We start from the raw sequence: 57671 nt of genomic DNA, 5'->3' as shown, positions 1-57671 counted from the left end.
TAGATCCACCTTGGCCTGGTACCCAGTGATCACCCCGCTGGCTTCCAGCTTGGCCACCCGTTCGGCCACGGCGGGGGCGGAGAGGTTTACCGTGCGGGCCAGTTGCGCGTAGGAGGCGCGGCCGTCTTCGAGCAGGGCGCTGAGGAGCATGCGGTCGTATTTGTCCATGATAAGGCTCTAGTCGGGGATGGCTTTCGAAAACACGATTTATAGCCTTCATAACCATGCTTTGGAAAGTGTACTGGCGGTTTAAACAGGTTTTGTAACTTATGTTTAACGGCCTGTCTTTTTAGAATAAGCCTCTCTTATCTCTGCCTTCGAGCCGCCCAATGCCTGGCACACGTCGCTTTCCCTTACCGTTGATCGCCGCCTTTTTTGCACTGTATGTGATCTGGGGTTCCACCTACCTGGTGATTCGCATCGGCGTGGACTACTGGCCGCCGTTGCTGCTGGCGGGGATTCGATTCTGCACAGCGGGTGCGCTGATGTATGGCTACCTCAGATGGCGCGGGGTGCCAGCGCCGACGTGGCCACAATGGAAGGCCGCCGGGATGATCGGCATTTTGCTGCTCACCTTCGGTAATGGCGGCGTCACGTTGGCCGAACATGCGGGCGTGTCGTCCGGCGTGGCTGCCCTGGCGGTGGCGACCGTGCCGCTGTTCACCTTGCTGTGCGGGTTTTTCTGGGGGGCGCGAAATACGCGGCTGGAATGGGCCGGGGTGATCCTGGGGATTGTGGGCATCGCCATGCTCAACATGGGCAGCACCCTGCAATCGAGCCCGGTGGGCGCCGCCTTGTTGTTGTTCGCGGCGGCATCGTGGGCATTCGGGTCCGTGTGGAGTCGGCAGTTGCCGCTGCCCCAGGGCGCGATGGCCAGCGCTGCGGAAATGCTGGTGGCGGGCGTGACATTGTTGATCGGCAGCGCGCTTTCCGGTGAGCACCTGCAGGCCATGCCGCCGCTGGAGGGTTGGCTGGCGCTGGCCTACCTGACGGTGTTCGGCTCGATCATCGCCTTCAACGCCTATATGTACCTGCTCAAGCACGTACGCCCGGCAGCTGCGACCAGCTATGCCTACGTCAACCCCGCCGTCGCAGTCTTGCTGGGGATTGTGTTCATCGGCGAGACCATCGGTCTGGAAGAGGCCCTGGCCATGCTGGTGATTATCAGCGCCGTGCTGTTGATCAGCCTGCCCCAGTGGCGAAAGCCCAAGCCGGAAATAAGGTAAACTGCCGCGCATTACGCCCTTGCGCTGAATTTTTCCTACGGTAACTACATGACTTTCGCCACACTTGGCCTGATCGAACCCTTGCTGCGCGCCCTTGAGACGCTCGGCTACCAGACCCCGACGCCGGTGCAGGCGCAAGCCATTCCGGCGGTGCTCGCCGGTCGCGACCTGATGGCCGCGGCCCAGACCGGCACCGGCAAGACCGCCGGTTTCGCCGTGCCGCTGCTGCAACTGCTGACCCTGGAAGGGCCGAAAGTCGCCGCCAACTCGGCGCGCGCGCTGATCCTGTGCCCGACCCGTGAGCTGGCCGAGCAGGTTCACGCCAGCGTTGCCGAATACGCCCAGCACCTGCCGCTCACCACCTACGCGGTGTACGGCGGCGTGAGCATCAACCCGCAGATGATGAAGTTGCGCAAGGGCGTCGACATCCTGGTCGCCACGCCGGGCCGCCTGATCGACCTGTTCCGCCAGAACGCGCTGAAACTCAACCAGCTGCAAACCCTGGTGCTGGACGAAGCCGACCGCATGCTCGACCTGGGCTTCTCCGAAGAACTGGCGAACATCTACCGCATGCTGCCGAAAAAGCGCCAGACGTTACTGTTCTCCGCGACCTTCTCCGATGACATTCGCCTGCTGGCCGGGCAGATGCTCAACGACCCGCTGAGCATCGAAGTCAGCCCGCGTAACGTCGCCGCCAACACCGTCAAGCAATGGATAGTGCCGGTGGACAAGAAGCGCAAGGCGGAGCTGTTTGTGCACCTGATGCGCAAAGGCCGCTGGAAGCAGGTGCTGGTGTTTGCCAAGACCCGTAACGGCGTGGATGCGCTGGTGGATAAGTTGCAGGGCCTGGGCATCAACGCCGACGGCATCCATGGCGACAAGCCACAAGCCACACGCCAGCGTGCGCTGGACCGTTTCAAATCGAGCGAAGTGCAGATCCTGGTCGCCACCGACGTAGCGGCCCGTGGCCTGGATATCGAAGACCTGCCGCTGGTGGTCAACTTCGACCTGCCGATCGTGGCCGAAGACTACATCCACCGCATCGGCCGTACCGGTCGCGCGGGCAACACCGGTGAGGCGATTTCCCTGGTGTGCGCCGATGAAGTCAACATGCTGTCGGCCATCGAGATGCTGACCCGCCAGACCTTGACCCGCAAGATGGAACAGGACTTCGAGCCGGAACACCGCGTGCCGGATACCGATGCCAGCGGTCAGGTGGTGAAGAAGCCGAAAAAACCGAAGAAGCCCAAGGCGTCCGGTGGTGGCGGTGGCAAGCGCAACCTCGGCAAGTGGGTGGACAGTGGTGACGTGGCGCCGGTGGAGCCTTCGATCAAGCCGGTGCGTAAGGTGCCGGTGTTTAATACCGGGCCGCGTAAGAAGAAGTAAGTTTTGAGGTGCTGCCAAGGGCCTCATCGGGGGCTTGCCCCCGATGGCGGCTTTGAATTCACCGCAGATCTCAGCGGTTGAGCCACTCCAACATCCCCCGCCCAGCCGCTCTGCCACTGGCAAAACACCCCGTCAGCAAATACCCCCCGGTGGGCGCTTCCCAGTCGAGCATCTCCCCCGCACAAAACACCCCCGGCAATTGCTTGAGCATCAGCCGCTCATCCAACGCCTCAAACGGCACGCCGCCTGCGGTGCTGATGGCTTCATCCATCGGTCGTGTCTTCACCACTGTCAGCGGCAACGCCTTGATAGCCACCGCCAATTGCGCCGGGTCATTGAAGTGTTCGGCGGGTGCCAACTCGCGCAACAGCGCCGCCTTGACCCCATCCAAACCCAATTGGCTGTGCAAATGCTTGCTCATCGAGCGCGAACCTCGCGGCTTGGTCAAGGCGGCCTGGACCTTGTCCAATGGCTTGCTCGGCAGCAAATCGATATGCACCGTCGCCGAGCCATTACGGTTGATCGCCTCACGAATCGGCGCCGACAGCGCGTAGATCAAACTGCCCTCGATACCGGTGGCGGTGATCACGCATTCGCCGAGTCGCGGCTTGTCATCCCCCAGCCCAATGGCGACGTTTTTCAGCGGTGCGCCGGCGAATTTGCTGACCATCAAGTCGCTCCAGGCCGACACTTCGAAACCACAGTTGCTCGGTTGCAAGCGGACATAGGGCACGCCTTTGTCTTCCAGCAGCTTAAGCCAGGCGCCGTCGGAACCCAGGCGCGACCAACTGCCGCCGCCCAAGGCCAAGAGCACGGCATCGCTGTGGACAACTTTTTCGCCTTCCGGGCTGTGGATAAGTAAATCACCCTCGGCATTCCAGCCCACCCAACGGTGCCGGGTGTGGATAACCACACCCTGGTCGCGCAGGCGCTTGAGCCAGGCACGCAGCAGTGGGGCGGCTTTCATATCCGTGGGAAACACCCGGCCGGAAGTGCCGATAAAGGTCTGGATGCCCAGGCCATGAATCCATTCGCACAACGCTTCGGCACCAAACTCACGCAGCCACGGTGCTATTTGCGGGGCTCGCTCGGCGTAGCGCGACAGGAACGCGGGGTACGCTTCGGAGTGGGTGATGTTCATGCCGCCCACGCCGGCCAGCAGGAATTTGCGCCCCACCGACGGCATGCCGTCGTACAGGTCTACCCGCACCCCGGCCAGGCTCAAGACTTCGGCGGCCATCAGCCCGGCAGGGCCGCCGCCGATGATGGTGACGTGTCGAGAGGAAATGTCGGACATGGGCAGGGCTACGATCGCGGAAATAAGCCGGGCATTCTACCCGAGGCGCGCGGCGTTGCCTGATCAAAAAATGTACAGCTTCCTACAGGCTAGACAGCTACGGGCTCTTAGACGCTTACGCTCAAGTTATCCACAGGCCGTTCCACAGGCATTGTGGGTAACGCCCACACTTCAATGACACCCTGATGACGTCCACACCCGCTGCGCGCTGTGGTGCAGGATGCCGTGGCGGCGGGCCAGGGCGGGGCGATCCTTGCTGTAGCCGCCACCGATCACGCCCATCACCGGGATGTCGCGGCCCAGGCAATGGCGCATCACGCTTTCATCGCGGGCGGCCACGCCTGCGTCTGTCAGCTTGAGGTAACCGAGGGCGTCATCCTTGTGCACATCGACGCCGGCGTCGTACAGCACCAGGTCCGGCTGGTAGAGCGGCAGCAGGTAGTTGAGGGCGTCGTCCACCACCGTGAGGTAGTCGGCATCGCCCATGCCCATGGGCAGCGGGATGTCCCAATCGCTCTGGGCTTTGCGCGCAGGGAAGTTCTTTTCGCAGTGCAGGGACACGGTGATCGCCTCCGGCGTGTCGTGGAGGATGCGCGCGGTGCCGTCGCCCTGGTGCACGTCGCAGTCGAAGATCAGCACGCGGTTGACCCGGCCGCTGGCCAGCAGGTAATGGCTGATCACCGCCAAGTCATTGAAGATGCAAAAGCCCGCCGGGTAGTCGTAGTGGGCGTGGTGGGTACCGCCCGCCAGGTGGCAGGCCAGGCCATGCTCAAGCGCCTGCTCCGCCGCCAGGATCGAGCCGCCGACCGCGCGCACGGTGCGCCGGGCCAGGGCTTCGCTCCAGGGCAGGCCAAGACGCCGTTGGTCCTCGCGGGACAACTCGCCGCTCATGTAGCGTTCGATATACCCAGGTTCATGGGCGAGGGCCAGAATCTCCGGTGGGCACAGCGACGGGCGCAGCAATTGGCTGTCTTCGGTCAGGCCGCTGGCCACCAGGTGGTCACGCAGCAGGCGGAACTTGTCCATGGGGAACCGGTGGTCTGCCGGGAACTCAGGGCTGTAGTCATCGTGGTAGATCAATGGCAAAGGCATGGGATTTTCTGACGGGGATCTGCGAAGGATCTTAACAGCGCTGTACACTCACGCACATGGCAAGGGGAGGGGACCCATGGAGGAGATATTGCAATTGGAAAGCGCGCGCCTGGTCATGCGCCAATGGCGCGATGCCGACCTGACGGAATTTGCGCGCATGTGTGCCGACCCGCAGGTGATGCGCTATTTCCCGGCCAGATTGAGCCACCTGGAAAGCGCCGCCCTGATCGGCCGGATTCGCGGCCACTTCGCCGAATACGGTTTTGGCCAGTGGGCCCTGCAACGCAAGGACACAGGTGAGTTCATCGGCCTGACCGGGTTGCAGAACGTCAGCTTCGAAGCGGGCTTTACCCCGGCGGTGGAAATCTGCTGGCGCCTGGCCCGTGAGCATTGGGGCCTGGGTTATGCCAGCGAGGCGGCCTGGACCGCGCTGCGCTGTGGTTTCGACCGTTTGCAGTTGGACGAAATTGTCGCCTTCACCACTCAAGCCAATCTGCCATCACAAAAAGTCATGCAGGCCATCGGTATGCATTACGATCCCCAGGCAGATTTTGAACACCCCAAGGTCGCAGCCGATGACCCGCTGCGCCCCCACGTTTTGTACCGCATCACCCGCGCCCAATGGTTGGACACGCTGCACGGATAAGCAGCCCGGAATGCCCAATAGACCCCCTGTAGGAGCGAGCTTGCTCGCGAAGAACGCAAGAGCGCTGCTGTAAACCAGAAGCGCTGCGTTATCGTTAACGATCTTCGCGAGCAAGCTCGCTCCTACAGGTAGATACCGTTTTGCTCTGAGGAGAGTTTGAATGAGCCAAGTATTGGAAGATCTGGTGGACTTGCTGACCCTGGAGCCGATCGAGGAAAACCTCTTTCGCGGCCGCAGCCAGGACCTGGGTTTTCGCCAACTGTTCGGTGGCCAGGTGCTCGGCCAGTCGCTGTCGGCCGCCAGCCAGACCGTCGAAGAAGCGCGCCACGTGCATTCCCTGCATGGCTATTTCCTGCGCCCCGGCGATGCGAAGTTGCCGGTGGTGTATTCGGTGGACCGTGTACGCGATGGCGGCAGTTTCAGCACGCGCCGCGTGACGGCGATCCAGAAGGGCCATCCGATCTTCACCTGCAGCGCTTCGTTCCAGTACGACGAGGCCGGCTTCGAGCACCAGACCACCATGCCCGTGGTGGTCGGCCCGGAAAACCTGCCGTCGGAGCTGGAGCTGACCCAGCAGCGCGCGCACCTGATCCCCGAGCATATGCGCGACAAGCTGCTGTGCCCCAAGCCCATCGAAGTGCGCCCGGTCACCGAAAAAGACCCGTTCAACCCGCAGCCGTCCGACCCGGTCAAATACGTGTGGTTTCGCGCCGATGGTGCCCTGGCGGATACGCCGGCGCTGCACAAATACCTGCTGGCCTACGCCTCGGACTTCGGCCTGCTGACCACCTCGTTGCTGCCCCACGGCAAGACTGTGTGGCAGAAAGACATGCAGGTCGCCAGCCTCGACCACGCGTTGTGGTTCCACGCCGACCTGCGTGCCGATGACTGGTTGCTGTATGCCATGGACAGCCCATGGGCCGGCAATTCCCGTGGGTTCTCCCGTGGCAGCGTGTACAACCGCGCCGGGCAACTGGTGGCGTCGGTGACCCAGGAAGGCTTGATTCGCCATCGCAAGGATTGGGCATGAGCCTGACGAACATTAAGCACTGGGTGTTCGACATGGACGGCACCCTGACGGTGGCGGTGCATGACTTTGCGGCGATTCGCGTGGCCCTGGATATTCCCTCCGAGGACGACATCCTCACTCACCTTGCCGCATTACCGGCGGACGTCGCAGCGGCCAAGCACGCCTGGTTGCTGGAACATGAACGCGAGCTGGCGCTGGGGTCGGTGGCGGCGGACGGTGCGGTGGAACTGGTGCGCGAGCTGGCCGGGCGCGGTTATCGCCTGGGCATTTTGACCCGCAATGCGCGGGAGTTGGCGCATATCACCCTGGAGGCGATCGGCCTGGCGGACTGCTTTGCCGTGGACGACGTGCTGGGGCGCGACGATGCGCCGCCCAAGCCGGATCCGGGTGGGTTATTGAAATTGGCGGCGGCGTGGGATGTATCGCCGAGCGAGATGGTGATGGTCGGCGATTACCGTTTTGACCTGGACTGCGGCCGGGCGGCAGGGGCGCGGACGGTGTTGGTCAACCTGCCGGAGAACCCGTGGCCGGAGCTGGCGGATTGGCATGCTGCAGATTGCGCTGCATTGCGCCGGATGATCCAGCTCCCACATTTTGAGACTGTTTCGTCAGGTATTACTGAGTGAATAGTACCTTCTGGCCCTCGGGCGACGTAAACATCCCATCCCCGTCATGCCCCACCCCCGGCACTTCCACCAGCGTCTGGCGCAATTGCGGATGGCGCTGCTTGAGGTAGTCAAAGTAGTTGTGCCCACGAATCAGCCGATACGCGCCCTGGGTCTCGGCTTCGCAGCTTTTATCCAGCGCCGGGTGGTTCGGGTCGGTGTCCTGCTGGCCCAGCAGGTAAGTGATGGTGCGTGATACGTAGGCTTGTTCCAGCTGCTCGGCGCTTTGGCCGTTGGCGTAGGCCGGCAGGTGCTGCATGCCGTACTTCCAGGTGTTGAAGCCTGGGCAACTGGTGGTATCGAACTTCACCGGCCGCTGTGGGCTGAAGTAGGCATAGGACGAGGGGTTGGCCACCACATAACGCAGGCGGATGCCCTCGGTTTGCAGGGTCGGGTGCGCGTGGCCGGTGAGGGCGAAGCGCTGCACCACCTGGCCACCGCCGGAGTGACCGGCGACCACGATTTCCTTCAGCGCCGGGAACAGCGTGCGGTTGCCCAGGTGCTTGATGATCTGGTCGAGGGTGCCGAAAGAGCTGATCTGGCCCGGGCCGGTGGAGGCATCGCCGGCCATCCAGTCATTGCCCCTCCAGCGCAGCAACTGATTGTCCAGATGGTTGCGCTTCACGTCGGCCCCATTGAGAAACTGCGGCGCGATTACCAAGGTGGTGGGGCCAACGCCTGCGTGTTCGGCGGCATCCATTCCGCTTTGCAGGTAGGTCTGCGCATTGCGCAGGCGCCCGTGCACGATGATCAACGCGCGGGTGACGTCGGGCAGTGGCTGGCGCCAGTCCTGGCTCAGGCCGAGGCTGAGATCGCCGGCTTCCAGATGAAAACGCTCGGGGCTGACCACCTTGACGCCATGCTCGGCGGCCCAGGCGGATGACGAGATGAGCAACAGGCCCAACAGCAGTCCCAATCGTTGATTCATTTATAGGCTCTTGGCAGCGAACGTGTCGCATTGAGTGATCTGGCCCTGGGCGAAGCCGATCTTGAACCAGCGCACCCGCTGTGCCGAGGTGCCGTGGGTAAACGAGTCCGGCACCACGCGCCCCTGGCCCTGCTGCTGCAAACGGTCATCGCCGATGGCGTTGGCGGCGTTCAGTGCTTCTTCAATATCGCCAGGCTCCAGCCAGTTCAGGCGCTTTTGCGCACGGTTGGCCCACACACCGGCGAAGCAGTCGGCTTGCAGCTCCTGGCGCACCAGCAGGCCACCGTCGCCTTGCATCGGCCGACCTTGCTGGCGTGCGGCCTGGATCTTCGACGAAATGCCCAGCAATGTTTGTACGTGGTGCCCGACTTCGTGGGCGATCACATAGGCCTGGGCGAAATCGCCGGCCGCCTGGAAGCGTTGGGACATTTCCCGGAAGAAATCCAGGTCCAGATAGACCTGCTGATCAGCCGGGCAATAGAACGGGCCGCTGGCCGAGGTGGCGCCACCGCAGGCGGAATTGACCCGGCCACGGAACAGAATCAGCTTCGGGTTCTTGTAGGCCAGGCCGTTTTCCTGGAACACCTGGCTCCAGGTGTCTTCGGTATCGCCCAGCACCGCGCGTACGAAGTCGGCCTGCTCATCGTTGGCCGGCGGTGCCTGGCGTGACTGCGTGCTCACCGAGGGCGCCTGTTCCATCTGGCCGGTCAACTGGCCGAGGATCTGCATCGGGTCCTGGCCGGTCAGCCAGCCGATGCCGACGATCAGCACAATCGCGGTCAGGCTCAGTCCCTTGCCGCCGCCAAAGCGCATCCCGCCACCGCCGCCGCCACTGTCATCGCGGGCATCCACCACGTTGTCGCTGCGTCGACCTTTTTTCCATAGCATGGGGCAATCCTCTTGATCAGCCTTCTGTAGGAGCGAGGGGGACGCCTAGTCCTTGCTCGCGAAAAACGCACAACCACTGCGTTTAACCCGATTGCCCGCTTTATCGTTAACGATTTTCGCGAGCAAGCTCGCTCCTACACTAATTTAGTGTCTGAGTATGGTCGGTATTAACGGCAATAGCCTTCGCCGGTGGCGACGATCAGGCAGTCTTTTTTATCCGCCAGCCATTTCAGCCCGGTCGCTTCTCCGTCGCCGGCGCGTAGGAGTTGCGGGCCGTCCGGACGGGTGAAGGCGATGCCGTCTTCGGCCGCTTCACCCTTGAAGGTGCCCGAGTCGTCGGCGTCGAGGCCGTATTGCATGGTCAGGAGGTAATGGCCACGGCCGATGCTGTCGTCCTTGGCGATGGTCAGGTGCAGGCCTTCGACACCGATCCATTTGCCGACCCATTTATCCGTGGGCGGGGTTTCGGGCACCAGGGTGGCCTGCACGGAAGGCGGCGCAGGTTTGGGCGCTGGCTTGGACGCCTGGTCGCAGGCGGTCAGCAGGGCAAGGGCAGAAAGAACAAAGAGGAATTTTTTCATAGCGACGAGGCCTTGGTTAAAAAGTATGCAATGCGCAGGCTAAGGTGCTGCGTTGGACTCGAATCCAGTGATTTAGTGCGCTGTTCGCCCGCTGTTTGGTTATGCTCTTGGGGCAGGCGCCAGCCCGGCTGCTAGATTACCGGGTTGAGCGCTGCTTCGTTCAGTGCTCAGCGTTCCGCTCGCCACGCAAGAGAATTCCATGACTGTCAGCACCCCCCTATCCGGCGTCAACCATCCCTTCAAAGGCATTTTGCTGATCGTGTTGGCGACATTCCTGTTCTCCAGCCACGATGCCTTGTCCAAATACCTGGCCGGGTTCTACCCGATCGTGATGGTGGTGTGGGTGCGCTACGTGGTGCACACCTTGCTGATGGCCGGGATTTTCCTGCCGCAATCGGGTTTGCGGGTGCTGCGCAGTAAGCGACCGGGGATGCAGGTGGTGCGGGCCTTGTGCCTGTTGGGCACCAGCCTGTTTTTCACCACGGCGCTGCATTACATCCCGTTGGCGGAAGCCACGGCGGTGAACTTCCTCGCGCCGATCCTGGTGACGGCACTGTCGGTGCCGCTGCTTGGCGAACACGTGACACGCGGCCAATGGCTGGCGGTGATCTGCGGGTTTGTCGGCGTGCTGGTGATCATTCACCCAGGCGGTGAGTTGTTTACGCCGGCGGTGTTGCTGCCGCTGTGTTCGGCGCTGTTCTTCTGCTTCTACCAACTGCTCACGCGCATCCTCAGCCAATACGACACGCCCACCACCAGCAACTTCTTCGCCGGGCTGTGCAATACCTTGGTGATGAGTGCGATGGTGCCGTTCTTCTGGCAGGTGCCCACGCTGTGGCACGGGGTGTTGATGCTGGCGCTGGGCACCTGTGGGATGACTGCCCACTTGATGCTGACCCAGGCGTTCCGCTTCGCGGCACCGGCCTTGCTGGCGCCGTTCGGCTATTGCCAGATCGTCTTCGCGGGGTTGTTGGGCTGGCTGGTGTTCAACCATACCCCCGATGTGACTACGGTGGTCGGCATCGGGGTGATCTGCATGAGCGGTCTGGCCGCTGCCTGGCAGCAGCGGCGCAGGTGATCAGGCGTCTACGGTCGGAATCTTGCGCGGTGCCATGAAGTACATCCAAGTCAGCGCAATGAAGTACATCGCCGGGATCAGGGTGAACAACACGGTGTAGTTGTTGTTGGTGACGGTGAGGATGTGGCCGACGATCTGGGTCATGAACATGCCGCCGATGGCCGCGCACATGCCGCCGAAACCGAACACCGTGCTCATCATGTGCTTGGGCGTGTAGTCCATCACCAGGCTCCAGATGTTGGCGGTCCACGCCTGGTGCGCACCGATGGCCAGGGAAATGGCAAACACCGCGACCCACAACTGGCTGGAACCGGCCGCCATGATCACGCCGACGATGCAGCAGGCAAACAGCAGCATCGACAGCAACCGCGCCTTGATCGAGTTCATCCCACGGCCGATCAGGAACGACGACAGAATCCCCCCGCCCACACTGCCGAAGTCGGCGGTCAGATAGATGATGATCAGCGGGATACCCATCTGGGTCACGTTGATGCCCAGGTTGTACTGCTGGTTCAGGAACGGCGGCAGCCAATACAGGTAGAACCAGAACACCGGTGCGGTGAGTGCATAGGCGATGGCGAAGGCCCAGGTGCCGCGCATGCGCAGGATGCGGCTGAAGGGGACGCCGGGTTGTTCCGGTTCGACTTGCTGTTGCACGTAGTCCAGTTCGGATTGTTTAACGCTCGGATGGTCTTCCGGGTTGTAGTACTTCAAGCCCCAGAACACCAGCCAGATCGCGCCCAGCGACGCCATGCACAGGAACGCCGCCTGCCAGCCCCACACATGCAGGATCAGCGGCAGCAGCATCGGCGTCATCATCGCGCCGACGTTGGTACCGGCGTTGAAGATACCGGTGGCCACCGCGCGCTCACCGGCGGGGAACCACAGGCGCGTGGTCTTCACGCAGGCCGGGTAGTTGGCGGCTTCGGTCAGCCCGAGGATAAAGCGGCAGACCATAAAGCCGACGGCCGAAGTGGCCAGGCCATGGGCACCGGTGGCCAGGCTCCACAGCAGTACGGCGCAGAAGAACACGCGCTTGACGCCCACGCGGTCGATCAGCCGGCCTTGCAGCACAAAGCCGATGGCGTAGCCGACCTGGAACCAGAAGTTGATGTTGGCGTAGTCCATCGCCGTCCAGCTCATTTCCTTGGCCAGGATCGGTTGCATCACGCCCAGGGCGGCGCGGTCGATGTAGTTGAGGGTGGTGGCAAAGAACACCAGGGCCAGCATGCCCCAGCGGGTTTTACCCACGGCGAGGGCGCCGCGGATCTTGTCGCCGATGCCGGCGTGCGGGGTGCCCGGGCGCGCGGCCAGGGCGGAGTTTTGCGAAGGCATGTGGTTGTACCCGTTTTTTGAAATTTTTATGAGGTGTTGTGGGTCTTCTTTTGGGTGTCGCTGCGTGATTGATGGTGCGCAGTGGCTAAAAAATCGTCAATTCGCCAAAGAGGCTTAGTGTTCGATAATCGCACCAAAAACTAACCGGTTCGTACATTTTAATTGCTGCGGGTAGTCTGGGGGCGAATAATTTGCCACAAACAACAATTGCCGGGAGTCGCCCATGCAACGTTCCATCGCCACCGTGTCCTTGAGCGGTACTCTGCCGGAAAAGCTCGAAGCCATTGCTGCCGCCGGGTTCGATGGGGTCGAGATCTTCGAAAACGACTTGTTGTATTACGACGGCAGCCCCCGTGAAGTCAGGCAGATGTGCGCCGACCTCGGCATTGCCATCACCTTGTTCCAGCCGTTTCGCGACTTTGAAGGCTGCCGCCGCGATCGCCTGGCGCGCAACCTGGAGCGCGCCGAGCGCAAGTTCGACCTGATGCAGGAACTGGGCACCGACCTGGTGCTGGTGTGCAGCAATGCCTCGGCCGATTGCGTCGGGGATGAACGCATCCTGCTCGACGACCTCGGCCTGTTGGCCGAACACGCCGGTCGTCGCGGCCTGCGCATTGGCTATGAGGCGTTGGCCTGGGGCAAGCATGTAAACACCTGGCAGCAGGTGTGGAACCTGGTGCGCCAGGTCGATCACCCGAGCCTTGGGGTGTTGCTCGACAGCTTCCACACGCTGTCGCTCAAGGGCGATCCGAGCGCCATCGCGCAGATCCCCGGCGACAAGATTTTCTTCGTGCAGATGGCCGACGCGCCGATCCTGGCCATGGATGTGCTGGAGTGGAGCCGGCATTTTCGCTGCTTCCCCGGCCAGGGTGAATTCGACCTGGCGGGGTTCCTCGCGCCGATCATCAAGAGCGGCTACACCGGGCCGTTGTCCCTGGAAATTTTCAACGATGGCTTCCGCGCCGCGCCAACCCGCGCGAATGCGGCGGATGGCCTGCGCTCCCTGCTGTACCTGGAAGAGAAAACCCGCGAGCGCCTGCAACAGGAGGCGCCCGCGCAACCTGTCGAGATTCTGTTTGATACCCCGGCGGCCAGCGAGTACGACGGTATCGAGTTCCTCGAATTCGCCGTGGATGAAAACCTCGGCGCCAAGCTCACCCATTGGCTGGAACGCCTGGGTTTCGTCAAGGCCGGCCAGCACCGCTCCAAGAGCGTGAGCCTGCTGCGCCAGGGCGACATCAACCTGATCCTCAACTGCGAACCCTATTCCTTTGCGCATAACTTTTTCGAGGCCCATGGGCCATCGTTGTGCGCCACGGCGATTCGGGTCAAGGACAGCGCCAAGGCCCTGGAACGGGCGGTGGCCTACAAAGGCCAGCCCTACCGCGGCCTGGTCGGGCCCAACGAGCTGGAGCTGGCAGCAGTACGTGCGCCGGACGGCAGCCTGATCTACCTGGTGGATCAGAGTGAGGGGGGGATCTACGACACCGATTTCAATCTGCAAGCGTCCAGCGCTGCCGGCGGTGGTTTGCTGCGCATCGACCATATGGCCATGGCCTTGCCGGCTGACAGCCTCGACAGCTGGGTGCTGTTCTACAAGAGCCTGCTGGATTTCGAAGCCGATGACGAAGTGGTGCTGCCCGACCCCTACGGCCTGGTGAAAAGCCGTGCGCTGCGCAGCCGTTGCAGCTCGATTCGCTTGCCGCTGAATATTTCCGAGAACCGCAACACCGCGATTTCCCACGCGCTGTCGAGCTATCGCGGCTCGGGTGTGCATCACATTGCCTTTGACTGCGCGGATATTTTTGCCGAAGTGCGCCGTGCCAAGGAGGCCGGGGTGCCGCTGCTGGATATCCCGCTCAACTACTACGATGACCTGGCCGCGCGCTTTGATTTCGATGATGAGTTCCTCAGCGAACTGGCGTACTACAACGTGTTGTACGACCGTGACGCCCAGGGCGGTGAGTTGTTTCATGTGTACACCGAGCCCTTCGAAGGACGGTTTTTCTTCGAGATCATCCAACGCAAGAACGGTTACGCCGGCTACGGCGCGGCCAACGTAGCGGTGCGCCTGGCGGCGATGGCCAAATCCCGCAGCGGCGCGGTGCGCCAGGCGCGTTTATAACGGTGGGCCAGGTGCTTCCTTCGTAGGACGCCTCGGCCCATAATCGCGGCCTGCACAACAAAAATGGCCGTGAGCGCACCATGACCTCAAGTCCCGAACTCCCCGCGGTGTCAGACGCACCGCGCAAGAGTCGTAAGAACAACCCGGAAAAGACCCGCGAGAACATTCTCCAGGAAGCCATCGTCGAGTTTGTTCAGCAGGGCCTGTCCGGCGCTCGCGTGGATGCCATCGCCGAGCGCATCCATACCTCCAAACGCATGATCTATTACTACTTCGGCAGCAAGGAGCAGTTGTACGTCGAGGTGCTGGAGAAGCTCTACGGCGATATTCGCAACACCGAAACGCGGATGAACCTCACCGCCCTTGAACCGCGTGAGGCGATCCGGCGGCTGGTGGAGTTCACCTTCGATCACCACGATCAGAACGTCGATTTCGTGCGTATCGTCAGCATCGAAAATATCCACAATGCCGAGTACGTCAAACGCACCGAAACCATCAAGGCGATGAACAGCAAAATCCTCGAGGGGCTGGGCGTGACCTTGCGCCGGGGCGCCGAGATGGGACTGTTCCGTGAAGGGCTGGAACCGTTGGACGTGCACCTGCTGATCAACTCATTCAGCTTTTACCGGGTATCCAACCGCCATACGTTCAGTGAGATCTTTCAGATCGACCTGTCGGATGAGGCGGTTAAACAACGGCATCGCGAGATGATTTGCGAATCGGTGCTGCGCTACCTGCAGGCCTGAGTACACCGCCTGACCCAATGGGGGAGGGCGCTTGCCCCCCTCCCACTTTTCAGCTGTTCATGCTCTTGAAGTGCGCGAGCATCCGCTGCGCATCCGGCACCTCGCCACTGAACAGTTCAAACGCCTTTACCGCCTGGAACACCGCCATGTTGCCGCCATCCAGGGTGCGGCAGCCCAAGGCGCGGGCATCGCGCAGCAGTTCGGTTTCCAGTGGGAAATACACAATTTCAGCCACCCACAGTTCGGCTCTCAGCAGGGCCGCGGGCACCGGTGTGCCGGGCAGCTTGGCCATGCCCATGGGCGTGGTGTTGACCAGGCCATCCGCCTCGGCCATGGCGTTCTCCAGGTGGGTGCCGACCTGGGCGCGACCGGCGCCGAAACGCTGGGCGAGGTTATCCACAAGGTCGCGGGCGCGGCTGGGGTCCACGTCGAAAATACTCAAGTGCTCCACACCTTCTGCCAATAGCGCATGCGCCACTGCGGCACCGGCGCCACCCGCACCCATTTGCACCACGCGTTGGCGCGGCACATCGTTGAGGTTGCGGCGAAAGCCCTCGGCAAACCCCAGGCAGTCGGTGTTATGGCCGATACGCTTGCCGTCCTTGAACACCACGGTGTTCACTGCTCCGATGCCTTGGGCCTCGTCGGACAAATCATCGAGCAACGGCAGGATTGCCTGCTTGCACGGGTAGGTAATGTTCAACCCGGTGAAGTGCATCAACTCGGCGGCGTCCAGCAGGTCGGGCAGGGCGTTGATGTCCAGGTGCAGGGGCTCAAGGTCGATCAGGCGATACAGGTAGCGCAAGCCTTGGGCGTCGCCTTCCTGCTCATGCAAGGCGGGGGTGCGGGAGGCCTGGATGCCGGCGCCGATCAGGCCGGCGAGGATGCGCGGTTTCATCGGGCCGACCCCTTCAACAACTGGCTGAAATGTTCCAGGGCCAAGTGGTAGCCATGGCTGCCAAAGCCTGCGAGCACCGCCTTGGCGATGGGCGATACAAACGAGTGATGCCTAAACGCCTCGCGCGCATGCACATTGGATAAGTGCACCTCGATCACCGGCACTTCACTGGCCACCAGGGCGTCGCGAATCGCCACCGAGGTGTGGGTCCACGCTGCCGGGTTGATCACGATACCGGCGCAGCGGGCGCGGGCGCCGTGGATCCAGTCGAGCAGTTCGCCTTCGTGGTTGGTCTGGCGGAATTCGATTTTAAGCCCCAGTTGTTCGGCGCTGCGGCCGCACAGGGCAGCGACGTCCGCGAGGGTTTCAAGGCCGTAGGTCGCGGGTTCGCGGGTGCCGAGCAGGTTGAGGTTGGGGCCGTTGAGCACCAGCACGATGGGCGGCATACGGGGGATCTCCACAGTTCTTGTTGGTTGTGGGGATAAAATGTACTGGTTAGTTAATTTGGTCAATTGATGACGGCAGATGTGTTCGATTACCGAACCGTTAATCAGGCGAGTCCGGCGCTGGAATCGGATTATATATCAATTGAAAATCATTCTCGACAACGCTTAAGATGCCCGTCTGTTTCCTTTACATTCCAGGGAGTCGGTTTGTCGGACGTGGATCTCAAAGGCCTGTTTCTCAAGCACGCCGATACCCTGCGCGGGTATCTGGCGCGCAAGGTACGGGACCCGCAGTTGGCGGCCGACCTGGTGCAGGAGAGCTTCCTGCGCCTGGCGGAAAAACCCGCCGGCGAGCGTATCGACAACTCCCAGGGCTATCTCTATCGAACGGCGAGCAATCTGCTGATCGACCATATTCGCCAGGAAGCGCGGCGCAAGACAGACTCCGTGCCCCATGAGGCGCTGGCCGAGATTGAAGATGAAGTGGCCGGGTTGGAGGCTCAGGCAATGGCGCAGCAACAGCGACAGGCATTGAAGCAGGCGTTGGCGGAATTGCCGGAACGCACCCAGCAGATCTTCCGTCTGAACCGTATAGAGGGCATGACCCACGCCCAGGTCGCCCGGCATTTGGATATCTCCGACAGCTCCGTGCAAAAGCACCTGGCCAAGGCGCTGGCGTATGTGATGCAGCGCTTGCAGGACGGCGAGGTGGAGCCAGCCGACGAATGAATTACGGAAAAACCTCCGCTCAGACGTCACAGCGTCATATAACGAAAAATTCGAGATTCACACGTGAATAGCCAGGGTCCGCAACAGCACAGCATTACCGAGGAGGCCGCCGAGTGGGCGGTGCGCCTGCACGCCGGTGCCCTGACCGACCAGGAGCAGGCCGAGTTGCGCCAGTGGATCGCCTGCGACAGCCGCCACGAAGCGGCGCTGCGCTTTGCCGAACAGACCTGGGCGGCGTTGGGCGAGGTGCATAAGGACGAGACCGTTCACCGCCAGCGCCCTGCGACTGCAGCGCTGCCCCCGCGTCGCTCCCTGCGGCGCAGGCCCTGGCAACGTGCGGCGGCGGTCGCGCTGGTCGTGGTGGTGGCTGGCGTCGGCTGGCTGCGCGGGCCGGACGCCTGGCTGCGCATGCAGGCCGACTATGTCACCCAAAAGGGCGAGGTACGCACCGTGCACTTGGCCGATGGCAGCACGGTGGAGCTGGATTCCGCCAGTGCCATCCGCCTGGATTACGACGGCGTGCAGCGGCGTATCAGCCTGATCCAGGGCTCGGCGATTTTTGATGTGGCGCCGATGGTGGGTCAGGAGACCCGTCCGTTCGTGGTGCAGAGCGCCGGCGGGCAGACGCGGGCGTTGGGCACGCGGTTTGTGGTGGAGCGCGAGGCCGACCGCCGGGCTTGGGTGGGCGTGTTGCAGCACAGCGTCGAAGTGTCTTTGCACGCCTCGCCGAAAAAAGGCCCCAGCGATCGGGTGCTCCAGGAGGGCCAGGCTGCGCGCTACAACGCCCAGGAGGGGGTGGTGCCCCTGGATCAATTTGATGTAGACCGTGCCACCAGTTGGCGACGCGGCGTGCTGATCTTTGATCGCCAGCCCCTGGCCAAGGTTATTGAGCAGCTCAATCGCTACCGTCCGGGGCGGGTGGTGTTGACCCATTCCGATTTGGGTGAGCGTGAAGTCAGCGGCGTCTTCCGTCTCGACATGCTCGACAGCGCCCTCGGAACGCTCACCCAGGAACTTCAAGTGCAACGCTTGGACCTGGCAGGCCTCAGCCTGATCTATTGATGACCCGGTGGGAGGCCTGCTCTCACCCGCTTAACCCCCCCTGCGCAAAAACTTTTTAAAAAACCTTACTGACTTCCTGCGCCTCGTACGTCTTGCTAGGTGAGAAGCATTCGCATAAACAAACATACGATCAGCGCAGGGAAACCAGAAATGTCAGCACTCACCAAGGGGCGTATCACCGGTAGCCGGTTAGCCCTGGCCATCCACTTGGGTCTGTTCGCCGCGGCCGCTCCCGTGTATGCGGTGCAACCTCAGGTGGACGCTGCCCAGTCGGCGGTGCGGGTGTTCGATGTCCCGGCGCAATCCTTGGGCAGTGCCGTATTGGCCTTTGCCGACCAGGCCGGTCTGCAGGTGCTGTTCGACAGCCCGCGCCTGCAAGGCTTGCGCAGCACCGCGCTCAAAGGCAGCTTCAGCGTGCAGGAAGGCCTTGGCCGTTTGCTCGGTGCCACGCCGGTGGAGTACCGCTTTACCGGTGAGCGCCAGGTCACCCTCAACCGTGTCAGCGACGACCACGACGGCGCCATGACCGTGGGCACCACCACCATCACCGGCAACACCAACGGCCAGGCCAGCGACTGGGTGTACCAGACCCCAAAGTCCGTGGCGGTGATCAGCCGCGACATGATCGATAAACGTCCGCCCCGTCACGCCGCCGACATGCTCGAAGAAACCGCCGGCGTCTACACCGCCGTCAACCAGCGCGACCCTGGCCTGTCGGTGAATATTCGCGGTGTGCAGGACTATGGCCGGGTGAACATGAACATCGACGGCATGCGCCAGAACTTCAACGTCAACGGCCACCAGCAGCGCAACGGCACCATGCTGATCGACCCGGAGTTCATCTCCAGCATCGAGATCGACAAAGGCAGCCAGTCGGGGCAGGGCGGTGCGGCCGTGCTGGGCGGCATTGCTTCGTTCAAGACCCTGGATGCCAGTGAGTTCCTCAAGGACGGCAAGGACTACGGCGGCCGCCTTCGCGCCGGCAGTGGCATCGGTGAGCTGGGTAACGGCACCGACTTCAACGGCAGTGGCGTGTTTGCCTTTGGTGATGAGCGCGGCGATGTCGTGCTGGGCTACAGCGAGCGGCATTTCGGTAACTACCGCGCCGGCCGGCACAACGACGACAACCTGGGCACCAACCTGCGCGCCAGGTCATCTGCCCCTGCGGCCTTCGACGACTGGTTGAACAGCGAAGTCGGCGACACCGGCAGCGTGACCCGCTCGCAGATCGTCAAGTTCGGCCTGAACCTGCCCAACGACCAGCGCGTGCAGTTGAGCTACCTGGAAACCGACACCGACAGTAACGATGCCTGGGGCTATATCGCCAACGACCTTCAGAGCACCTACTACGTACGCACCAGCAAAAACAACCTCAACGCCAAAAACGTCGCGCTGGACTACAGCTACAGCCCGGATAACCCGCTGATCGATCTCAAGGCCAAGCTCTATTACGTCACCACCCAGATGGATCGCAGCAACGCCCCCAACCTGTCGTCGCCAGGTACCGGTAACTACGTCGGCGCCTACACCGATCACTTCCAGACCGACACCTGGGGCCTGCAGGGGGACAACACCTCACGGTTCGATTTCGGCGAACAGGGGCATGTCACCTGGAACTACGGGGTGGAGCTGTATCAGGACGAGTTCAAGCCCCGCACCAACAAAGTTGAAGCCACCAACAACCTGGGCTTGTTGCCTTACGCAGAGGGCAGCACGCCAGGGGGCAAACGCACCATCGCCAGCCTGTTCAACAACGCGCAGTACGAATATGGCGGCTGGCTGACCCTGGATGCGGGCTTGCGTTATGACCGCTATCGGCTCGAAGGCGAAACCGGCATGACCCTGTACCGGCGTGATCGCTTCTACAACAGCCTTGTCGGTGCCAGGCGTGTCTCGGAAGTGATCGAGGTCGACCGTGAAGAAGGCCAGTTTTCCCCCACCTTCGGTCTTGCGGTGAAGCCGGGCGTGGACTGGCTGCAACTCTATACCCGGTGGGGCAAGGGCTGGCGGCCACCGGCGGTGACCGAAACCTTCATGACCGGCCGGCCCCACGGTGGCGGTTCGGGAGAGCGCGTATTTCCCAACCCCTACCTCAAGCCTGAAGAATCACGGGATTGGGAAGTGGGCATGAATGTCTTCAAGGAAGGCTTGTTTTTCAGTGACGATCGCCTCGGCATGAAGGTGGCGTACTTCGATACCCGGATCGAAAACTTCTCTTTCCTCAACACCAGCGTCAGCTTGCCGGAAACCCAGGTGGGTGGATTCCTCGGGACCATGGCTTACGTCAATAACACCAACCCGACGCGTTTTCGCGGGGTCGAATACCAGCTCAATTACGACATGGGCCGCGCGTACGCCAACCTCAGCTACACCCACATGATCGGCAGCAATGAGTTCTGCTCGAAGAACTATTACATGGGCGGTGCCAAGACCACCGGGCCAAGGACTACTCGCCTGGAGCGTTTCACCCTGCCGGATGGGCGCATCAGCATACGGCCGGTCACCACCTATGAAGTGTTGGATGACGACGTCGCCAACAACAAGGAAAGCTGCGGGCGAATCATGGGGAACGCCACGTACATGCCAGCCGATCGCGGCTCGCTGACCCTGGGTACGCGCTTCCTGGAAAAACGCCTGGATACGGGTGTGCGTGTGCGCTACAGCTCGGGCAACGGCGAAAACCTCAATCAGCAGGGCTACGAGTTGATGGATCAGGCGATGTGGCCCAAGTACACGCTCTATGACCTGTACGCCAGTTACTGGATGACGGATCAACTGAACATTGCACTGGCGTTGGAAAACGCCACCGATGAAGCCTATTTCGTCGCCATGGGCGACGCCAACAACCTCAGTCTGGCGCGCGGGCGAACCCTGAGCGGCATGTTGGAATACAAATTCTGATCAGCGTGCGCAGGCACTTGATCAACGGTTTTGCCCATGGGTGGGCAAAAAGGCGCGCCGCACCGGCGTGCTCATCAACAACGTTGTTTAACGAGGTTTAGCGATGACTATTTCTGTTAGCTACGATTCGGGCCTGGGTTCTCTGTCGGTATCGGACTACCTGAGCTCCTGGGCAGTGGGGTTCAACACCGCAGGGCACGGCACCAGCAACACCGGCGGCTTCAGCAACGGCACCCTCAGCGGCGACCAGTATTCGACCCACGGCGCCAACAACTCCGAGTACGCGTTCATCGCCGACAGCGACACCAGCAATGGCCTGCACTATGTGTTCAACCCGTCGTTGCCCGCCAGCAGCAACCTGAACCACTACCTGTGGGGCGACCTGGATAACGTGCAACTGGGCACAGGCCTGGGCGGCGGCAATGGCAGCGACTTCTCCCTGAGCGACTTCAAGGTCGCGTTCAACGGCCTCGACCTGAGCGCCGCCGAGGGCGCCGGCCGGGCTGGCAACGAAGTACAAAGCGTGATCTACGGTTTGATGCAGGGCAACACCGCCGCGCTGGAAACCGTGCTCAACAACCTGCTCGACGACTTCGGCCTGTCCACTGCCAGCACCTTCGACGAAGTGTCGGCGGGCCTGGCGGCACACGCCAGCGCAGTGTCCACCGACGTTGCCCTGGTGGGCGTGCAGGACGTGGCACAGGACTGGGCACTCGCCGCCTGAACCTGCTGCCGCCTGAAAAAAGCGAATGGAAGATCGCTCTCCCATTCGCCGTATTACACCGCCGTCGCCCAAGCCTTCTAACTCTTCCGGCGACGGCGGTGCCGAATTCTGCGCAGCGCCGTATCGGCTGTCAACGCGGCGACGCTGCACGTTCAACCCCACGAGAATCCCCAGATGCGCCACGTCGGCAACGAAACCCTGGCCGCCCTCACGGCCTATAAAAGTGGCTTCTTCAACATCGGCCTGTTCTCGGCGGTGATCAACCTGCTGATGCTGGCTCCGGCGCTGTACATGCTGCAGGTATATGACCGGGTGCTGGCCTCGGGTAATCAGATGACCCTGTTGATGCTGACGCTGATGATCCTCGGCCTGTTCGGCCTGATGGGCGCGTTAGAGTGGGTGCGCAGCCAGGTGGTGATCCGCCTCGGCACGCAGATGGACATGCGCCTGAACCAGCGGGTCTATGACGCCGCGTTCGAAGCGCAACTCAAGGGCGGCACCCAGGCGGCAGGCCAGGCGTTGCATGACCTGACCACCTTGCGCCAGTTCGCCACCGGCCAGGCGCTGTTCGCGTTTTTCGATGCGCCGTGGTTTCCGGTGTACCTGCTGGTGATCTTCCTGTTCCACCCCTGGCTTGGCCTGCTGGCGCTGGGCGGCGCGGCGATACTGATCGCGTTGGCGTGGATCAACCACCATGTCAGCCAGGCGCCGATGGCCGAGGCCAGCCAACTGTCCATCCACGCCAGCCAGCAGGCCACGGCCAACCTGCGCAATGCCGACAGCATCGAGGCCATGGGCATGCTCGCCACCTTGCGCGGGCGTTGGTTCCACCAGCACCAGGCGTTCCTCGCCGAGCAAAACCTGGCCAGTGAAAAGACCGCCGCCGTCACCGCCTGGTCCAAGGGTGTGCGCCTGGCCTTGCAATCGCTGGTACTCGGCCTGGGCGCGTTGCTGGCGGTGCAGGGCGATATCACGCCAGGAATGATGATTGCCGGCTCGATCCTGATGGGCCGGGTGCTGAGCCCCATCGACCAACTGATCGGCGTCTGGAAACAATGGGGCTCGGCGCGCCTGGCCTACGAGCGCTTGTCGCAGCTGCTGGCGGCCAACCCGGCGCGACCGCCGCGCATGAACCTGCCGGTGCCCAAGGGCCAGTTGAGCGTCGAGCACATCAGCGCCTGCGCCCCCGGCAGCCGTCGTCCGGCACTGGTGAACCTGGGGTTCAACCTGCCAGCGGGGGACGTGCTCGGCGTGATCGGACCTTCCGGCTGCGGCAAATCCACCCTGGCGCGGGTGCTGGTGGGCGCCTGGGCACCACTGGCCGGCAAGGTGCGGCTGGACGGTGCCGACCTGGCCCAGTGGGACAAACAGCAACTCGGCCCGCACATCGGCTACCTGCCCCAGGACATTCAACTTTTCGCCGGCAGCATCGCCGACAACATCGCGCGGTTTGCCGAGCTGGAGGCCGACAAAGTCCTCGCTGCCGCGCAAATGGCCGGCGTGCATGAACTGATCCTGCAACTGCCCCAAGGCTACGACACGCAGTTGGGGGAGGGCGGTGCGGGGTTGTCCGGTGGGCAAAAGCAACGCGTGGCCCTGGCCCGTGCGCTGTACGGCCTGCCGGCGTTGATCGTGCTGGATGAGCCCAACGCCAACCTCGACGAAGTGGGCGAGCAGGCGCTGCTCCAGGCCATCACCCAGCTTAAGCAGCAGCGCCGCACGGTGATCCTGATTACCCACAAAGCCAATGTACTGAGCCTGACCGACCAGTTGCTGATCCTCAAGGACGGCCAGTTGCAGGCCTTTGGTCCGACGGCGCGGGTGCTGGAGGCGCGGCAGAAACCGGCAGCCTCCAAACCGGTGTCGACCCTGAGCATGAGCTATCGCCTCGGCGAAGGAAAACAGGCATGAGCATGAGTAAGCCGGTGCTGGTCAGCGACCGCCCTCACACGGTGTTGGCGCTGGATGACAAAAAATATTCGCGCCTGGGCTGGTTGTTGGTGCTCGGCGGCTTTGCCGGATTTATCGGCTGGGCCGCGTTGGCGCCGCTGGACAAGGGCGTGGCGGTGTCGGGCAAGGTCATTGTCTCTGGCCATCGCAAGACCGTACAGCATCCTGCCGGGGGCATCGTCGAGCGTATCGAGGTGCGTGACGGTGATGTGGTCAACGCCGGCCAGGTGCTGTTGCGCTTGAAGGAGACGCCCTTGCGCGGGCAGATGCAGTCGCTGCGCAGCCAGTACCTGGCGTCCCTGGCCAGCGAGGCGCGCTAGCGAAGGTCTGCCCGCCATCACCTTCGGTCCTGAATTGCTCAACGAGCCGGAGGCCGCCAACACCTTGAACCTGCAACGGCAACTGTTCACCAGCCGCGCCCAGGCGCTGGCCACCGAGCAGCAAGGCCTGCGCGAAACCATCGCCGGCGCCGAGGCGCAGTTGCGCGGCACGCGGGATTCCCAGGCGAGCAAGCTGCAGCAACGCGCGGCGTTGAATGAGCAACTGCAAGGGCTGCGCGAGTTGGCGCGCGATGGCTATATCCCGCGCAATCGCCTGCTCGACAGCGAGCGCCTGTACGCCCAGGTCGACGGCGCGATTGCCGAAGACTACGGACGCATCGGCCAGTTGCAGCGCCAGGTTCTGGAATTGCGCCTGCGCATCCGCCAGCTCGGCGAAGACTTCCAGAAAGACCTGCGCGGCCAGTTGGCCGAGACCCGCACCCGCAGCGATGACCTGCGTAACCGCCTGGCGTCGGCCGAGTTCGAACTGGCCAACAGCCTGGTGCGGGCGCCGGCCTCGGGGGTGGTGGTCGGGTTGGAGGTGTACACCGAAGGCGGCGTGATCAAGCCCGGCCAGGCCCTGATGGACATCGTGCCCCAGGGCGAAGCGTTGTGGGTGGAAGCGCGGGTGCCGGTGCAAATGATCGACAAGGTGCATCCGGGCCTACCGGTGGAGTTGCTGTTCTCGGCGTTCAACCAGGCCACCACCCCACGGGTGGCCGGTGAGGTGACGCTGGTCTCCGCCGACCGCCAGGTCGATGAGCGCACCGACGAGCCTTATTACACCGTGCGTGCCCAGGTCAGCGCAGCGGGCATGCAACAACTGGACGGCGTGCGGATTCGTCCGGGCATGCCGGTGGAAACCTTCATCAAGACCGGTGAGCGTTCGATGCTCAACTACCTGTTCAAACCCTTGCTGGACCGTACCCACATGGCCCTGGTGGAAGAATGAAGGCACTGTTTTTTACCCTGTGCCTGAGCGTTACACCGGCGGTACATGCCTTGGGTTTGCTCGACGCCTACGACCTCGCCCTGCGCAATGACCCGACCTTTCAGGCCGCCATCCAGGAGCGCGAAGCCGGCGAAGAGAACCGCGTGATCGGCCGTGCAGCGTTATTGCCGAACCTGTCCTGGAGCTATAACAACTCGCGCAACGAATCCGAAGTTACCCAAAGCACCGCCGTTGGCGATGTCACCAGCGACCGTGATTACCGCAGCTATGCCTCGACCCTGACCTTGCAGCAACCGTTGCTGGACTACGAAGCCTATGCGCGCTTTCGCCAAGGCACGGCCCAGGCGCTGATGGCCGATGAGCGCTTTCGCGGCAAGAGCCAGAAGCTGGCCGTGCGTGTGCTCAGTGCCTACAGCCAGGCGCTGCTGGCGCAGGAGCGTATTGAGTTGAGCCGCGCGCAGAAGCGAGCATTTGCCGAACGCCTGCAACTTAATGATCGCTTGCTCAAAGGCGGCGAAGGCACCCGTACCGATGTACTGGAAACCCAGGCGCGCTTGAGCCTGGCCCAGGCGGAGGAAATCGAGGCGCTGGACGCCCAGGACAGCGCCTTGCGCGAGCTGGAAGCGATTGTCGGCCAACCGTTGCAGATCGAAGAGCTGGCCCCTTTGACCCGTCAATTCGACATCCCGCCGCTGGAGCCCAATCGCTTCGAAACCTGGCGTGAACTGGCCATGGCCAACAATCCAGAACTCAAGTCCCAGCACCATGCGCTGGACGTGGCGTCCTACGAAGTGGAGCGCAAACGCGCCGGGCACATGCCCAAGGTCAGCCTGTACGCCAGCAGCCGCCAGACCAGCTCCGATTCGGAAAGCAGCTACAACCAGAGGTACGACACCCACAGCGTCGGCATCCAGATCAGCCTGCCGTTGTTTGCCGGCGGGTCGGTGTCGGCCTCCACGCGCCAGGCGGCCAATCAACTGTCCCAGGCCCAATACGAGCTGGACGCACACACCTCGGCGACGCTGGTGGAGCTGCGCAAGCAATTCAACCTCAACACCAGTGGCGCGGCGAAAGTGCGTGCCTACGAGATGGCCGTCAGCTCAGCCACCGCGCTGGTCATCGCCACCAAAAAGAGCGTCAGCGGCGGTGAGCGGGTCAACCTCGACGTGCTCGACGCCGAACAACAACTCTTCACTGCCCGCCGCGACTTGGCCAATGCGCGGCATGCGTATCTGCTGGCCAGGATTCAGTTGAAGTATTACGCGGGGTTGCTGAGCGAGCAGGACTTGCGGGCGTTGGCGGGGTACTTCCAGCCTTCGGCATGAGTGGTTACAACCCGGCATTCGCCGGGTTTTTTGTGGTTACTAATCTGTGAAACAGCTTCGGGAATTGGGAGCCGGTTGTCGGGTTGCAGGGGGAAATTGTTACCTGGCGGAAAATAACCTAACGGATGGGTTACGATGAAAGTAGGTGCTTACAAGGGATATGTCATCTCGGTGTTTATCAGGGACGAGCATTGTCCGCCTCATGTACATGTCAGGGGCAGGGAATGGGATGCGCGGTTTCGTTTCAGTTTTTTGGATGGGGACGTTGAATTGTGGGACGTAGAGCCTGAACGGAGGCGGCCACCCACTGCGGTCCTGAAGGAAATACGCGAGGTAATCATGCAGCGACATTATCTGGCACGGGCACGCAAGATTTGGTGGGAAAAACTGCAAACGGTTTGCCTGGAGAATCATTCCTGGAACTGGGACACCAGTGAATTGGTTCCAGGGTTAGTCATTCGACGTGGTGTCTACGTCATCGCAAGCGCCTGGCACGACGCTGTAGCGCAACGGACTATTTTGAATCTGGTAAGAGCGCCAGATTGCGTGGGGATTAATTTATGAAAATCGTAAAAGCCAAAGTCATACCTTATGTACCTCTCACTGACGCCGACATCGACAAGGCAATCGCCCGTGGCCGTAGGCTAAAGCGCCTGTACGCCAACGCCAGCAATGTGCGTTATGTAGACGACTGCATTTCCATCGGTTTCAGCGACGGCAGCCGCGTCATGTTGCCGGTGGCCGGCCTGCCGGAGTTCGAAGGGTTTTCAGAGGAAGATTTCCAGCAGTTGGAAGTCAGTTTCGGTGGCAAGGCCATTAGCTGTGAGGCCCAGGATCTGGATGTTTCGATCACGGGCCTGATCGCCACAAGCCAGCCGCTGATGGACCTGGCCACCAGCCTGGTAGCGTCACGCAACGGTCGCAAGAGCAGCGCCGCCAAATCCGCCGCCGCCCGCGCCAATGGCAAGAAGGGCGGCCGGCCACGCAAGAAGGAACCTGAGGACGCTGAATTACCGCCGGGTCAATAACACCCCGGATTCCATATGGTGCGTCCACGGGAACTGGTCAAACATCGCACACCGGGTAATGCGGTGGGTGTCATGCAGTTGCGCAATGTTCGCCGCCAGCGTCTCCGGGTTGCAGGAGATGTACAGGATATTGTCGAAGCGCCGGGTCAGTTCGCAGGTGTCCGGGTCCATGCCGGCGCGGGGCGGGTCGACGAATACGCTACCGAATTCATAGCTCTTCAGGTCGATGCCGTGCAGGCGGCGGAAAGGGCGTACTTCATTCAGCGCTTCGGTGAGCTCTTCGGCGGAGAGGCGCACCAGGGTGACGTTACCCACCGCGTTTTCATCGAGGTTGCTCAGGGCCGCATTCACCGAGGTCTTGCTGATCTCGGTGGCCAGCACTTTACGTACACGGGTGGCCAGGGGCAGGGTGAAGTTGCCGTTGCCGCAATACAGCTCCAGCAAGTCATCCGGGCGATCGCCCAAGGCTTCGTATGCCCAGTTGAGCATCTTCTGGTTCACCGTGCCGTTGGGCTGGGTGAAGGCGCCTTCGGGTTGGCGGTAACTGAAAGTGCGGCCGCCCACGTCGAGTTTTTCCACCACGTAGTCGTGGCCGATCACATCGCGCTTGCCCTTGGAGCGGCCGATGATGCTGACATTCAAATCAGCCGCCAGCTTATTCGCCGCCGTGTGCCAGTGCTCGTCCAGCGGGCGGTGATAACACAGGGTGATCATCGCGTCGCCGGCCAGGGTGGTGAGGAACTCCACCTGGAACAGCTTGTGGCTCAGGGCAGCGCTGGCTTGCCAGGCGGCCTTGAGCTGGGGCATCAGTTGGTTGATGCGTGTGCTGGCGATGGGGAACGCTTCGATCAGGATCGGCGTGCGCTTGTCGTCCTGGGAAAACATCGCGTAGTGGCGTTCACCGCCTTCGCGCCACAGGCGGAACTCCGCCCGCAGGCGGAAGTTCTGCAGCGGCGACTCGAAGACCTGCGGCTCGGGTGCGTCGAACGGTGCCAACAGGTCACGCAAGCGCGTGACCTTGTCTTGCAGTTGAGCGGTGTAGAGTGCGGCGTCAAAAGTCATGCGTTGAACCAGCCCAGCTTGATCACGAACAGAATCGACAGAATCACCAGTGCCGGGTTGAGCTCACGGTAGCGGCCCGAAAGCAGCTTGATGGCGGTCCAGGCGATGAAACCGAAGGCAATGCCGTTGGCGATGGAGTAAGTGAAGGGCATCGCCAGGGCGGTGATCACCACCGGCGCTGCAACGGTAATGTCATCCCAGTCGATTTCGGCCAGGCCTGAGGTCATCAATACGGCGACGAACAGCAGCGCCGGCGCGGTAGCAAAGGCCGGTACGCTGGCGGCCAGCGGCGAGAAGAACAGTGCCAGCAGGAACAGGATCGCCACCACGATGGCGGTCAAGCCGGTACGGCCACCGGCGCTCACGCCCGCAGCGGATTCGATGTAGCTGGTGGTGGTCGACGTACCCAGCAGCGAACCGGCCATGGCGGCGGTACTGTCGGCGATCAGCGCACGGCCCATTTTCGGCATGTGGCCGTCCTTGCCCATCAGCCCGGCGCGCTTGGCCACGCCGATCAGGGTGCCGGAGTTGTCGAACAGGTCGACGAACAGGAAGGCGAAGATCACGCTGACCAGGCCGATGTCCAGCGCGCCCTTGATATCCAGCTGCAGGAAAGTCGGGGCGAGGGACGGCGGCATCGACATCACGCCACCAAACGCGGTGACGCCCAGCAGAATGGAAACGATGGTTACCGCCAGGATGCCGATCAGCACCGCGCCGCGTACGGCCAGGGCTTCCAGCGCAACGATCAGCATGAAGCCGAGGATGGCCAGGATAGGCGCCGGCTTGGTCAGGTCGCCCATGCCCACCAGGGTGTTGGGGTTGCCGACCACGATCCCGGCGTTGTGCAGGGCGATCAGTGCCAGGAACAGGCCGATACCGGCGGCAATCGCCGAACGCAGGGGCAGGGGAATGCTGTTGATGATCCACTCACGGATACGGAAGATCGACAGCAGGAAGAACAGCACCGCCGAAATGAATACCGCACCCAGCGCAACCTGCCAGGTGTGGCCCATGTGCAACACCACGGTGTAGGTAAAGAAGGCGTTGAGGCCCATGCCCGGTGCCAGCGCGATCGGGTAGTTGGCGATCAGGCCCATCACGGTCGAACCGATGGCCGCCGCCAGGCACGTCGCGACAAACACCGCGCCCTTGTCCATGCCGGTCTCGCCGAGGATGCTCGGGTTCACGAACAGGATGTAGGCCATGGCCAGGAATGTCGTGATGCCCGCGAGGATCTCGGTGCGCACGTTGGTGTTGTGTGCCTTGAGTTGAAACAGCTTTTCCAGCATGCCTGCTCCCTGTGACGCTAGGTTGCGTCGTTATTTGTTGACCTCTAAGTCAAAGCACAAACTGCGCCAAGCGCCTGTGGTTCCAGAGAGGATCGGAAAAAGCGGCGCATCATACCAGCAGCCGAGGCTGTGTGGCGCATGGCCTTGAGGCATACTGCGGCGACGTTCAACAGCGGGTCATCGACAGCATGAAAAAAGCCAACGCGTGGAGTCTAGCCCTGATCCCCTGTCTCGGCCTGTGGTTGGGCGCGGCACCGGTGTGGGGCGCGACTGCACCGCCCTTGAGCGAGGTGCGCGTGTTCAAGGTCGAATCGGCGCACTGCACGGAAACCATCCCGGAACGCGCGCAAAGCACCCAGATGTGCACGCACCGTGGGCCCACCCAAGTGTCGGTGATGGAAGTCGGCCTGGGTAACAACCCGATGGGGCGCTTCAATGGTGCCGAACTGAACGGGCAACGTACGCCCGTGTGCCAGGTCGGCAGCGTCAGCGAGGCCTGCAGCGGGGCAGGCACGCTGATGGGCTACATCTATGTATTTGACCTGAATGTCCAGGCCCAAGGCTGGTTCGAATACAGCAACTCGTCGATCAACGGCCCGCGGAATACCTTGAAGACCCTGCTCAATATCCGCTGATCAATCACCTTGAACGCTCAATACCCCGGGAAGTCGTACCCCTGAGACGGCGACTTTCCTGAACGCCGCGGACGTACACCAACCCGTGAGGTGTTTATGAGCGCGACCCCCAATGGCGCGGCGGCCCAGCCGTTCGTCGCCCACTCCATACGCTTGACCCTCAATGGTCAGGACCGCCAACTCGACGTATTGCCCTGGACCACGTTGCTGGATTTGCTGCGCGAGCAACTGGACCTGGTTGGCAGCAAAAAAGGCTGCGACCACGGCCAATGCGGTGCGTGCACAGTATTGCGTGACGGCAAACGCATCAACGCCTGCCTGACCCTGGCGGTGATGTGCGACGGTGCCGAATTGACCACCATCGAAGGCCTGGCCGACGGCGACCAGCTGCACCCAATGCAGCAAGCCTTTATCAAGCACGATGCCTTCCAGTGCGGTTACTGCACGCCCGGTCAGATTTGCTCCGCCGTTGGCCTGGCCAATGAAGGCCGTGCCCACGACAGCGCACAGATCCAGGAGCTGATGAGCGGCAACCTGTGCCGCTGCGGCGCCTACAGCAATATCCGCGATGCCATCGAAGAGGCTTTGCCGGCGTGCCGCGCCCAGGGAGGTGAGCAATGAATCCCTTCCAGTACAGCAAACCGGCCGATGTCCACGAAGCCGTGCACCTGAGCAGCGCGGCGTCGCGCTTTATTGCCGGGGGCACCAACCTGCTGGACTTGATGAAAGAAAACATCAGCCGCCCCGAGCACCTGATCGATATCACCGGCCTGCCGCTCAATGAGATTGAACAAACCGCCGAGGGCGGCCTGCGCATCGGCGCGCTGGTGAGCAATGCCGACTTGGCCTGGCACCCGCTGATCGAACAACGTTATCCGTTGCTGTCCCAGGCGATCCTTGCCGGCGCTTCGCCGCAACTGCGCAATATGGCCAGTACCGGCGGCAACCTGTTGCAACGCACCCGGTGCTACTACTTCTATGACGCCAGCGTGCCCTGCAATAAGCGGGAACCCGGCAGCGGCTGCCCGGCGCGCACTGGCTTGAACCGTATCCATGCGATCCTCGGTGCCAGCGAGCAGTGTGTGGCAACTCACCCGTCGGACATGTGCGTGGCCCTGGCGGCACTGGAGGCGCGGGTGCATGTGCAAGGGCGTGGTGGCGCGCGGGTTATCGAGTTTGCCGACTTCCACCGCTTGCCCGGTGATGCGCCCCAACGCGACAACCAACTGGCAGACGATGAGCTGATCACCGCCATCGAATTGCCCGCCGACCACCTGGCCCGTCACAGCCATTACCTGAAAATCCGCGACCGCGCGTCTTACGCGTTTGCCTTGGTGTCGGTGGCCGCCGCTCTCGAGTTGGACGGCGATCGAATCGTCGACGCGCGCCTGGCCCTCGGCGGCGTGGCCCATAAACCCTGGCGCGACCGTGCGGTGGAAGCCTCGCTGATCGGCCGGGCGGTCAGCCGCGAAACCTTCAGCAATGCCGCCGACGCGGTGCTGCAAGATGCCGAGCCGCTGGAACACAACGGCTTCAAGATCAAGCTGGCACGCCGCGCAATCATCCGCGCCCTGAGCGACGCCGCCGTCGCAGGAGATCGCCCATGACCGCTATTGGCAAACCCCTGGACCGTGTCGACGGTCTGCTCAAGGTCACCGGCCAGGCGCGTTATGCCGGTGAGTTTCCCGAGGACGGCCTGCTCCACGGCAGTGTGGTGTCCAGCACCATCGCCAAGGGCCGTGTGCTGGCGATCGATGCGTCCAGGGCTCTGGCCCTGCCGGGCGTGATGGCGGTTATCCATCACCTCAACCGGCCGACAATCGCCCGTTACGACGATGCCTTCCAGGATGACGATGCGGCGGATGGCTCACCGTTTCGCCCGCTGTATAACGACCGTGTGCTGTACAGCGGCCAACCCTTGGCCCTGGTGATCGCCGACAACCTGGAGCTGGCGCGGCATGCCGGCTCGCTGGTAGCGATCGACTACGCACGGGAAGACTTCGAGACCGACCTGCTCGCCCAGCAGGAACAGGCCCATGCTTCACCGCAGGCGCCGCCCAAGCCGCGTGGCAATTTCCAGGCCGAGTGGGCCGCTGCCGCCGTCAGCCTCGACCTGCACTACAGCACTCCCATCGAACACCACAACCCCATGGAACCCCACGCCAGCACCGTGCTGTATCAGCCGGACGGCACCTTGCATATCCATGACAAGACCCAGGGCCCGCAGAACTGCCAGGCCTATGTGCAAGAGGTGTTCGGCCTGGATAAAAGCCAGGTGCGGATCTTCGCCGCGTTCGTCGGTGGTGCGTTCGGCTCGGGCTTGCGCCCGCAGTATCAATTGCCGCTGGCAGTGATGGCGTCCCTGGCGCTCAAGCGCTCGGTGCGCGTCACCCTGACCCGCCAGCAGATGTTCACCTTCGGCTACCGCCCGCGCACCTTGCAGCGTTTGCAGATGGGCGCCGCCGCCAATGGTCGCCTGCTGGCATTGGGGCATACGGCGATTGGCCAGACCTCGCGCTTCGAAGACTTCAGCGAGCACGTGGTGGAGTGGAGCGGCATGCTCTATCACTGCGACAACGTGCAACTGACCTACAAACTGGTGCCGCTGGATGTATTCACGCCCCTGGACATGCGCGCGCCCGGCGCTGCCTTGGGCGTGATCGGCCTGGAGTGCGCCATGGACGAGTTGGCCAGCGCCTTGGGCATGGACCCGGTGCAACTGCGGCTGGTCAACTACGCCGAGCGCAACCAGAACGAAGACAAACCCTGGTCGAGCAAGGCCCTACGCGAGTGTTACAGCGAAGGTGCCGAGCGCTTCGGCTGGAGCCAGCGCAACCCGGAACCGCGCAGCATGCGCGACGGCTGCCAGTTGATCGGCTGGGGCATGGCCGGTGGCGTGTGGGAGGCCATGCAGATGAAGGCCAGCGCCAAGGCGCGCATCGACGCCGAGGGCAAGCTGACCGTCAGCAGTGCGACCACGGACATCGGCACTGGCACCTACACGGTGATGACCCAGATCGCGGCGCAGGCCAGTGGCGTGGCGGTTGAGGACGTGGTGTTCCTGCTCGGCGACTCTTCATTGCCCTCCGCGCCGCTGCAAGGTGGTTCGTTCACCGTGTCGTCCGTCGGCACCGCCGTGCAGCAAGCCTGCGAAGCGTTGAGCGCGAGGCTGCTGACCATTGCCCGGCAGACTTACCCGGTGTTCAAGGATGCCGAGTCCGTGCGTTTTGAAGACGGCCAACTGCACACCGGCGACGTGAGCGTGTCGTTGGCACAGCTGGTCAAGGACAGCGGTGAAGAGAGCGTGGAAGTCCAGGTCGACAGCGAGCCGGACAAAAAGCGCGAGGGTTACGCCACCGCCACCCATTCGGCGGTGTTCGTCGAAGTGCGGGTGGATGAAGACTTGGGCACGATCAAGGTCAGCCGCGTGGTCAGCGCCATTGCGGCCGGGCGGGTGGTCAACCCGAAGATGGCCCGCAGCCAGATCCTCGGCGGGGTGGTGTGGGGCATCGGCATGGCCCTGCATGAGGAGACCCAGATCGACCATCAGTTGGGCCGCTACATGAACCACAGCCTGGCCGAGTACCACATCCCGGTAAATGCCGATATCGGCGAGATTGACGTGGTGTTTGTCGAGGAACATGACGAGATCGTCAACGCCCTTGGGTCCAAGGGCGTGGGAGAGATCGGCATTGTCGGGGTGGCGGCGGCGGTAGCGAATGCGGTCTACCATGCCACCGGCAAGCGGGTGCGAGAGTTTCCGATCACCCTGGATAAGGTGCTCTGACGCGGTCCAGCAAACACTGAAGATCCAAATGTGGGAGGGAACAAGCCCCCTCCCACATTGGATCATGCAGCGGGCTTGATGCTTTCATCTACCGGCACATGCATACGATCCCGATTCGCCAGGGTCGGGAACAGTTTGATCCACACCCCGGTCACCACCAGCGTACCGATGCCGCCCATGACCACGGCGGGCACGGTGCCGAACCAATGGGCGGTAATCCCCGATTCGAACTCGCCCAATTGGTTGGAGGCACCGATAAACAGACCGTTGACCGCACTGACCCGTCCGCGCATTTCATCCGGCGTCTCCAGCTGCACGAAGGACGCACGGATCACCATGCTGATCATGTCCGCCGCGCCCAGCACCACCAGCACCGCCAGGGAAAACCAGAACGAGGTGGACAGGCCGAAGGCGATGGTCGCCACGCCGAATACGCCGACGGCGGTGAACATCACCCGGCCCACCTGCCGATCTACCGAAAAGCGCGCCAGCCACAACGACATCAACAACGCGCCCACCGCCGGCGCCGAGCGCAACAGGCCCAGGCCCCAGGCGCCGGTCAACAGGATGTCCTTGGCGAACACCGGCAGCAACGCGGTGGCGCCGCCCAGCAGCACGGCGAACAGGTCGAGGGAAATCGCCCCGAGGATGTCCGGGCGGCTGCGGATAAAACGGATGCCGGCCAGCAGTGAATCGAGGGTGGCCTTGCCTTTGTTGAGCGGGGTCTGGCGGGCGGGCAGGTTGAGGGTCAGTACACAGGCAATCAGGTACAGCGCCACCGTGGGCCCATACACCCAGACGCTGCCGAAGGCGTATAGCAAACCACCGAGGGCCGGGGCGACGATGGTTGCCAGTTGCTGGGCCGACTGCGACGAGGCCACCGCACGCGGGAACAGCGCACTGGGCACGATGCTTGGCAGCAGGGCCTGGGTGGTGGGCATTTCAAACGAGCGTGCGGCACCGAGCAGGAAGGCGAGGATGAAGATCATCTCGCGGGTCACGTTGCCGGTGAGGCCGCCGATGGCCAGGGAAAGGGCAATCAGCGCCTGCACGGTCTGGCAGATGGCCGCGACTTTGCGTCGCTCATAGCGGTCGGCCACATGCCCGGTGTGCAGCATGAACAGCACGCGCGGCACGAACTCCACCAGGCCGACCAGCCCCAGGTCGAGCACGTTGCCGGTGAGTTGGTAGAGGTTCCAGCCAATGGCCACGGTAAGCATCTGGAAGCCGCTGGCGGTGAAGATCCGTGCCAGCCAGAACGCGATGAAAGGGCGGTGGTGACGTAACAGCAACGTGGGTTCACTGGGCATCGGAAATTCAGGTCAAGGCCGGAGGGAAGGGGCAGATTAGCATCAAGCTGTAACAATTGGTTGCAAGAAGAAGGCTGAGGCAAGCTGTCACGCGGCAAAAGACCACACAGGCCAACCGCGAAAATGGGACTACTCTTTTCACTGTGATTGATCCAGATCAAAGTCATTTCAGAATTTGTTCTGGTGGCCGCAAGGCCCGACTCCCTACGTGGTTGGTTAAAAAAGAAACGAATTGAAATTCGCCAGACTCCATATCCGTGGGGGCAGTGGGTGCAGGCTCCCGCCAGCAGCCGGTATTACCTGACAGAGGAAGACTTATGTTCGGTTTGGAGGCGCTAGATCTCGCCCGAATTCAGTTCGCGTTCACCATCTCATTCCACATCCTGTTCCCGGCGATCACCATCGGCCTGGCCAGTTACCTCGCGGTGCTGGAAGGCTTGTGGCTCAAGACCCACAACGATACCTACCGTGACCTCTACCATTTCTGGTCGAAGATCTTTGCCGTCAACTTCGGCATGGGCGTGGTCTCCGGTCTGGTCATGGCCTACCAGTTCGGCACAAACTGGAGCCGCTTCTCGGACTTCGCCGGCGCCGTGACCGGGCCGCTTCTGACGTACGAAGTGCTTACGGCCTTCTTCCTCGAAGCCGGTTTCCTCGGTGTGATGCTGTTCGGCTGGAACAAGGTGGGGCGCAAGCTGCACTTCTTCTCCACCGTGATGGTGGCCGTCGGTACGTTGATCTCGACCTTCTGGATCCTGGCGTCCAACAGCTGGATGCAGACGCCGCAAGGCTTTGAAATCATCGACGGCCGCGTGATTCCTACTGATTGGCTGGCGGTGATCTTCAACCCGTCGTTCCCTTACCGCCTGATGCACATGGCGACGGCGGCGTTCGTGGCCACCGCGTTCTTCGTGGGTTCCTCGGCGGCCTGGCACTTGCTGCGCGGCAAAGACAACCCGGCGATCCGCAAGATGTTGTCGATGGCGATGTGGATGGCCCTGATCGTGGCGCCTATCCAGGCGGTGATCGGCGACTTCCATGGCCTCAACACCCTCGAGCATCAGCCGGCAAAAATCGCAGCGATTGAAGGCCACTGGGAAAACAAAGGCAATGAGCCAACGCCGCTGATCCTGTTTGGCTGGCCGGACATGAAGGCCGAAAAAACCAAATACGCCGTGGAGATTCCGTACCTGGGCAGCCTGATCCTGACCCACTCCCTGGACAAACAGGTGCCGGCGCTCAAGGAGTTCCCGCCGGAAGACCGGCCGAATTCGACCATCGTATTCTGGTCGTTCCGGGTCATGGTCGGCCTGGGGTTCCTGATGATCTTCACCGGCCTGTTCAGCCTCTGGCTGCGCCGGGGCGACAAAATGTACACGTCCAGGCCGTTCCTGTACCTGGCGCTGTGGATGGGGCCGTCCGGGCTGATCGCGATTCTCGCCGGTTGGTTCACCACCGAGATCGGCCGCCAGCCGTGGGTGGTCTACGGGTTGATGCGCACGGCGGATGCTTCTTCCGGGCATAGCCTGGCGCAGATGACGATCACCCTGGTGTTGTTCGTGGTGGTGTACTTCGCGCTGTTCGGCGCCGGCCTGGGCTACATGATGCGCCTGGTGCGCAAAGGCCCGGTGACCCACGAAGGCACGGAACCGACCCACGGTGGCCCTGGCCAGAAACGCACACCGGCCCGTCCGTTGTCCGCCGCCGATGATGGCAGCGATGACGACCACGCCCACATCCAGCACAAGGGGAATTGAGATGGGTATTGATCTTCCGCTGATCTGGGCCGTGATCATCATCTTCGGCATCATGATGTATGTGGTCATGGACGGCTTCGACCTGGGCATCGGCATCCTCTTCCCGTTTATCCCGGGCAAGACCGACCGTGACGTGATGATGAACACCGTGGCCCCGGTCTGGGACGGTAACGAAACCTGGCTGGTGCTGGGCGGCGCGGCGTTGTTCGGCGCGTTCCCGCTGGCCTATTCGGTGGTGTTGTCGGCGCTGTACCTGCCGCTGATCCTGATGCTGGTGGGGCTGATCTTTCGTGGCGTGGCTTTCGAGTTCCGCTTCAAGGCCAAGGACCACAAGCGTCACCTGTGGGACAAGGCGTTTATCGGCGGTTCGCTGGCGGCCACGTTCTTCCAGGGCGTCGCGCTGGGGGCGTTTATCGACGGGATCCCGGTGGTCAATCGCCAGTTTGCCGGCGGCTCGCTGGACTGGCTCACGCCGTTCACGATGTTCTGCGGCGTGGCGCTGATCGTGGCCTATGCCTTGCTCGGTTGCACCTGGCTGATCATGAAAACCGAAGGCCCGTTGCAGGAGAAGATGCATAACCTGGCGCGGCCTTTGGCCTTCGTGGTGCTGGCCGTGATCGGCATCGTGAGTCTCTGGACGCCGCTGTCGCACCCGGAAATCGCCTCGCGCTGGTTCACCCTGCCGAACCTGTTCTGGTTCCTGCCGGTACCGATCCTGGTGCTGGTGACCATGTACGGCTTGATCCGCGCGGTGGCGCGTAATGCCCACTACACACCGTTCCTGCTGACGCTGGTGTTGATCTTCCTCGGCTACAGCGGTCTGGGGATCAGCCTGTGGCCGAACATCATCCCGCCCTCGGTGTCGATCTGGGATGCCGCTGCGCCGCCGCAGAGCCAGGGTTTCATGCTGGTGGGCACCTTGTTCATCATCCCGTTCATCCTGGGCTACACCTTCTGGAGCTACTACGTGTTCCGCGGCAAGGTCACCCACGAAGACGGCTATCACTAGGAGGGTCGTTGCATGTCCGGCAAACCTACGTTGCACGAGATCGAACAGGCCGAGAAACAGCCGCTCTGGCGGCGCCTCGGCTGGCTGGCGATGATCTGGACCGGCAGTGTGCTGGCCCTGTTCGTGGTGGCCAGCCTGATGCGCATGTTCATGAATGCGGCCGGCCTGACCACCCACTGACATCCCGATCCGGGCTTCGCGCCCGGTTTTCAGCCCTGCTCTTCTTTTGGAAGGGCAGGGCTTTTTTATTTGCGTGCTTTGAGAATCACGAACTTGGGCGTGGCGGCGACCTGCTCTACGCCACGGAACAAGCGCGCCAACTTGCTGTGATAACCCAGGTGACGGTTGCCGACGATATACAGGGCGCCGCCTACCACCAGCGCCTCCCGCGCCTGCTGGAACATACGCCAGGCGAGGAAGTCGCCGACCACCTGCTGCTGGTGGAACGGCGGGTTGCACAGCACCACGTCGAGGGAGTCCGGCTCCTGGCCTGCGAGGCCGTCCCCGGCACGTACTGTCACCTCCCGATCGCCGAGGGCGGCTTGCCAGTTCTCAAGGGCCGATTGCACGGCCATATAGGACTCGTCCACCAAGGTGTACCGGGCGTCGGGGTTTTGCAGTGCGCTGGCAATCGCCAATACCCCGTTGCCGCAACCCAGGTCCGCCACGCGGGCACTGCCCAGGTTATTGGGCAGGTGCGGCAGGAAGGCGCGGGTGCCGATGTCCAGGCCTTCACGGCAGAACACGTTGGCATGGTTGAGCAGTTCGATGGCCGGCGCGTCCAGGGTGTAGCGCGTCGGGTAGGGCGAGACCGCCGCGGGGCGGTCGGCCAGTGTCGCAATCAGCAACCGCGCCTTCTTCACCGCCAGGGATGCATGCATCGGCCCGATATAGCGCTCCAGCAACTCACCGGCCGCCCGGGGCAGGTGCTTGACCATGGCTGCGGCAATCACTTCGGCGCCTGGCGCGAGTTGGCCTTGCAGGCGGATCAGCTGTTCTTCCAGCAATGCCAGGGTCTTGGGGACGCGGATCAGCACCCGGTCGAACGGCCCGCTGGGCACCTCGCTGGCGGGGATGAACGGCACGGCGTCAAAGGCCTTGCCATTGCGCACCAGGTTTTTATCCAGGCCCAGGGCGGCCAGGAACGAGTCGCCGCTGGAGGTCACCTGCACCCGGCCTTCCAGGCTCGCAGCCAGGGCGCCGAAGCTGTCATTGAGCACCAGCACGCGGGTCGCAGCGCTCGGTTGCTGTTCCGCCAGGTAGTTGAGCAGGTACTCGTCGGCGGCGTCGAAGGCTTGCAGCGGATCGTTATGTTGCTCTGGCTGGCGGATCAGATCGAGCTGGGCGAAGGGGCTTTCGAGCAGGGGCATGGCGAGGGAGGCTCTGGGTCATCGATGGGTGTTCGGCAGTCGGCTGCGGAACCGTCTGAGTGAACAGCGGGCGGCACCCCGTGGGAACAGCCCAGCACTCAGAATGGGTCGTAAATGTTACTTTTTTTCCTAAGGGATTACATGCGGTGTTTCAACGCTGATTAAAACAACCCCGCTTTCGAGGCGCAGAGCACGGCGGCGATCTTGTTGTTGACTCCCAGCTTTTTGAAGCAACTGCAGATATGAAAGCCCACCGTACGCTCGGACAGGCACAGGATGGCGGCAATGTCCGCAGCGGTCTTGTCCATGGCTGACCACTTGAGGATTTCGGTTTCGCGCGGGGTCAATTTGTTTGCAGGGTTAATGCTGGGCTTGTGTGCGTAAGTCTTCGCGACTACCGCATGCATCGCATGGCACAGCCACAGGACCTGGCCGGCTTTTTCATAAAGCTCCTGCGGGGTCACTTCACCCGCACTGCGACCCAGGGTCAGCATGCTGAACACACCCTGGAAATCATGCACGGCTTGGGTCCATCCCAAATGCACACCAAAGGATTGAGCTAAAGACCACAGGTTGGGTGAGTCTTTAAAGATTTTTTCTTCCCAGACAAGGGGCAGTACACAACGTTTGCAATGTTCCACCACGGGGTCAGCGTCAAAGAAGTGGGCCTGGTTATACAGTTTGTTCCATTCATCTGGATAGTTGTTGAGGCGAACAGGTTTCGTTTGGTTGTTAGGTAGTTGAGAGCTCATCGTGAAAGAACAGTATTGGAAGCCGAGCGCGTAGGTGTGGTTGACAGCCATCTCGAAAAGAGTCGTAACCTCGCTCTCGCCTTCCAGTTTAGGAAGTCGGGTATTGCGCCAGTTGACCATTGGTAACTCTCCATGGGGTTCTGCATGACATGGGATACGTCCTGAACTCCCACTGCACGGAAATTAGTGTAGGACATGAGCTACATCGCGAGACAAAATTTTCGCTCTTGCAGGGCAGCGTTTAAGAAATTTTCTCTAAGGTCGCGGCGGGCTTAGGTAAGGGGCTTAGTGGTTTTTTTCGATTTTTTAGTCAGTTGAAGCAGCTGTAGCGGATCAACTTAGAGCGTGCTTGTAGCGCGGATAAAGGAGCTAATAGCAAATTGATCAGAGTTGATATTAGGTTGCCATTATTTTGTGCCTATATAATGCCACTACCAACCAGAGGTGTTTCCGGGCTTGAGTTTGAGGGACACTAGGGCACCTGTAGAACGGAGTCCCCCATGACGGCCAGTGCTGAGAAATTTACCCGCCAGACCTTGCTCGATGTGCAATCCCTGACCCCCAGCCTGTTTACCCTGCGAACCACCCGTGACCCCGGGTTCCGGTTTACCGCCGGTCAGTTCGTGCGCCTGGGCGTTACCAAGGCGGATGGCAGCACGGTGTGGCGTGCGTATTCCGTGGTGTCCTCGCCGTTTGATGAATACTTGGACTTCTTCTCGATTGTTGTCCCAGGCGGTGAATTCACCAGTGAGCTCAGCCGATTGCGGGTGGGCGATACCTTGATGGTGGAGCGCCAGGCTACCGGGTTCCTGACCCTGAACCGTTTCGTCGATGGCCGTGATTTGTGGATGTTAGGCACCGGCACCGGGGTGGCACCGTTTTTGTCGATCCTGCAGGACTTCGAAGTCTGGGAGAAATTCGAGCGCATCATCCTGGTGTACAGCGCGCGGGAAGCCCGGGAGCTGGCGTACCAGTCGCTGATCGAGGGGTTGGGCGAGCGGGAGTACCTGGCAGAATATGCGCACAAGCTGACCTACATCCCCATCGTGACCCGAGAGGATTATCCGGGTGCATTGAGCGGGCGTATTACCACCTCGATCGAAAACGGAGAATTGGAGCGTGCTGCCGGCGTCGAGCTGACCCCGGAACACTCCCGCGTGCTGATTTGCGGCAACCCGCAGATGGTGGATGACACTCGCCAGTTGCTCAAGCAGCGCGACATGCAACTGAGCCTTAGCCGCCGACCAGGGCAGGTGGCAGTGGAAAACTACTGGTAATGAAAAGGCGCCTCAAGGAGGCGCCTTTTTTCCAAGCCGGTACGGGTTAAAGCGGCTTGTCGTTCTGTGCCTTGAGCAGGTCGCGAATCTCGCCCAGCAGCACTTCTTCCTTGCTCGGTGTCGGTGGCAGGCTAGGCGCCACGGCTTCTTCGCGCTTGAGGCGGTTGATGGCCTTGACGCCCATGAAGATCGCGAACGCGACGATCACAAAGTCGATCACGCTCTGGATGAACTTGCCGTACGCCAGCACCACGGCAGGCACATCGCCCTGTGCCGCCTTGAGCGTAATCGCCAGGTCACCAAAGTCCACGCCACCGATCAACAGACCAATGGGCGGCATCACCACATCGCCTACAAACGAGGAAACAATTTTGCCGAAGGCGGCGCCGATGATGATACCGACGGCCATGTCGACCACATTACCTTTGACCGCGAAGGCCTTGAACTCACTGATCACGCCCATAGGTTATTCCTTGTTACAGATGAGAAGGGTGCCGCTCAGTGTAAGTCAGTCGTAACCGGCTTGCCTGATACAGCTGCTAACACTGTCAGTTTTTATCGACACATTAAATCGCAAATAGTTTGCAAAGTGCCACCAATCGCGCGCGAAATACCCGCTATTTCAGCGGCTTACCACATTATTTTCTTAATCGCCCTGGTGGTGTTTTTCTATTTATCTTCTGACTCGCGGGTCACTAGCCTCTGGCAAGCACAACTGAATGTGCATTAAAAAACCAGAGGAAACCTTGATGAAGAATCCAATGAATCGCGGCCCGGTATTGGCGCGTCATGTGCTGGTACTGGCGACCGCCAGCCTGCTTTCCCTCTCCGTACAAGCCGCTAACCTGACCCGCGATAACGGTGCTGCCGTCGGCGACAACCAGAACTCGCAAACCGCCGGCGCCACCGGCCCGGTGCTGCTGCAGGACGTGCAACTGATCCAGAAACTGCAGCGCTTCGACCGTGAGCGCATCCCCGAGCGCGTGGTGCATGCCCGCGGCACCGGCGCCCATGGCACCTTCACCGTCACCGATAACCTCAGTGACCTGACCAAGGCCAAGGTCTTCGCTGCTGGCGAAACGACCCCGGTGTTCGTGCGTTTCTCGGCCGTGGTGCACGGCAATCATTCCCCGGAAACCCTGCGTGACCCGCGCGGCTTCGCCACCAAGTTCTATACCGCCGATGGCAACTGGGACTTGGTGGGTAATAACTTCCCGACGTTCTTTATCCGCGATGCTATCAAGTTCCCCGACATGGTCCACGCCTTCAAGCCGGACCCGCGCACTAACCTGGATGATGACTCCCGTCGCTTCGACTTCTTCTCCCATGTTCCCGAGGCCACTCGCACACTTACCGAGTTGTATTCCGACTCCGGTACTCCGGCCAGTTATCGGGAAATGGACGGCAATGGCGTACATGCCTACAAGTTGATCAACGCCAAGGGTGAAGTGCACTACGTCAAGTTCCACTGGAAGAGCCTGCAAGGCATCAAGAACCTCGATCCCAAGCAAGTTACCGAAGTGCAGGGGCGTGACTACAGTCATATGACCAATGACCTGGTCACCCATATCAACAAGGGCGACTTCCCCAAGTGGGACCTGTATGTGCAGGTACTCAAGCCGGAAGACTTGGCCAAGTTTGATTTCGACCCGCTTGATGCTACCAAGATCTGGCCGAATGTACCCGAGCGCAAAGTCGGGCAGATGGTGCTGAACCGCAACCCGGCAAATGTCTTCCAGGAAACCGAACAAGTGGCCATGGCCCCGGCCAACCTGGTACCGGGCATCGAGCCGTCGGAAGACCGCCTGCTGCAAGGCCGGGTGTTCTCGTATGCCGACACGCAGATGTATCGCCTGGGCGCCAATGCCCTGCAGCTGCCGATCAACGCCCCACGGGTCACCGTCAACAACGGTAACCAGGACGGCGCGCTGAACTTCGGCAAGACCACCAGTGGCGTGAACTACCAGCCAAGCCGCCTGGAAAACCGTGAAGAGCCGCAAACCGCGCGCTACAGCCAGACGGCGCTGTCGGGCAGCACCCAGCAGGCGAAGATCCAGCGTGAGCAGAACTTCAAGCAGGCCGGCGATCTGTATCGCTCCTACAGCCCGAAAGAACGTCAGGACTTGATCGACAATTTCGGCGGCTCATTGGCCACTACCGATGACGAGAGCAAGCACATCATCCTGTCGTTCCTCTATAAGGCCGATCCGGAATACGGCACTGGCGTGGCCAAGGTCGCCAAGGGTGATCTGGCACGCGTGAAGGCGCTGGCCGAAAAACTCACTGACTGACGTTGGTTTCGGTCGACGCCCTCCCGGGCGTCGACCTCTGGCAGGAGAGAACCCATGCGTATTTCTATCGGTTTACTGATGACCATGCTGGCCTTTGTCGCCCATGCCGAGTCGCCCGACCCGGTCGCGCTCAAGGCGCAGCTCCAGGACTATTACTTCGACGCCGCCCGCCGTGGCGACCTCGACATGCTCAACACCTTCATCGACGCCGGCTTCCCCCTCAACACCCAGGACGACAAGGGCTATACCGCGCTGATCCTCGCCGCCTACCACGGCGAAAGCCCTTATGTGGAGCGTTTGCTCGCCGCCGGTGCCGACGCCTGTGTGCAGGACAAACGTGGTAACACCGCGTTGATGGGGGCGATCTTCAAGGGTGAGTTGACCATTGCCCAGCGCCTGCTGGCCACCGACTGCAACCCCGACCAACGTAACGGCGCCGGTCAGACGGCCGCCATGTACGCCGGCCTGTTCAAGCGCCTCGAGTTGCTCGACGAACTCAAGGCCAAGGGCGCCGATCTCAACGCCGAAGACCCGGCCGGCAACAGTGCTTCACGATTGGCCAGCGGTGAAATCCGGACCCCGGCGTCGCGCTGAGCTATCATCGCGGTTTTTCGGTTGGAGGTTCTCAAATGGCAAAGGCCAAGCGCATGTACGGCTGCACGGAGTGCGGCGCGACCTTTCCCAAGTGGGCCGGCCAATGCACCGAGTGTGGTGCGTGGAATACCCTGACCGAGACCATGATCGAAAGTGGCGGCGCCTCGGCCCCCACCGGCCGCGCCGGCTGGACCGGGCAGCAGGCGCAGATCAAGACCCTGGCGGAAGTCAGCGTTGAAGAGATCCCGCGTTTCTCGACGGCCTCCGGTGAGCTGGATCGGGTCCTGGGTGGCGGCCTGGTGGATGGTTCGGTGGTGTTGATCGGCGGCGACCCCGGCATCGGCAAGTCGACGATCCTGCTGCAAACCCTGTGCAGCATCGCCAGCCGCATGCCGGCGCTGTACGTCACCGGCGAAGAATCCCAGCAACAGGTGGCCATGCGTGCCCGCCGCCTCGGCTTGCCCCAGGACCAACTGCGGGTCATGACCGAAACCTGCATCGAAAGCATCATCGCCACGGCCCGGATCGAAAAACCCAAGGTCATGGTGATCGACTCGATCCAGACGATTTTCACCGAGCAGCTGCAATCGGCGCCGGGCGGCGTGTCCCAGGTGCGCGAAAGTGCCGCGTTGCTGGTGCGCTACGCCAAGCAGAGCGGCACGGCGATCTTCCTGGTCGGCCATGTGACCAAAGAAGGCGCGCTGGCCGGGCCACGGGTGCTGGAGCATATGGTCGATACCGTGCTGTATTTCGAAGGCGAGTCCGATGGCCGCTTGCGCTTGCTGCGGGCGGTGAAGAACCGCTTCGGCGCGGTGAACGAACTGGGTGTGTTCGCCATGACCGACCGGGGGCTGAAGGAAGTCTCCAACCCATCGGCGATTTTCCTGACCCGTGCCCAGGAAGAAGTCCCAGGCAGCGTGGTCATGGCGACGTGGGAAGGCACCCGGCCGATGCTGGTGGAAGTCCAGGCGCTGGTGGATGACAGCCATCTGGCCAACCCACGTCGCGTCACGCTGGGCCTGGATCAAAACCGCCTGGCGATGCTGTTGGCGGTGCTGCACCGTCACGGTGGCATCCCGACCCATGACCAGGACGTGTTCCTCAACGTGGTCGGCGGGGTCAAGGTGCTGGAAACCGCGTCCGACCTGGCGCTGATGGCGGCGGTGATGTCCAGCCTGCGTAACCGGCCATTGCCCCACGACCTGCTGGTATTCGGTGAGGTGGGCCTGTCCGGCGAAGTGCGTCCGGTGCCGAGTGGTCAGGAACGCTTGAAGGAAGCGGCCAAGCACGGCTTCAAGCGCGCGATTGTGCCTAAGGGCAATGCGCCGAAGGAAATGCCGCCAGGATTACAGGTGATTGGGGTCACGCGCCTGGAACAGGCGTTGGATGCACTTTTCGAATAACTCAGGGATGGACGCCATGCAACGATCAAACCGCTGGGGCGTCGTCGCCCTGTTTATCACCTTGGCCGGCTTGCCCGCCATGGCCTGGGCTGAGCTGCCAACGGGCTATCGCCTGGCGCAAACGCTGGTGACACAGGACGGCAGTGTGTTGCAGGTGCTCGAAGACCAACGCATCAGCGTCCAGCTGCACAAGGACAGTTGGGGCAGTGGGCTGGATGAAGACTCGTTCGACGAGCCCGGTGATCTGGTCGACAACCCGCTGCTGGACGCCCAGGTGCGATTGGTCTCGGCCACGGGTGAGGTGATCGCCCACGAAGACCTCGGCTACCCCTTGGCCCAGGTCAAGAAAGCCCCGCTCAAAGGGCTGCCCGAACCTGTGTATTTTTTGACTATTGACCAGACCGCCCCCATGGGCAGCTACAGCGGGCCTGCCACGCAGCTGTTGCTGCCTGGCAAACAGCAACTCAAGCCGCTGGGTTACCAGGGCGCCGACGGCAAAGTCCAGGCGTTGACCCTGGCGCATACGGGCAAGGCGGCGTGGAAGATCGTGACGCCAACCAGTGGCGGCGCGGATGAACTGCTGCAGGTGTCGTCCTTCATGGACGGCGACGGTGAGGATGACTTTGCCACCCGTTATCAGACTTATCGGTTTGTCGACGGGCAGTGGCACGGCGCCTCAAGTCAGAAGAAGGGCTACTGGGACATGGAAAGCGAATTTCCCGCACGTACGGCGTTTCCCTGAGCCCTTACACCTCCAGCAACGCGCCCAACTCCCGCTCCAGCTCTTCCTGGTCGCCCAGGTTCAACTCGATCAGCCGCCGCAAGTGGCTGATCGAGTCCAGATCGATGTCTGTGCACACAAATCCCAGCTGGCCATCCGCTTCGTGGGTCAGATGCACTCGCATCTTTATATGAGCCTTGGGGTCCAGGCGTATGTCGACGTCGAACGGCAGGGCTTTATTCCCCTTCCAGGGGTCGGGCTTTTGCACCAGCAAGCCCTTCAGCGACAAATCCACCAATTGCACGGGCCACTCCTGGCCGTTTTGCCGAAGTTCGGTCTTGGCATCAAAGGCGATCCGGCGAAAACGACGGCGATCAGACGCTTGCTCGGTCATGGTGAAACCCTCTGTGGATAAAAGGATTGTAGCCCTGCGCCATTATCGGGTGGTTTTTTCTGCTTTTTTTGCCTCTGCAAGGCTCTAGACCAACGTAGGGGGGTGGCCTTTAAGGCCAGTAGCGCTAAACTCCGGATGGCTGTCCTTTCTGTCCACCCTGGCTGGAATATAAAAATGAAAAATAATAATAGCCTGCTACGCCACCTACCCTGGCTGGTGCTGGCAATCGTAGGAGCGTGCGCCCTGGGCGTAGTGGCGTTGCGCCGAGGCGAGGCGATCAACGCCTTGTGGATCGTGGTCGCTGCCGTGGCCATCTATCTGGTTGCTTATCGCTACTACAGCCTGTTCATCGCTAATAATGTGATGCAACTCGATCCACGGCGGGCCACCCCCGCAGTGCTCAACAATGACGGTCTGGACTATGTGCCGACCAACAAACACATCCTTTTCGGTCACCACTTTGCGGCGATTGCCGGTGCAGGCCCCCTGGTCGGCCCGGTACTGGCGGCGCAAATGGGCTACCTGCCCGGCACGCTCTGGCTGATTGCCGGCGTGGTGCTGGCCGGTGCGGTGCAGGACTTCATGGTCCTGTTCCTGTCCACCCGTCGTAATGGCCGTTCCCTGGGCGACATGGTTCGCGAAGAGATGGGGCGTATCCCGGGGACCATCGCGCTGTTCGGCTGCTTCCTGATCATGATCATCATCCTCGCGGTGCTGGCGCTGATCGTGGTCAAGGCCCTGGCCGAGAGCCCATGGGGCATCTTCACGGTGATGGCGACCATCCCGATTGCGATGTTCATGGGCATCTACATGCGCTACATCCGCCCGGGCCGTATCGGTGAAATCTCCATCATCGGCGTGCTGTTGCTGCTCGGTTCGATCTGGCTGGGCGGGCAGATCGCCGCTGATCCAGTCTGGGCCAAGGCCTTCACCTTCACCGGGATCCAGATCACCTGGATGCTGATCGGCTACGGTTTCGTGGCGGCGGTACTGCCGGTGTGGCTGATCCTCGCGCCACGTGACTACCTCTCTACCTTCTTGAAAATCGGCACCATCATCGCCCTGGCGATTGGCATCCTGGTGACCATGCCCGACCTGAAAATGCCGGCGCTGACCCAGTTCATCGACGGTACCGGCCCGGTATGGAAGGGCGGCCTGTTCCCGTTCCTGTTCATCACCATTGCCTGTGGCGCGGTCTCGGGCTTCCATGCGCTGATTTCCTCGGGCACCACGCCCAAGCTGCTGGCCAGTGAAAGCCACGCCCGTTACATCGGTTACGGCGGCATGCTGATGGAGTCCTTCGTGGCGATCATGGCGATGGTTGCCGCTTCGGTGATAGAGCCAGGCGTGTACTTCGCCATGAACAGCCCGGCGGCGATCGTGGGCACCGACGTGGTGACCGTGGCACAAACCGTCAGCAGCTGGGGTTTTGCAATTACCCCCGAGGCGCTGTCGGCAGTGGCCCATGACATCGGTGAAACCACCATCCTCGCGCGTGCCGGTGGTGCGCCGACGTTGGCGGTGGGTATCGCGCAGATCCTGCACAGTGTGCTGCCGGGTGAAAACACCATGGCGTTCTGGTACCACTTTGCGATCCTGTTCGAAGCGCTGTTTATCCTGACTGCCGTCGATGCGGGCACCCGTGCCGGTCGCTTCATGCTTCAGGATTTGCTCGGCTCCTTCGTACCGGCGCTCAAGCGCACCGAGTCCTGGACCGCCAACCTGATCGCGACCGCCGGTTGCGTCGCCATGTGGGGTTACCTGCTGTACCAGGGCGTGATCGACCCGCTGGGCGGCATCAACACCTTGTGGCCGCTGTTCGGTATCTCCAACCAGATGCTGGCCGGTATCGCGCTGATGCTCGCCACCGTTGTGCTGATCAAAATGAAGCGCCAGCGCTACATCTGGGTGACCATGCTGCCGGCGGTCTGGCTGCTGATCTGCACCACCACCGCGGGCTTCATCAAGTTGTTCGACGCCAACCCGGCGATCGGCTTCCTGTCGCTGGCGAAGAAGTACAGTGATGCCCTGGCAAACGGCCAGATCCTGGCCCCGGCCAAGAGCGTGGACCAGATGCAGCACGTGATCTGGAATGCCTACACCAACGCAACGCTGACTGTGCTGTTCCTGTTCGTGGTGTTCAGCATCCTGTTCTATGCGCTCAAGGTCGGCGTCGCCGCCTGGGGCAACAAAGAGCGTACGGATAAAGAAGCCCCGTTCCAGGCAGTACCGGACGCATAATCGAGGATTGCAACCATGTTCAATGACATCAGTCGCCTCGGTAAATACCTCGGTCAGGCCGCGCGCCTGATGGTCGGCATGCCCGACTACGACACGTACGTCGAGCATATGCAAACCAAGCACCCGGACAAGCCGATGATGGACTACAAGGCGTTCTTCCGGGAACGTCAGGAGGCCCGTTACGGCGGCAAGGGTGGGCCCAAGTGCTGTTGATTTAACGCAACGCCCTGTGGGAGGGGGCTTGCCCCCGATAGCGGTGTGTCAGTGACAGATAAGTGCCTGACACACTGCTATCGGGGGCAAGCCCCCTCCCACATTTGTCTCTGTGTTCCTTTAAGGAGAATTTCTTTTGTCCTCTCCCATTCCAGTCACCGTTCTCAGCGGCTTTCTCGGCGCGGGCAAGACCACTTTGCTGCGCCATCTGCTCAAGGCAGAGCACGGGCTGAAAATTGCCGTGATCGAAAACGAATTCAGCGACGCCGGTATCGACACCCAATTGCTGGGCGAAGAACCGGTGCAAGTCATGACCCTGTCCAACGGCTGCGTGTGCTGCACCATCCACACCGACCTGACCAAAGCCCTGTATCTGTTGCTCGAGCGCCTGGACAGCGGTGAGATCGCCTTCGACCGCCTGGTGATCGAGTGCACCGGCCTGGCCGACCCGGCGCCGGTGGCCCAGACCTTTTTCATCGATGAGGAGCTGCGCGAGCGCTACATCCTCGACGGCATCATCACCCTGGTGGACGCCGCCCACGCCGAGCACCACCTAACCCAGACCATCGCCCAGGCGCAGATCGGTTTTGCCGACCGGCTGCTGGTGAGCAAGCGAGACCTGGTGGATGACGCTGCCTTCGAGGCACTCAGTGAGCGCCTCACACGCATCAACCGCCGCGCGCCGATTCGCGTGGTTGAGCACGGCAAGATTGATCTGGCCGAACTGCTCGATGTGCGCGGCTTCAATCTCAACGCCGGCATGAGCCTGCGCCCGGTGAGCAAGGCGCCGTCCATCGACCGTATTTCCAGCCTGGTGCTGCGCACCGACCAGCCGCTGGATATCGACCGTCTCAGTGAGTTCATGAACGAACTGCTGGAAGACCATGGCAAGCAGCTGCTGCGCTACAAGGGCGTACTCAATATTGCCGGCGAAGACCGTCGCATGGTGTTCCAGGGCGTGCTCAAGCTCTATGGTTTCGACTGGGATACCGAATGGGCCGAGGGTGAGGCGCGGGAGAGTGTGATCGTGTTTATTGCCGATGAATTGCCGGAGGACAAGATCCGAGAAGGCTTTGAGCGGGTCTATCAGGCATAAAAAAGCCCACCTGTAGGAGCGAGCTTGCTCGCGAAGAACTCACAGGCAACGCGTGCACCCAAGATGCACGCGTTATCGTTGACGTTTTTCGCGAGCAAGCTCGCTCCTACAGTGGGCTTCTTTGTATTACGCGCCGTATACCGGCAGCTTCTTGCAGATGGCCTTGACCTTCTCACGCACCGCGTCGATCACGGCTTCGTTGTTCAGGTCCGCCAGGATGTCGCAGATCCAGCCGGCCAGTTCCTTGCACTCTGCTTCCTTGAAGCCACGAGTGGTCACAGCCGGGGTGCCGAAGCGCAGGCCGGAGGTGACGAACGGCGAACGTGGGTCGTTCGGCACGGAGTTTTTGTTCACGGTGATGAAGGCTTTGCCCAGGGCGGCGTCAGCATCTTTACCGGAAATGTCCTGCTTGATCAGCGACAGCAGGAACAGGTGGTTTTCAGTACCGCCGGACACCACGTCAAAACCACGCTCGATGAACACGCCGGCCATGGCCTTGGCGTTTTTCACCACTTGTTGCTGGTAGGTCTTGAACTCAGGCTGCAGGGCTTCCTTGAAGCAGATCGCCTTGGCAGCGATCACGTGCTCCAGTGGGCCGCCCTGGGCGCCCGGGAATACGGCGGAGTTCAGCTTTTTCTCGATCTCGGCGTTGGCGCGCGCCAGGATCAGGCCACCACGTGGACCGCGCAGGGTCTTGTGGGTGGTGGTGGTCACCACGTCAGCGAAAGGCACAGGGTTCGGGTAGACGCCAGCGGCGACCAGACCGGCTACGTGAGCCATGTCGACGAACAGGTAGGCGCCCACCTTGTCGGCGATGGCGCGGAAGCGTGGGAAGTCGAGGATCTGCGAGTAGGCAGAGAAACCGGCCACGATCATTTTTGGCTTGTGCTCGACCGCCAGGCGCTCGACTTCGTCGTAGTCGATCAGGCCGTTGGCATCGATACCGTATTGAACGGCGTTGTACAGCTTGCCGGAGGAGGAAACGCTGGCGCCGTGGGTCAGGTGACCGCCATGGGCCAGGCTCATGCCCAGGATGGTGTCGCCGCCTTGCAGCAGGGCCAGGTACACGGCGCTGTTGGCTTGGGAGCCGGCGTGCGGCTGGACGTTGGCGTAATCGGCGCCGAACAGTTCTTTTGCACGGTCGATGGCCAGTTGCTCAACCACGTCGACGTACTCGCAGCCACCGTAGTAGCGCTTGCCTGGGTAGCCTTCGGCGTACTTGTTGGTCAGAACCGAACCTTGAGCCTCCATCACCGCAGGGCTGGTGTAGTTTTCCGAAGCGATCAGCTCAATGTGCTCTTCCTGGCGCACGGCTTCTTGCTCCATGGCGGCGAAGAGATCGGCGTCGTACTTGGCAATAGTCAAATCACGGCTGAACATGGCGGTCCTCAAGGATCGGGGGCAGAAAAGGAGGGCATTCTAACCCAATGGGTTTTAGATGGCATATGAAAGGACATCATGTCGCGGACAAGTGGGGCTCATCTCGAGATGGGCGGTGACTGTGCCGGCCTCATCACACCGCTCAATCGAACATGAACAGCGCATCATTGCTGAACTGCGCCTCGAACCGATGTGCCGGCATCGGCCGCCCGAACAGATACCCCTGCACCTCGTCGCAACCATGCTCGCGCAGGAAGTCCAGCTGCTCATGGGTTTCCACACCTTCGGCAATCACCGCCAGGTTGAGGCTGTGGGCCATGGCGATAATGGCGCGGGCGATTTGTGCATCCTGTTCGCCGGAGGGCAGGCCATCGACGAAGGTGCGGTCGATTTTCAGCACGTCGATGGGGAATTGCTTGAGGTAGTTGAGGGACGAATAACCGGTGCCGAAGTCGTCCACCGCGATGCTCAGGCCCAGGTTTTTCAGGCTGTCGAGGATGTGCATGGCTTCGTTGACTTCGCGCATCAGGATACTTTCGGTCAGCTCCAGTTCCAGGCACGCCGGCGGCAGGCCGGTGTCCTTGAGGATGGTGGCGATGCGCGTGCCCAGTTGGCCGTCGGAGAACTGTCGCGCGGAGATGTTCACCGAGACTTTCGGTACCCGCACCTTGTTCTGGTGCCAGGTCTTGAGCTGGCGACAGGCTTCGCTGATCACCCAGTCGCCCACGTCCACCACCAGGCCCAGCTCTTCGAGCACCGGAATGAAGTCCCCCGGCGGCACCAGTCCACGGCGTGGGTGGCGCCAGCGCAGCAACGCCTCGGCGCCGGTCAGGCGTTTGCCGTCGCCGCTGAACTGCGGCTGGTAATAGAGCACGAATTCGTCCTGCTCCAGGGCGTGGCGCAGGTCGCTCTCCAGTTCCAGGCGTTCCAGGGCGCTGGCGTTCATATCGGCCTGATAGAACTGGAAGTTGTTCTTGCCGCGTTCCTTGGCGTGATACATCGCGGTGTCGGCGTTTTTCATCAGTTGGCTCAGCTCGTTGCCGTCCTGGGGGCTGAGTGCGATGCCGATACTGGCGGTCACAAAGAACTCGCGACCCTCCAGCACGAAGGGCTTCACCAGGCTGGCGAGGATCTGCTCGGCCACATGGATCGCGCGGTTCAGCGCCATTTCGCGGTTGACCCGTGGTTGCAGCAGCAACGTGAACTCGTCGCCGCCCATGCGTGCCACGGTGTCGTCTTCGGCCACGCAACCGAGCAGGCGGGTCGCCATTTCCTTGAGCATGCGGTCGCCGGCGGCGTGGCCCAGGGAGTCGTTGATCGGCTTGAAACGGTCAAGGTCAAGGAACATCAGCACCACCCACGACTTCTGCCGTTCGGCTGATTGCAGCGCGGTGTGCAGGCGGTCCTGGAACAGCGTGCGGTTGGGCAGGTGGGTCAGGGCGTCGTAGTAGGCCAGGCGGTGGATGCGCTGTTCGCTGGCCTTGCGTTCGCTGATATCACTGAAGAAACACACATAACTGGCCAGGTCGCCTTCGTCGTCGAACACCGCCGTAATGCCGACCCAGGCCGGGTAGTGCTCGCCGTTACGGCGCTTGAGCCACACTTCGCCTTCCCAGGTGCTGTGCTGGTGCAATTGCTTGAGCACGTAGCGCAGGTGGGCTTCCTGTTGTTCGTCGACGGTGAGCATGTTCGGCAACTGGTCGAGTACGTCACTCACCGCATAACCGCTGACCCGGCTGAACGCCTCGTTGGCCTGCACGATATAACCGGCCGGGTCGGTGATCAGGATCGCCGACGTGGAGTGTTCGAATACGGTGGCGGCCATGCGCAGGTCTTTTTCCGCGCGGCGTTGCTGGCTGATATCGCGGCCCACGCCGAGGACACCCTCGAAGGCGCCGTGCTCATCCCACACCAGCACCAGGCGCAGCTCGATCGGCACCTTGCGGCCGTCGGCGCGCAGGCAGTCGAACAGGAACAACTGGGTCTGCACTTGATCGCGGAGTCTGTTCAGCGCGTCGGGATCGCCCAGCGCCCGGCTGACCTGTTCCAGCAAGCTATAGATGCCGGTCAGTTGCTGCGGGTTGGCGATGATCGACTGCCAGCCGTTCTTGAATACCCAGTCCACGTCGTAACCCAGCACGGCGTTGACCGACGGGCTGATGTAGTTGAGGGCCAGTTGGCTGTCGGTGGAGCAGATCACGTCGCTGATGCTTTCGGCCAGCATGCGGTAGCGCTTTTCGCTGTCGCGCAGGGACTCGCTGGCTTCGATCTGGTCGGTGATGTCCTTGGCCACACCGATGATGCGCGTGACTTGCGCCGACTTGTCCCGCGCCAGGGCCTGCTCGCGGATATCAAAGCGCCGCCATTGGTTGTTACGATGGCGAAAGCGCAACTGGCAGTGCAACTGCGTCGCGTAGCCGGCCTGGCGTTGCTGCTGGCGCAAATCGTGGTAATGCTCGGCGTCTTCGGGGTGCAGCAGGATTTCCCAGAAATACTCGCCCATTTGCTGCAGTTCGGCCTTGGTATAGCCGAGGGTGTGGCCCAGATGGTGGTTGCTGAAGATCATCCGCTGGCTGATCACGTCCTGCACATACAAGTGGTCGGGCACGGTACGCACCACGTCCGACCAGAAGCTTTCGCGTTCCACCAGCGACAGCTCGATCAGCTTGCGGCTGGTGATGTCGCTGATGCTGAGGATCACCGCCTTGAAGTCGTCCTGCTGCTCCGGCAGGCGCATCACCATCCAAAGGTACTGTTCGTTGCCGGCCACATCCTTGAGCTGGATTTCCAACTCAAGCTGATTCTGTTGGGTCAGGACCGCTTCGAGTATCTGATGTCCGATGGACGTGGTGTTGCGCGGGCAATCATCGATCAGCCGCTCCCACGCTTCCTCGCAGGAGCCCACTCTGAGCAGGCTCACCGCCACCTGGTTGATCTCGGTGATGCGCAGTTCGGTGAGCAACTGCCGGCATTCCTCGGGGGAGGTTTGCAGCCAGGCGTGCAGTTGCTCGCGGGTCTGCAAGTGCACCTTGCCAAAGAATGCATTCAGGCCCGACAGGTCAAGTACGCACAGGGCGACGCCGGTGCCTTCGAAAATATCCTGATACCGACGCCGGCCTTCATGCACCTGGCGCTGGCGGCGACGCATATTCAGCAACACGATCACGGGGATCAGCGAGAAGGCCAGGCCCAGCAGGCATTTACCGATAAACGCCGGCAGCAGTTGTTCCAGCACGGCTGCGCGGTCGAACATCCCACGCAATTGCCAGTCGCTTTTGCTCAGGGGCGTGACCAGCACGCTTTTATTCAGGTCATCCGGGGTCAGGGCGTCGCCCCATTGCGCCGGCATGCCGCTGTCACGGCTGACCACACGGTGGTTCAGGCGGTTCTCGATGGCCCACATCGGCCGTTGGCCCTGGCTGTCCTGGCGGGTCAGGTTGACCAGGTACTCGGGTGCCAGGCGCAGCGCCCAGTACATCCTTGAGCCGCCGCTGGGCTGGTGCAGCAGCAGATAGATGAGGGTGCCGTCGTTGTTATTGCTCAGGTAATAGGGTTGGCCGTGGCTGCGCTGCACCAACTCTTCCAGCCAGGCGCTGTCCTGGCTGTCATTGGCGCTGTCGCTGATCATCGCGCCGCTGGGCGCCAGCAGGGCGATACTGCGCAGTTCCGGCAGCGAGCGCTGCAACGTGCGCGTCAAGGCCTGTTGCTGTTCGATGTCGCGTGGCGGCTCGACCATCGGTAGCAGGTTCAGGGCAATTTTTGCGCTCAGGGCCATGTTCAGGCTGATTTGTTCAGCCAGGTCGGCACTGTAGTCGATGGTGTATTGCTGTTGGTTTTTCTGGTTTTGCTGCAACTGGTCCAGCAGTTGCCAGAACAATAATGCGAGCAGCAGGAGGACGAGCGTCGCCAATGCGCCTTTGAGGGTGCCGTGCAGGGGCGTTCCCGGCGCTACATGAGCGGCGCGCAAGGGCGTTGGCGGCGTGACTTTGGACAAGCTGTGATCCTGCGGTTTGGCTGGACTGGCGCGCGACGTGCACTATAAGCCGGACGCCCGAAGGGCGGCTAGCATGCCTTGACTTGTGGCAAAGTGCCAGCCCTGCTTGGCTGGACTGACCAAGCGCATTCAGGTAGCTTTGCCGGTTACGCGGGGGCGTTCCAGCCCCAGACATTCAGGCTTTTTCCGCTCGCTGGCATTGATGATAGTCAACGGCCCGCGCGGCGCATGGCCTGGCACGGGCTTCGCCCGCTTAATTCATCAGTCACTGACGCTAGGTTCACCATGGCTCAATACGTCTTCACCATGCATAGGCTGGGAAAAGTTGTCCCTCCGAAGCGGGAAATCCTGAAAAACATTTCGCTGTCCTTCTTCCCCGGCGCCAAGATCGGCGTGCTCGGCCTCAACGGTTCGGGTAAGTCCACGCTGCTGAAAATCATGGCCGGCGTCGACACCGAGTTCGAAGGCGAAGCCCGCCCGATGCCGGAACTGAACATCGGTTACCTGCCCCAGGAGCCGATCCTGGACCCGACCAAGACCGTGCGTGAAGTGGTCGAAGAAGCCGTCAGCGTGATCAAGGACGCCCAGGCCCGCCTGGACGAGGTCTACGCCGCCTACGCCGAACCGGACGCCGACTTCGACAAGCTGGCCGCTGAACAAGCCAAGCTCGAAGCCATCCTGCAGGCCGGCGACGGTCACAACCTGGAGCGCCAGCTGGAAGTCGCCGCCGATGCGCTGCGCCTGCCGGCGTGGGACGCCAAGGTCGAACATCTGTCGGGTGGTGAAAAACGTCGCGTGGCCTTGTGCCGCCTGCTGCTGTCGGCGCCCGACATGCTGCTGCTCGACGAACCGACCAACCACCTGGACGCCGACTCCGTCGCTTGGCTGGAGCACTTCCTGCACGATTTCCCCGGCACCGTGGTTGCGATCACGCACGACCGCTACTTCCTCGACAACGTTGCCGGCTGGATCCTCGAGCTTGACCGTGGCGCCGGTATCCCTTACGAGGGCAACTACTCCGGTTGGCTGGAAGCCAAGTCCGACCGTCTGGCCGCCGAATCCAAGCAGCAATCGGCCCACGAAAAAGCCATGAAGGAAGAACTGGAGTGGGTGCGCAAAGGCGCTAAGGCCCGCCAGTCCAAATCCAAGGCACGTCTGCAACGCTTCGAAGAAATGCAGTCGCAGGAATTCCAGAAGCGCAGCGAAACCAACGAGATCTACATTCCGGCCGGTCCGCGCCTGGGTGACAAGGTCATCGAGTTCAAGAACGTGTGCAAAGGCTATGGCGATCGCGTGCTGATCGACAACCTGTCGTTCTCCATGCCAAAAGGCGCGATCGTCGGCGTCATTGGTGGTAACGGCGCGGGTAAATCCACCCTGTTCCGCATGCTGATGGGCAAGGAAACGCCGGATTCGGGCAGCATCGAAATCGGCGAAACCGTGCAACTGGCCTGTGTGGACCAGAGCCGCGAAGACCTGGATGGCAGCAAGACTGTGTTCCAGCAAATTTCCGACGGTTCCGACCAGATCCGCATCGGCAACTATGAAATCCCGTCGCGCACCTACGTCGGCCGTTTCAACTTCAAGGGCGGCGACCAGCAGAAGTTCGTCAAGGACCTGTCCGGTGGTGAGCGCGGTCGCTTGCACCTGGCCCTGACCCTGAAAGAGGGCGGCAACGTCCTGCTGCTCGACGAACCGTCCAACGACCTCGACGTTGAAACCCTGCGTTCCCTGG

50 protein-coding genes and 1 pseudogene (2 of these 51 running past the window's edge) are annotated in these 57671 nt (G+C 61.8%); 33 read left to right on the top strand and 18 right to left on the bottom strand.

What is annotated here, in order from left to right:
- Window positions 1-168, bottom strand: partial view of an Lrp/AsnC family transcriptional regulator gene (locus BB029_RS04300; protein ID WP_065938339.1) — the 5' portion only. The gene continues 288 nt to the left of window position 1, outside the view; the window shows 168 of its 456 coding nt (coding positions 1-168); the start codon lies at window positions 166-168; the stop codon falls past the left edge of the window.
- 161 nt (window positions 169-329) lie between these two features.
- On the opposite strand from BB029_RS04300, the gene yedA reads away from it, so the two are divergent.
- Both yedA and BB029_RS04290 read left to right on the top strand, forming a co-directional pair.
- The gene (yedA, locus tag BB029_RS04295; RefSeq protein WP_065938338.1) at window positions 330-1226 is read left to right on the top strand and encodes a drug/metabolite exporter YedA; all 897 of its coding nucleotides are present in this window, start codon (window positions 330-332) and stop codon (window positions 1224-1226) included.
- Between the two features lie 48 nt (window positions 1227-1274).
- A complete protein-coding gene (locus tag BB029_RS04290; RefSeq protein WP_065938337.1) occupies window positions 1275-2612 on the top strand; it encodes a DEAD/DEAH box helicase in 1338 nt (445 codons plus the stop codon).
- 70 nt (window positions 2613-2682) lie between these two features.
- Here BB029_RS04290 and BB029_RS04285 read toward each other — a convergent pair whose 3' ends face one another.
- Window positions 2683-3909, bottom strand: coding sequence for a TIGR03862 family flavoprotein (locus BB029_RS04285; RefSeq protein ID WP_065938336.1), 1227 nt, complete (start codon window positions 3907-3909; stop codon window positions 2683-2685).
- Between the two features lie 171 nt (window positions 3910-4080).
- On the bottom strand, window positions 4081-5001 hold the full coding sequence (locus BB029_RS04280) for a histone deacetylase (protein WP_065938335.1): 921 nt from the start codon (window positions 4999-5001) through the stop codon (window positions 4081-4083).
- A gap of 76 nt (window positions 5002-5077) precedes the next feature.
- Between BB029_RS04280 and BB029_RS04275 the strand changes: the two genes are divergently transcribed.
- The 3 genes from BB029_RS04275 (at window position 5078) to BB029_RS04265 (ending at window position 7303) form a co-directional block, all read left to right on the top strand.
- Entirely contained in the window at window positions 5078-5647 is a 570-nt protein-coding gene (locus tag BB029_RS04275; RefSeq protein ID WP_065938334.1) for a GNAT family N-acetyltransferase, read from the top strand.
- A 160-nt stretch (window positions 5648-5807) separates the two neighbouring features.
- Window positions 5808-6677, top strand: a complete 870-nt coding sequence (gene tesB / locus BB029_RS04270) for an acyl-CoA thioesterase II (protein WP_027605282.1) — start codon at window positions 5808-5810, stop codon at window positions 6675-6677.
- Window positions 6674-7303 carry an HAD family hydrolase gene (locus BB029_RS04265; RefSeq protein WP_065938333.1) on the top strand — a complete coding sequence of 210 codons (630 nt, stop codon included), beginning with the start codon at window positions 6674-6676 and terminating at the stop codon, window positions 7301-7303. Before tesB ends, BB029_RS04265 begins: the two co-directional genes overlap by 4 nt.
- Here BB029_RS04265 and BB029_RS04260 read toward each other — a convergent pair.
- From BB029_RS04260 to BB029_RS04250, 3 genes are all read right to left on the bottom strand, one after another.
- Window positions 7293-8270 carry a hypothetical protein gene (locus BB029_RS04260; RefSeq protein WP_065938332.1) on the bottom strand — a complete coding sequence of 326 codons (978 nt, stop codon included), beginning with the start codon at window positions 8268-8270 and terminating at the stop codon, window positions 7293-7295. The two genes, BB029_RS04265 and BB029_RS04260, sit on opposite strands and share 11 nt — an antisense overlap.
- Window positions 8271-9158, bottom strand: a complete 888-nt coding sequence (locus BB029_RS04255) for a neutral zinc metallopeptidase (protein ID WP_065938331.1) — start codon at window positions 9156-9158, stop codon at window positions 8271-8273.
- Window positions 9159-9325: 167 nt separating this feature from the next.
- Complete coding sequence (locus BB029_RS04250; protein WP_065938330.1) at window positions 9326-9739, bottom strand: lipoprotein; 414 nt, start codon at window positions 9737-9739, stop codon at window positions 9326-9328.
- 199 nt (window positions 9740-9938) lie between these two features.
- On the opposite strand from BB029_RS04250, the gene BB029_RS04245 reads away from it, so the two are divergent.
- Window positions 9939-10817 (top strand): DMT family transporter, encoded by an 879-nt coding sequence (locus BB029_RS04245; RefSeq protein ID WP_065925003.1) that lies wholly within the window; start codon window positions 9939-9941, stop codon window positions 10815-10817.
- Here BB029_RS04245 and BB029_RS04240 read toward each other — a convergent pair whose 3' ends face one another.
- Entirely contained in the window at window positions 10818-12152 is a 1335-nt protein-coding gene (locus BB029_RS04240; protein WP_065938329.1) for an MFS transporter, read from the bottom strand.
- A gap of 223 nt (window positions 12153-12375) precedes the next feature.
- On the opposite strand from BB029_RS04240, the gene quiC reads away from it, so the two are divergent.
- Together quiC and BB029_RS04230 are read left to right on the top strand one after the other, a co-directional pair.
- Entirely contained in the window at window positions 12376-14277 is a 1902-nt protein-coding gene (gene quiC / locus BB029_RS04235; RefSeq protein ID WP_027605288.1) for a 3-dehydroshikimate dehydratase QuiC, read from the top strand.
- Window positions 14278-14357: 80 nt separating this feature from the next.
- Entirely contained in the window at window positions 14358-15023 is a 666-nt protein-coding gene (locus tag BB029_RS04230) for a TetR/AcrR family transcriptional regulator (protein WP_027605289.1), read from the top strand.
- 49 nt (window positions 15024-15072) lie between these two features.
- On the opposite strand, the gene BB029_RS04225 is transcribed toward BB029_RS04230, so the two are convergent.
- Window positions 15073-15921: a shikimate dehydrogenase gene (locus tag BB029_RS04225; protein ID WP_065938328.1), complete on the bottom strand. Its 849-nt coding sequence runs from the start codon at window positions 15919-15921 to the stop codon at window positions 15073-15075.
- Entirely contained in the window at window positions 15918-16367 is a 450-nt protein-coding gene (aroQ, locus tag BB029_RS04220; protein ID WP_065938327.1) for a type II 3-dehydroquinate dehydratase, read from the bottom strand. Before aroQ ends, BB029_RS04225 begins: the two co-directional genes overlap by 4 nt.
- Before the next feature lie 207 nt (window positions 16368-16574).
- Between aroQ and BB029_RS04215 the strand changes: the two genes are divergently transcribed.
- The 9 genes and pseudogenes from BB029_RS04215 to BB029_RS04175 all read left to right on the top strand — a co-directional run bounded on the left by BB029_RS04215 (window position 16575) and on the right by BB029_RS04175 (window position 27358).
- Complete coding sequence (locus BB029_RS04215; RefSeq protein ID WP_065925006.1) at window positions 16575-17096, top strand: RNA polymerase sigma factor; 522 nt, start codon at window positions 16575-16577, stop codon at window positions 17094-17096.
- 63 nt (window positions 17097-17159) lie between these two features.
- Complete coding sequence (locus tag BB029_RS04210) at window positions 17160-18158, top strand: FecR family protein (RefSeq protein ID WP_065938326.1); 999 nt, start codon at window positions 17160-17162, stop codon at window positions 18156-18158.
- A 150-nt stretch (window positions 18159-18308) separates the two neighbouring features.
- Window positions 18309-21059 (top strand): TonB-dependent receptor, encoded by a 2751-nt coding sequence (locus tag BB029_RS04205; protein ID WP_065938325.1) that lies wholly within the window; start codon window positions 18309-18311, stop codon window positions 21057-21059.
- Between the two features lie 103 nt (window positions 21060-21162).
- Window positions 21163-21783 (top strand): heme acquisition protein HasA, encoded by a 621-nt coding sequence (locus BB029_RS04200; RefSeq protein ID WP_065938324.1) that lies wholly within the window; start codon window positions 21163-21165, stop codon window positions 21781-21783.
- Window positions 21784-21957: 174 nt separating this feature from the next.
- Window positions 21958-23694 (top strand): type I secretion system permease/ATPase, encoded by a 1737-nt coding sequence (locus tag BB029_RS04195; protein WP_065938323.1) that lies wholly within the window; start codon window positions 21958-21960, stop codon window positions 23692-23694.
- A pseudogene (locus BB029_RS04190) lies at window positions 23691-25005 on the top strand (HlyD family type I secretion periplasmic adaptor subunit). The gene BB029_RS04195 and the pseudogene BB029_RS04190 overlap by 4 nt, the downstream one beginning before the upstream one ends.
- Window positions 25002-26330 carry a TolC family outer membrane protein gene (locus BB029_RS04185; protein WP_065938322.1) on the top strand — a complete coding sequence of 443 codons (1329 nt, stop codon included), beginning with the start codon at window positions 25002-25004 and terminating at the stop codon, window positions 26328-26330. The pseudogene BB029_RS04190 and the gene BB029_RS04185 overlap by 4 nt, the downstream one beginning before the upstream one ends.
- A gap of 135 nt (window positions 26331-26465) precedes the next feature.
- Window positions 26466-26894: a DUF4160 domain-containing protein gene (locus BB029_RS04180; RefSeq protein ID WP_065938321.1), complete on the top strand. Its 429-nt coding sequence runs from the start codon at window positions 26466-26468 to the stop codon at window positions 26892-26894.
- Window positions 26891-27358, top strand: coding sequence for a DUF2442 domain-containing protein (locus BB029_RS04175; protein WP_065938320.1), 468 nt, complete (start codon window positions 26891-26893; stop codon window positions 27356-27358). The genes BB029_RS04180 and BB029_RS04175 overlap by 4 nt, the downstream gene beginning before the upstream one ends.
- Here BB029_RS04175 and trmA read toward each other — a convergent pair.
- Together trmA and BB029_RS04165 are read right to left on the bottom strand one after the other, a co-directional pair.
- Window positions 27341-28420: a tRNA (uridine(54)-C5)-methyltransferase TrmA gene (gene trmA / locus BB029_RS04170; protein ID WP_065938319.1), complete on the bottom strand. Its 1080-nt coding sequence runs from the start codon at window positions 28418-28420 to the stop codon at window positions 27341-27343. The two genes, BB029_RS04175 and trmA, sit on opposite strands and share 18 nt — an antisense overlap.
- Window positions 28417-29712: an NCS2 family permease gene (locus BB029_RS04165; protein ID WP_053137959.1), complete on the bottom strand. Its 1296-nt coding sequence runs from the start codon at window positions 29710-29712 to the stop codon at window positions 28417-28419. The genes trmA and BB029_RS04165 overlap by 4 nt, the downstream gene beginning before the upstream one ends.
- Before the next feature lie 188 nt (window positions 29713-29900).
- On the opposite strand from BB029_RS04165, the gene BB029_RS04160 reads away from it, so the two are divergent.
- The 4 genes from BB029_RS04160 (at window position 29901) to BB029_RS04145 (ending at window position 34134) form a co-directional block, all read left to right on the top strand.
- The gene (locus tag BB029_RS04160; protein WP_065938392.1) at window positions 29901-30347 is read left to right on the top strand and encodes a DUF4879 domain-containing protein; all 447 of its coding nucleotides are present in this window, start codon (window positions 29901-29903) and stop codon (window positions 30345-30347) included.
- A 96-nt stretch (window positions 30348-30443) separates the two neighbouring features.
- On the top strand, window positions 30444-30968 hold the full coding sequence (locus BB029_RS04155) for a (2Fe-2S)-binding protein (protein WP_065938318.1): 525 nt from the start codon (window positions 30444-30446) through the stop codon (window positions 30966-30968).
- Window positions 30965-31954, top strand: coding sequence for a xanthine dehydrogenase family protein subunit M (locus BB029_RS04150; RefSeq protein WP_065938317.1), 990 nt, complete (start codon window positions 30965-30967; stop codon window positions 31952-31954). The genes BB029_RS04155 and BB029_RS04150 overlap by 4 nt, the downstream gene beginning before the upstream one ends.
- Window positions 31951-34134 carry a xanthine dehydrogenase family protein molybdopterin-binding subunit gene (locus tag BB029_RS04145; protein WP_065938316.1) on the top strand — a complete coding sequence of 728 codons (2184 nt, stop codon included), beginning with the start codon at window positions 31951-31953 and terminating at the stop codon, window positions 34132-34134. The genes BB029_RS04150 and BB029_RS04145 overlap by 4 nt, the downstream gene beginning before the upstream one ends.
- A gap of 62 nt (window positions 34135-34196) precedes the next feature.
- On the opposite strand, the gene BB029_RS04140 is transcribed toward BB029_RS04145, so the two are convergent.
- A complete protein-coding gene (locus tag BB029_RS04140; RefSeq protein ID WP_065938315.1) occupies window positions 34197-35444 on the bottom strand; it encodes an MFS transporter in 1248 nt (415 codons plus the stop codon).
- 317 nt (window positions 35445-35761) lie between these two features.
- Between BB029_RS04140 and BB029_RS04135 the strand changes: the two genes are divergently transcribed.
- From BB029_RS04135 to BB029_RS04125, 3 genes are read left to right on the top strand one after another with little or no spacing between them, the layout of a single operon-like run.
- On the top strand, window positions 35762-37201 hold the full coding sequence (locus tag BB029_RS04135) for a cytochrome ubiquinol oxidase subunit I (RefSeq protein WP_027605306.1): 1440 nt from the start codon (window positions 35762-35764) through the stop codon (window positions 37199-37201).
- 1 nt (window position 37202) lies between these two features.
- The gene (gene cydB / locus BB029_RS04130) at window positions 37203-38210 is read left to right on the top strand and encodes a cytochrome d ubiquinol oxidase subunit II (protein ID WP_027605307.1); all 1008 of its coding nucleotides are present in this window, start codon (window positions 37203-37205) and stop codon (window positions 38208-38210) included.
- A gap of 12 nt (window positions 38211-38222) precedes the next feature.
- Complete coding sequence (locus BB029_RS04125) at window positions 38223-38390, top strand: DUF2474 domain-containing protein (protein ID WP_010562540.1); 168 nt, start codon at window positions 38223-38225, stop codon at window positions 38388-38390.
- A gap of 65 nt (window positions 38391-38455) precedes the next feature.
- On the opposite strand, the gene BB029_RS04120 is transcribed toward BB029_RS04125, so the two are convergent.
- Together BB029_RS04120 and BB029_RS04115 are read right to left on the bottom strand one after the other, a co-directional pair.
- Entirely contained in the window at window positions 38456-39580 is a 1125-nt protein-coding gene (locus tag BB029_RS04120) for a methyltransferase (RefSeq protein ID WP_065938314.1), read from the bottom strand.
- A 161-nt stretch (window positions 39581-39741) separates the two neighbouring features.
- The gene (locus tag BB029_RS04115; protein WP_065938313.1) at window positions 39742-40452 is read right to left on the bottom strand and encodes a LuxR family transcriptional regulator; all 711 of its coding nucleotides are present in this window, start codon (window positions 40450-40452) and stop codon (window positions 39742-39744) included.
- 380 nt (window positions 40453-40832) lie between these two features.
- Between BB029_RS04115 and BB029_RS04110 the strand changes: the two genes are divergently transcribed.
- Window positions 40833-41609: a ferredoxin--NADP reductase gene (locus BB029_RS04110; RefSeq protein WP_065938312.1), complete on the top strand. Its 777-nt coding sequence runs from the start codon at window positions 40833-40835 to the stop codon at window positions 41607-41609.
- A 46-nt stretch (window positions 41610-41655) separates the two neighbouring features.
- Here the strand turns inward: BB029_RS04110 and mscL are convergent, their stop codons facing one another.
- A complete protein-coding gene (gene mscL, locus BB029_RS04105; RefSeq protein WP_053137928.1) occupies window positions 41656-42072 on the bottom strand; it encodes a large-conductance mechanosensitive channel protein MscL in 417 nt (138 codons plus the stop codon).
- A gap of 286 nt (window positions 42073-42358) precedes the next feature.
- Here mscL and katB point away from each other — a divergent pair, with 286 nt between their 5' ends.
- From katB to BB029_RS04085, 4 genes are read left to right on the top strand one after another with little or no spacing between them, the layout of a single operon-like run.
- Window positions 42359-43900 carry a catalase KatB gene (gene katB / locus BB029_RS04100; RefSeq protein ID WP_065938311.1) on the top strand — a complete coding sequence of 514 codons (1542 nt, stop codon included), beginning with the start codon at window positions 42359-42361 and terminating at the stop codon, window positions 43898-43900.
- Between the two features lie 54 nt (window positions 43901-43954).
- Window positions 43955-44494 (top strand): ankyrin repeat domain-containing protein, encoded by a 540-nt coding sequence (locus BB029_RS04095; RefSeq protein ID WP_065938310.1) that lies wholly within the window; start codon window positions 43955-43957, stop codon window positions 44492-44494.
- Between the two features lie 35 nt (window positions 44495-44529).
- Window positions 44530-45897: a DNA repair protein RadA gene (radA, locus tag BB029_RS04090; protein WP_024077502.1), complete on the top strand. Its 1368-nt coding sequence runs from the start codon at window positions 44530-44532 to the stop codon at window positions 45895-45897.
- Window positions 45898-45913: 16 nt separating this feature from the next.
- Complete coding sequence (locus tag BB029_RS04085) at window positions 45914-46639, top strand: hypothetical protein (protein ID WP_065938391.1); 726 nt, start codon at window positions 45914-45916, stop codon at window positions 46637-46639.
- Window positions 46640-46643: 4 nt separating this feature from the next.
- On the opposite strand, the gene BB029_RS04080 is transcribed toward BB029_RS04085, so the two are convergent.
- The gene (locus BB029_RS04080; RefSeq protein WP_065938309.1) at window positions 46644-47012 is read right to left on the bottom strand and encodes a PilZ domain-containing protein; all 369 of its coding nucleotides are present in this window, start codon (window positions 47010-47012) and stop codon (window positions 46644-46646) included.
- Between the two features lie 174 nt (window positions 47013-47186).
- Between BB029_RS04080 and BB029_RS04075 the strand changes: the two genes are divergently transcribed.
- From BB029_RS04075 to yjiA, 3 genes are all read left to right on the top strand, one after another.
- Window positions 47187-49253: a carbon starvation CstA family protein gene (locus BB029_RS04075; protein WP_065938308.1), complete on the top strand. Its 2067-nt coding sequence runs from the start codon at window positions 47187-47189 to the stop codon at window positions 49251-49253.
- A 15-nt stretch (window positions 49254-49268) separates the two neighbouring features.
- Window positions 49269-49466, top strand: coding sequence for a YbdD/YjiX family protein (locus BB029_RS04070; RefSeq protein ID WP_003176208.1), 198 nt, complete (start codon window positions 49269-49271; stop codon window positions 49464-49466).
- Window positions 49467-49602: 136 nt separating this feature from the next.
- Complete coding sequence (gene yjiA, locus BB029_RS04065) at window positions 49603-50562, top strand: GTPase (protein WP_065938307.1); 960 nt, start codon at window positions 49603-49605, stop codon at window positions 50560-50562.
- Window positions 50563-50688: 126 nt separating this feature from the next.
- On the opposite strand, the gene glyA is transcribed toward yjiA, so the two are convergent.
- Window positions 50689-51942 carry a serine hydroxymethyltransferase gene (gene glyA / locus BB029_RS04060; protein ID WP_017528864.1) on the bottom strand — a complete coding sequence of 418 codons (1254 nt, stop codon included), beginning with the start codon at window positions 51940-51942 and terminating at the stop codon, window positions 50689-50691.
- Between the two features lie 142 nt (window positions 51943-52084).
- Window positions 52085-55936: a bifunctional diguanylate cyclase/phosphodiesterase gene (locus BB029_RS04055; RefSeq protein WP_065938306.1), complete on the bottom strand. Its 3852-nt coding sequence runs from the start codon at window positions 55934-55936 to the stop codon at window positions 52085-52087.
- 285 nt (window positions 55937-56221) lie between these two features.
- Between BB029_RS04055 and ettA the strand changes: the two genes are divergently transcribed.
- On the top strand, window positions 56222-57671 hold the 5' portion of the coding sequence (gene ettA / locus BB029_RS04050; RefSeq protein WP_027605320.1) for an energy-dependent translational throttle protein EttA. 215 nt of this gene lie beyond the right edge of the window; only the first 1450 of its 1665 coding nucleotides appear in the window; it begins with the start codon at window positions 56222-56224; its stop codon lies beyond the right edge, outside the window.

The organism is Pseudomonas sp. S3E12 (assembly GCF_001702295.1).
In the GTDB taxonomy this organism is placed as follows: domain Bacteria; phylum Pseudomonadota; class Gammaproteobacteria; order Pseudomonadales; family Pseudomonadaceae; genus Aquipseudomonas; species Aquipseudomonas marginalis.
This window is presented reverse-complemented; position numbering and strand designations above follow the sequence as displayed.

Coding starts and splice junctions, on each gene's coding strand:
- yedA (WP_065938338.1), top strand. CDS start 330: ATGCCTGGCACACGTCGCTTTCCCTTACCGTTGATCGCCGCCTTTTTT.
- BB029_RS04290 (WP_065938337.1), top strand. CDS start 1,275: ATGACTTTCGCCACACTTGGCCTGATCGAACCCTTGCTGCGCGCCCTT.
- BB029_RS04285 (WP_065938336.1), bottom strand. CDS start 3,909: ATGTCCGACATTTCCTCTCGACACGTCACCATCATCGGCGGCGGCCCT.
- BB029_RS04280 (WP_065938335.1), bottom strand. CDS start 5,001: ATGCCTTTGCCATTGATCTACCACGATGACTACAGCCCTGAGTTCCCG.
- BB029_RS04275 (WP_065938334.1), top strand. CDS start 5,078: ATGGAGGAGATATTGCAATTGGAAAGCGCGCGCCTGGTCATGCGCCAA.
- tesB (WP_027605282.1), top strand. CDS start 5,808: ATGAGCCAAGTATTGGAAGATCTGGTGGACTTGCTGACCCTGGAGCCG.
- BB029_RS04265 (WP_065938333.1), top strand. CDS start 6,674: ATGAGCCTGACGAACATTAAGCACTGGGTGTTCGACATGGACGGCACC.
- BB029_RS04260 (WP_065938332.1), bottom strand. CDS start 8,270: ATGAATCAACGATTGGGACTGCTGTTGGGCCTGTTGCTCATCTCGTCA.
- BB029_RS04255 (WP_065938331.1), bottom strand. CDS start 9,158: ATGCTATGGAAAAAAGGTCGACGCAGCGACAACGTGGTGGATGCCCGC.
- BB029_RS04250 (WP_065938330.1), bottom strand. CDS start 9,739: ATGAAAAAATTCCTCTTTGTTCTTTCTGCCCTTGCCCTGCTGACCGCC.
- BB029_RS04245 (WP_065925003.1), top strand. CDS start 9,939: ATGACTGTCAGCACCCCCCTATCCGGCGTCAACCATCCCTTCAAAGGC.
- BB029_RS04240 (WP_065938329.1), bottom strand. CDS start 12,152: ATGCCTTCGCAAAACTCCGCCCTGGCCGCGCGCCCGGGCACCCCGCAC.
- quiC (WP_027605288.1), top strand. CDS start 12,376: ATGCAACGTTCCATCGCCACCGTGTCCTTGAGCGGTACTCTGCCGGAA.
- BB029_RS04230 (WP_027605289.1), top strand. CDS start 14,358: ATGACCTCAAGTCCCGAACTCCCCGCGGTGTCAGACGCACCGCGCAAG.
- BB029_RS04225 (WP_065938328.1), bottom strand. CDS start 15,921: ATGAAACCGCGCATCCTCGCCGGCCTGATCGGCGCCGGCATCCAGGCC.
- aroQ (WP_065938327.1), bottom strand. CDS start 16,367: ATGCCGCCCATCGTGCTGGTGCTCAACGGCCCCAACCTCAACCTGCTC.
- BB029_RS04205 (WP_065938325.1), top strand. CDS start 18,309: ATGTCAGCACTCACCAAGGGGCGTATCACCGGTAGCCGGTTAGCCCTG.
- BB029_RS04200 (WP_065938324.1), top strand. CDS start 21,163: ATGACTATTTCTGTTAGCTACGATTCGGGCCTGGGTTCTCTGTCGGTA.
- BB029_RS04195 (WP_065938323.1), top strand. CDS start 21,958: ATGCGCCACGTCGGCAACGAAACCCTGGCCGCCCTCACGGCCTATAAA.
- BB029_RS04185 (WP_065938322.1), top strand. CDS start 25,002: ATGAAGGCACTGTTTTTTACCCTGTGCCTGAGCGTTACACCGGCGGTA.
- BB029_RS04180 (WP_065938321.1), top strand. CDS start 26,466: ATGAAAGTAGGTGCTTACAAGGGATATGTCATCTCGGTGTTTATCAGG.
- BB029_RS04175 (WP_065938320.1), top strand. CDS start 26,891: ATGAAAATCGTAAAAGCCAAAGTCATACCTTATGTACCTCTCACTGAC.
- trmA (WP_065938319.1), bottom strand. CDS start 28,420: ATGACTTTTGACGCCGCACTCTACACCGCTCAACTGCAAGACAAGGTC.
- BB029_RS04165 (WP_053137959.1), bottom strand. CDS start 29,712: ATGCTGGAAAAGCTGTTTCAACTCAAGGCACACAACACCAACGTGCGC.
- BB029_RS04160 (WP_065938392.1), top strand. CDS start 29,901: ATGAAAAAAGCCAACGCGTGGAGTCTAGCCCTGATCCCCTGTCTCGGC.
- BB029_RS04155 (WP_065938318.1), top strand. CDS start 30,444: ATGAGCGCGACCCCCAATGGCGCGGCGGCCCAGCCGTTCGTCGCCCAC.
- BB029_RS04150 (WP_065938317.1), top strand. CDS start 30,965: ATGAATCCCTTCCAGTACAGCAAACCGGCCGATGTCCACGAAGCCGTG.
- BB029_RS04145 (WP_065938316.1), top strand. CDS start 31,951: ATGACCGCTATTGGCAAACCCCTGGACCGTGTCGACGGTCTGCTCAAG.
- BB029_RS04140 (WP_065938315.1), bottom strand. CDS start 35,444: ATGCCCAGTGAACCCACGTTGCTGTTACGTCACCACCGCCCTTTCATC.
- BB029_RS04135 (WP_027605306.1), top strand. CDS start 35,762: ATGTTCGGTTTGGAGGCGCTAGATCTCGCCCGAATTCAGTTCGCGTTC.
- cydB (WP_027605307.1), top strand. CDS start 37,203: ATGGGTATTGATCTTCCGCTGATCTGGGCCGTGATCATCATCTTCGGC.
- BB029_RS04125 (WP_010562540.1), top strand. CDS start 38,223: ATGTCCGGCAAACCTACGTTGCACGAGATCGAACAGGCCGAGAAACAG.
- BB029_RS04120 (WP_065938314.1), bottom strand. CDS start 39,580: ATGCCCCTGCTCGAAAGCCCCTTCGCCCAGCTCGATCTGATCCGCCAG.
- BB029_RS04115 (WP_065938313.1), bottom strand. CDS start 40,452: ATGGTCAACTGGCGCAATACCCGACTTCCTAAACTGGAAGGCGAGAGC.
- BB029_RS04110 (WP_065938312.1), top strand. CDS start 40,833: ATGACGGCCAGTGCTGAGAAATTTACCCGCCAGACCTTGCTCGATGTG.
- mscL (WP_053137928.1), bottom strand. CDS start 42,072: ATGGGCGTGATCAGTGAGTTCAAGGCCTTCGCGGTCAAAGGTAATGTG.
- katB (WP_065938311.1), top strand. CDS start 42,359: ATGAAGAATCCAATGAATCGCGGCCCGGTATTGGCGCGTCATGTGCTG.
- BB029_RS04095 (WP_065938310.1), top strand. CDS start 43,955: ATGCGTATTTCTATCGGTTTACTGATGACCATGCTGGCCTTTGTCGCC.
- radA (WP_024077502.1), top strand. CDS start 44,530: ATGGCAAAGGCCAAGCGCATGTACGGCTGCACGGAGTGCGGCGCGACC.
- BB029_RS04085 (WP_065938391.1), top strand. CDS start 45,914: ATGCAACGATCAAACCGCTGGGGCGTCGTCGCCCTGTTTATCACCTTG.
- BB029_RS04080 (WP_065938309.1), bottom strand. CDS start 47,012: ATGACCGAGCAAGCGTCTGATCGCCGTCGTTTTCGCCGGATCGCCTTT.
- BB029_RS04075 (WP_065938308.1), top strand. CDS start 47,187: ATGAAAAATAATAATAGCCTGCTACGCCACCTACCCTGGCTGGTGCTG.
- BB029_RS04070 (WP_003176208.1), top strand. CDS start 49,269: ATGTTCAATGACATCAGTCGCCTCGGTAAATACCTCGGTCAGGCCGCG.
- glyA (WP_017528864.1), bottom strand. CDS start 51,942: ATGTTCAGCCGTGATTTGACTATTGCCAAGTACGACGCCGATCTCTTC.